Source organism: Lelliottia wanjuensis, assembly GCF_030238365.1.
GTDB classification, from domain to species: Bacteria; Pseudomonadota; Gammaproteobacteria; order Enterobacterales; family Enterobacteriaceae; genus Enterobacter; species Enterobacter wanjuensis.
This window is the reverse complement of record NZ_JASSOT010000065.1, coordinates 56,227-113,897: the sequence shown is the minus strand read 5'-3', so window position 1 is coordinate 113,897 and position 57,671 is coordinate 56,227. Positions and strand designations below refer to the sequence as shown.

At 57.4% G+C, this 57,671-nt stretch carries 52 protein-coding genes (2 of these 52 only partly in view); 19 read left to right on the top strand and 33 right to left on the bottom strand.

Features of this window, described 5'->3' with window-relative positions:
* The 11 genes from QQF33_RS18500 to nfsA form a co-directional block, all read right to left on the bottom strand.
* Window positions 1-785, bottom strand: the 5' portion of a protein-coding gene (locus QQF33_RS18500; RefSeq protein ID WP_285149118.1) for a sensor histidine kinase. It extends 688 nt beyond the left edge of the window; only the first 785 of its 1,473 coding nucleotides appear in the window; the start codon lies at window positions 783-785; its stop codon lies beyond the left edge, outside the window.
* Window positions 769-1,476, bottom strand: coding sequence for a response regulator transcription factor (locus QQF33_RS18495; RefSeq protein WP_285149117.1), 708 nt, complete (start codon window positions 1,474-1,476; stop codon window positions 769-771). Before QQF33_RS18495 ends, QQF33_RS18500 begins: the two co-directional genes overlap by 17 nt.
* Before the next feature lie 178 nt (window positions 1,477-1,654).
* Window positions 1,655-2,782, bottom strand: coding sequence for a 23S rRNA (uracil(747)-C(5))-methyltransferase RlmC (gene rlmC, locus QQF33_RS18490; RefSeq protein WP_285149116.1), 1,128 nt, complete (start codon window positions 2,780-2,782; stop codon window positions 1,655-1,657).
* A 40-nt stretch (window positions 2,783-2,822) separates the two neighbouring features.
* A complete protein-coding gene (locus QQF33_RS18485; protein ID WP_390888426.1) occupies window positions 2,823-3,320 on the bottom strand; it encodes a YbjO family protein in 498 nt (165 codons plus the stop codon).
* A 42-nt stretch (window positions 3,321-3,362) separates the two neighbouring features.
* Entirely contained in the window at window positions 3,363-4,208 is an 846-nt protein-coding gene (potI, locus tag QQF33_RS18480) for a putrescine ABC transporter permease PotI (RefSeq protein WP_095281394.1), read from the bottom strand.
* Complete coding sequence (gene potH / locus QQF33_RS18475) at window positions 4,205-5,158, bottom strand: putrescine ABC transporter permease PotH (RefSeq protein ID WP_285149115.1); 954 nt, start codon at window positions 5,156-5,158, stop codon at window positions 4,205-4,207. Before potH ends, potI begins: the two co-directional genes overlap by 4 nt.
* 9 nt (window positions 5,159-5,167) lie before the next feature.
* On the bottom strand, window positions 5,168-6,301 hold the full coding sequence (gene potG, locus QQF33_RS18470) for a putrescine ABC transporter ATP-binding subunit PotG (protein WP_285149114.1): 1,134 nt from the start codon (window positions 6,299-6,301) through the stop codon (window positions 5,168-5,170).
* 97 nt (window positions 6,302-6,398) lie between these two features.
* Window positions 6,399-7,511 (bottom strand): spermidine/putrescine ABC transporter substrate-binding protein PotF, encoded by a 1,113-nt coding sequence (gene potF / locus QQF33_RS18465; protein WP_282492325.1) that lies wholly within the window; start codon window positions 7,509-7,511, stop codon window positions 6,399-6,401.
* A 356-nt stretch (window positions 7,512-7,867) separates the two neighbouring features.
* A complete protein-coding gene (locus QQF33_RS18460; protein WP_282492324.1) occupies window positions 7,868-8,344 on the bottom strand; it encodes a YbjN domain-containing protein in 477 nt (158 codons plus the stop codon).
* Window positions 8,345-8,399: 55 nt separating this feature from the next.
* Window positions 8,400-9,302, bottom strand: a complete 903-nt coding sequence (gene rimK / locus QQF33_RS18455; protein WP_285158395.1) for a 30S ribosomal protein S6--L-glutamate ligase — start codon at window positions 9,300-9,302, stop codon at window positions 8,400-8,402.
* A gap of 70 nt (window positions 9,303-9,372) precedes the next feature.
* Complete coding sequence (gene nfsA / locus QQF33_RS18450; RefSeq protein WP_285158394.1) at window positions 9,373-10,095, bottom strand: nitroreductase NfsA; 723 nt, start codon at window positions 10,093-10,095, stop codon at window positions 9,373-9,375.
* Between the two features lie 186 nt (window positions 10,096-10,281).
* Between nfsA and QQF33_RS18445 the strand changes: the two genes are divergently transcribed.
* The gene (locus QQF33_RS18445) at window positions 10,282-10,551 is read left to right on the top strand and encodes a GrxA family glutaredoxin (protein WP_095281388.1); all 270 of its coding nucleotides are present in this window, start codon (window positions 10,282-10,284) and stop codon (window positions 10,549-10,551) included.
* Window positions 10,552-10,580: 29 nt separating this feature from the next.
* Here QQF33_RS18445 and QQF33_RS18440 read toward each other — a convergent pair whose 3' ends face one another.
* Window positions 10,581-10,952, bottom strand: a complete 372-nt coding sequence (locus QQF33_RS18440; protein WP_285145470.1) for an inner membrane protein YbjM — start codon at window positions 10,950-10,952, stop codon at window positions 10,581-10,583.
* Between the two features lie 277 nt (window positions 10,953-11,229).
* On the opposite strand from QQF33_RS18440, the gene QQF33_RS18435 reads away from it, so the two are divergent.
* Complete coding sequence (locus QQF33_RS18435) at window positions 11,230-12,915, top strand: aspartate:alanine antiporter (RefSeq protein ID WP_285149113.1); 1,686 nt, start codon at window positions 11,230-11,232, stop codon at window positions 12,913-12,915.
* 262 nt (window positions 12,916-13,177) lie between these two features.
* On the opposite strand, the gene QQF33_RS18430 is transcribed toward QQF33_RS18435, so the two are convergent.
* Window positions 13,178-13,432, bottom strand: a complete 255-nt coding sequence (locus QQF33_RS18430; RefSeq protein ID WP_285149112.1) for a hypothetical protein — start codon at window positions 13,430-13,432, stop codon at window positions 13,178-13,180.
* 78 nt (window positions 13,433-13,510) lie between these two features.
* Between QQF33_RS18430 and QQF33_RS18425 the strand changes: the two genes are divergently transcribed.
* Window positions 13,511-14,122: a GIY-YIG nuclease family protein gene (locus QQF33_RS18425; protein WP_285149111.1), complete on the top strand. Its 612-nt coding sequence runs from the start codon at window positions 13,511-13,513 to the stop codon at window positions 14,120-14,122.
* Window positions 14,123-14,397: 275 nt separating this feature from the next.
* Here the strand turns inward: QQF33_RS18425 and QQF33_RS18420 are convergent, their stop codons facing one another.
* Window positions 14,398-15,435: a S66 family peptidase gene (locus tag QQF33_RS18420; RefSeq protein ID WP_285149110.1), complete on the bottom strand. Its 1,038-nt coding sequence runs from the start codon at window positions 15,433-15,435 to the stop codon at window positions 14,398-14,400.
* 107 nt (window positions 15,436-15,542) lie between these two features.
* Here QQF33_RS18420 and QQF33_RS18415 point away from each other — a divergent pair, with 107 nt between their 5' ends.
* Complete coding sequence (locus QQF33_RS18415) at window positions 15,543-16,331, top strand: SDR family NAD(P)-dependent oxidoreductase (protein WP_285158393.1); 789 nt, start codon at window positions 15,543-15,545, stop codon at window positions 16,329-16,331.
* On the opposite strand, the gene QQF33_RS18410 is transcribed toward QQF33_RS18415, so the two are convergent.
* The gene (locus QQF33_RS18410) at window positions 16,328-16,870 is read right to left on the bottom strand and encodes a TetR/AcrR family transcriptional regulator (protein WP_285145473.1); all 543 of its coding nucleotides are present in this window, start codon (window positions 16,868-16,870) and stop codon (window positions 16,328-16,330) included. The genes QQF33_RS18415 and QQF33_RS18410 overlap by 4 nt on opposite strands.
* A gap of 80 nt (window positions 16,871-16,950) precedes the next feature.
* Here QQF33_RS18410 and QQF33_RS18405 point away from each other — a divergent pair, with 80 nt between their 5' ends.
* On the top strand, window positions 16,951-18,165 hold the full coding sequence (locus QQF33_RS18405) for an MFS transporter (RefSeq protein WP_282492312.1): 1,215 nt from the start codon (window positions 16,951-16,953) through the stop codon (window positions 18,163-18,165).
* Window positions 18,155-18,967, top strand: coding sequence for a Cof-type HAD-IIB family hydrolase (locus QQF33_RS18400; RefSeq protein ID WP_282492311.1), 813 nt, complete (start codon window positions 18,155-18,157; stop codon window positions 18,965-18,967). Before QQF33_RS18405 ends, QQF33_RS18400 begins: the two co-directional genes overlap by 11 nt.
* Window positions 18,968-19,066: 99 nt before the next feature.
* Here the strand turns inward: QQF33_RS18400 and QQF33_RS18395 are convergent, their stop codons facing one another.
* Complete coding sequence (locus tag QQF33_RS18395) at window positions 19,067-20,296, bottom strand: MFS transporter (protein WP_285158392.1); 1,230 nt, start codon at window positions 20,294-20,296, stop codon at window positions 19,067-19,069.
* Window positions 20,297-20,464: 168 nt separating this feature from the next.
* Between QQF33_RS18395 and QQF33_RS18390 the strand changes: the two genes are divergently transcribed.
* The 3 genes from QQF33_RS18390 (at window position 20,465) to deoR (ending at window position 22,635) form a co-directional block, all read left to right on the top strand.
* Complete coding sequence (locus QQF33_RS18390; protein ID WP_282492309.1) at window positions 20,465-21,193, top strand: phosphatase PAP2 family protein; 729 nt, start codon at window positions 20,465-20,467, stop codon at window positions 21,191-21,193.
* Between the two features lie 7 nt (window positions 21,194-21,200).
* Window positions 21,201-21,809, top strand: a complete 609-nt coding sequence (gene ybjG / locus QQF33_RS18385; RefSeq protein ID WP_285155609.1) for an undecaprenyl-diphosphate phosphatase — start codon at window positions 21,201-21,203, stop codon at window positions 21,807-21,809.
* A gap of 67 nt (window positions 21,810-21,876) precedes the next feature.
* Window positions 21,877-22,635 carry a DNA-binding transcriptional repressor DeoR gene (deoR, locus tag QQF33_RS18380; RefSeq protein WP_285149105.1) on the top strand — a complete coding sequence of 253 codons (759 nt, stop codon included), beginning with the start codon at window positions 21,877-21,879 and terminating at the stop codon, window positions 22,633-22,635.
* 131 nt (window positions 22,636-22,766) lie between these two features.
* Here the strand turns inward: deoR and dacC are convergent, their stop codons facing one another.
* Window positions 22,767-23,969 carry a serine-type D-Ala-D-Ala carboxypeptidase gene (gene dacC / locus QQF33_RS18375; RefSeq protein ID WP_285149104.1) on the bottom strand — a complete coding sequence of 401 codons (1,203 nt, stop codon included), beginning with the start codon at window positions 23,967-23,969 and terminating at the stop codon, window positions 22,767-22,769.
* A 258-nt stretch (window positions 23,970-24,227) separates the two neighbouring features.
* Here dacC and QQF33_RS18370 point away from each other — a divergent pair, with 258 nt between their 5' ends.
* Entirely contained in the window at window positions 24,228-24,854 is a 627-nt protein-coding gene (locus QQF33_RS18370) for a glutathione S-transferase family protein (protein WP_095281375.1), read from the top strand.
* Here the strand turns inward: QQF33_RS18370 and QQF33_RS18365 are convergent, their stop codons facing one another.
* The 7 genes from QQF33_RS18365 to iaaA form a co-directional block, all read right to left on the bottom strand.
* The gene (locus QQF33_RS18365) at window positions 24,855-25,973 is read right to left on the bottom strand and encodes a PQQ-dependent sugar dehydrogenase (protein WP_285149102.1); all 1,119 of its coding nucleotides are present in this window, start codon (window positions 25,971-25,973) and stop codon (window positions 24,855-24,857) included.
* 108 nt (window positions 25,974-26,081) lie between these two features.
* Window positions 26,082-26,465, bottom strand: coding sequence for a biofilm formation regulator BssR (gene bssR / locus QQF33_RS18360; RefSeq protein WP_095281373.1), 384 nt, complete (start codon window positions 26,463-26,465; stop codon window positions 26,082-26,084).
* 179 nt (window positions 26,466-26,644) lie between these two features.
* On the bottom strand, window positions 26,645-27,556 hold the full coding sequence (gsiD, locus tag QQF33_RS18355) for a glutathione ABC transporter permease GsiD (protein ID WP_282492303.1): 912 nt from the start codon (window positions 27,554-27,556) through the stop codon (window positions 26,645-26,647).
* A gap of 1 nt (window position 27,557) precedes the next feature.
* Window positions 27,558-28,478 carry a glutathione ABC transporter permease GsiC gene (gene gsiC / locus QQF33_RS18350; RefSeq protein ID WP_095281371.1) on the bottom strand — a complete coding sequence of 307 codons (921 nt, stop codon included), beginning with the start codon at window positions 28,476-28,478 and terminating at the stop codon, window positions 27,558-27,560.
* A gap of 48 nt (window positions 28,479-28,526) precedes the next feature.
* A complete protein-coding gene (gene gsiB / locus QQF33_RS18345) occupies window positions 28,527-30,065 on the bottom strand; it encodes a glutathione ABC transporter substrate-binding protein GsiB (protein WP_285158391.1) in 1,539 nt (512 codons plus the stop codon).
* Between the two features lie 33 nt (window positions 30,066-30,098).
* Window positions 30,099-31,964 carry a glutathione ABC transporter ATP-binding protein GsiA gene (gsiA, locus tag QQF33_RS18340; protein WP_285149100.1) on the bottom strand — a complete coding sequence of 622 codons (1,866 nt, stop codon included), beginning with the start codon at window positions 31,962-31,964 and terminating at the stop codon, window positions 30,099-30,101.
* 11 nt (window positions 31,965-31,975) lie between these two features.
* Window positions 31,976-32,914: a beta-aspartyl-peptidase gene (gene iaaA / locus QQF33_RS18335; protein ID WP_285149099.1), complete on the bottom strand. Its 939-nt coding sequence runs from the start codon at window positions 32,912-32,914 to the stop codon at window positions 31,976-31,978.
* A 189-nt stretch (window positions 32,915-33,103) separates the two neighbouring features.
* Here iaaA and moeA point away from each other — a divergent pair, with 189 nt between their 5' ends.
* Both moeA and moeB read left to right on the top strand, forming a co-directional pair.
* A complete protein-coding gene (gene moeA, locus QQF33_RS18330) occupies window positions 33,104-34,336 on the top strand; it encodes a molybdopterin molybdotransferase MoeA (RefSeq protein WP_285149098.1) in 1,233 nt (410 codons plus the stop codon).
* Between the two features lies 1 nt (window position 34,337).
* The gene (gene moeB / locus QQF33_RS18325) at window positions 34,338-35,090 is read left to right on the top strand and encodes a molybdopterin-synthase adenylyltransferase MoeB (protein WP_285149097.1); all 753 of its coding nucleotides are present in this window, start codon (window positions 34,338-34,340) and stop codon (window positions 35,088-35,090) included.
* Between the two features lie 298 nt (window positions 35,091-35,388).
* On the opposite strand, the gene fsa is transcribed toward moeB, so the two are convergent.
* Window positions 35,389-36,051 (bottom strand): fructose-6-phosphate aldolase, encoded by a 663-nt coding sequence (gene fsa, locus QQF33_RS18315; protein ID WP_285149096.1) that lies wholly within the window; start codon window positions 36,049-36,051, stop codon window positions 35,389-35,391.
* A 126-nt stretch (window positions 36,052-36,177) separates the two neighbouring features.
* Between fsa and QQF33_RS18310 the strand changes: the two genes are divergently transcribed.
* The 4 genes from QQF33_RS18310 to QQF33_RS18295 all read left to right on the top strand — a co-directional run bounded on the left by QQF33_RS18310 (window position 36,178) and on the right by QQF33_RS18295 (window position 41,988).
* Complete coding sequence (locus QQF33_RS18310; RefSeq protein WP_285158390.1) at window positions 36,178-37,077, top strand: glycyl-radical enzyme activating protein; 900 nt, start codon at window positions 36,178-36,180, stop codon at window positions 37,075-37,077.
* Window positions 37,078-37,081: 4 nt separating this feature from the next.
* A complete protein-coding gene (locus tag QQF33_RS18305; protein ID WP_285158389.1) occupies window positions 37,082-39,514 on the top strand; it encodes a formate C-acetyltransferase/glycerol dehydratase family glycyl radical enzyme in 2,433 nt (810 codons plus the stop codon).
* A gap of 249 nt (window positions 39,515-39,763) precedes the next feature.
* Window positions 39,764-40,573, top strand: a complete 810-nt coding sequence (locus QQF33_RS18300; RefSeq protein WP_285145487.1) for a Cof-type HAD-IIB family hydrolase — start codon at window positions 39,764-39,766, stop codon at window positions 40,571-40,573.
* A gap of 158 nt (window positions 40,574-40,731) precedes the next feature.
* Window positions 40,732-41,988 (top strand): DUF1479 domain-containing protein, encoded by a 1,257-nt coding sequence (locus QQF33_RS18295; protein ID WP_285158388.1) that lies wholly within the window; start codon window positions 40,732-40,734, stop codon window positions 41,986-41,988.
* On the opposite strand, the gene QQF33_RS18290 is transcribed toward QQF33_RS18295, so the two are convergent.
* On the bottom strand, window positions 41,985-43,058 hold the full coding sequence (locus QQF33_RS18290; RefSeq protein WP_285158387.1) for a LacI family DNA-binding transcriptional regulator: 1,074 nt from the start codon (window positions 43,056-43,058) through the stop codon (window positions 41,985-41,987). The genes QQF33_RS18295 and QQF33_RS18290 overlap by 4 nt on opposite strands.
* Before the next feature lie 289 nt (window positions 43,059-43,347).
* On the opposite strand from QQF33_RS18290, the gene QQF33_RS18285 reads away from it, so the two are divergent.
* Window positions 43,348-44,649, top strand: a complete 1,302-nt coding sequence (locus tag QQF33_RS18285) for an MFS transporter (protein WP_285145490.1) — start codon at window positions 43,348-43,350, stop codon at window positions 44,647-44,649.
* 17 nt (window positions 44,650-44,666) lie between these two features.
* Window positions 44,667-47,030, top strand: a complete 2,364-nt coding sequence (locus QQF33_RS18280) for a glycoside hydrolase family 31 protein (protein WP_285158386.1) — start codon at window positions 44,667-44,669, stop codon at window positions 47,028-47,030.
* 136 nt (window positions 47,031-47,166) lie between these two features.
* Here the strand turns inward: QQF33_RS18280 and QQF33_RS18275 are convergent, their stop codons facing one another.
* Complete coding sequence (locus tag QQF33_RS18275; RefSeq protein WP_285149090.1) at window positions 47,167-48,762, bottom strand: ABC-F family ATPase; 1,596 nt, start codon at window positions 48,760-48,762, stop codon at window positions 47,167-47,169.
* A 223-nt stretch (window positions 48,763-48,985) separates the two neighbouring features.
* Between QQF33_RS18275 and ldtB the strand changes: the two genes are divergently transcribed.
* Window positions 48,986-49,906, top strand: coding sequence for a L,D-transpeptidase (ldtB, locus tag QQF33_RS18270; RefSeq protein ID WP_282492289.1), 921 nt, complete (start codon window positions 48,986-48,988; stop codon window positions 49,904-49,906).
* 48 nt (window positions 49,907-49,954) lie between these two features.
* Here the strand turns inward: ldtB and QQF33_RS18265 are convergent, their stop codons facing one another.
* From QQF33_RS18265 to QQF33_RS18240, 6 genes are all read right to left on the bottom strand, one after another.
* Window positions 49,955-50,671, bottom strand: a complete 717-nt coding sequence (locus QQF33_RS18265; protein WP_103948755.1) for a GntR family transcriptional regulator — start codon at window positions 50,669-50,671, stop codon at window positions 49,955-49,957.
* Between the two features lie 15 nt (window positions 50,672-50,686).
* Window positions 50,687-52,009: a PTS sugar transporter subunit IIC gene (locus tag QQF33_RS18260; protein ID WP_282492287.1), complete on the bottom strand. Its 1,323-nt coding sequence runs from the start codon at window positions 52,007-52,009 to the stop codon at window positions 50,687-50,689.
* Window positions 52,010-52,061: 52 nt separating this feature from the next.
* A complete protein-coding gene (locus tag QQF33_RS18255) occupies window positions 52,062-53,438 on the bottom strand; it encodes a glycoside hydrolase family 1 protein (RefSeq protein WP_285149089.1) in 1,377 nt (458 codons plus the stop codon).
* 206 nt (window positions 53,439-53,644) lie between these two features.
* Complete coding sequence (locus tag QQF33_RS18250) at window positions 53,645-54,682, bottom strand: aldo/keto reductase (RefSeq protein ID WP_285149088.1); 1,038 nt, start codon at window positions 54,680-54,682, stop codon at window positions 53,645-53,647.
* A gap of 108 nt (window positions 54,683-54,790) precedes the next feature.
* Window positions 54,791-56,314 carry an efflux transporter outer membrane subunit gene (locus tag QQF33_RS18245; protein WP_285149087.1) on the bottom strand — a complete coding sequence of 508 codons (1,524 nt, stop codon included), beginning with the start codon at window positions 56,312-56,314 and terminating at the stop codon, window positions 54,791-54,793.
* Window positions 56,314-57,671: the 3' portion of a DHA2 family efflux MFS transporter permease subunit gene (locus tag QQF33_RS18240; RefSeq protein WP_285149086.1), read on the bottom strand. The gene runs 214 nt beyond the window's last position; only the last 1,358 of its 1,572 coding nucleotides appear in the window; the start codon falls outside the window, past its right edge — the gene reads right to left on this strand; its stop codon occupies window positions 56,314-56,316. Before QQF33_RS18240 ends, QQF33_RS18245 begins: the two co-directional genes overlap by 1 nt.

The following is a 57,671-nucleotide window of genomic DNA, read 5'->3' as shown; positions in this document are numbered from 1 at the left end:
AGTTTGTCCCACTGAGCGGTGATCTGTCGCGCCAGCTCGATAAAGGTATTGCGCAGCTGCGTGACCTCATCCGCCGTACCCGGTTCCGGCGTTTGCGCTGCGAGCTGTTTAATGGCGCTGATGCTGTCCTGCTCCAGCCCGGAAACCTCCGCCGTCAGCCGCTTCACCGGCCGCGTCACCCAGAACCAGACCAGCCCTCCCGCCAGCAGGGAAAACATCGCCGCCACCAGCAGGGACCACATCGCCGTACTCCACAGCGTCTTGTGCCACGCCATGTCCGCCAGGGCGTTAAACTCCTCGCCCTGCAGGATGATATACAGATACCCGCGCAGCTCCCCGCCCTGTCTCAGCGGCGTCACGCTGAACACTTTCTGCTTATCGAGGCTCCGGGGATCGTCGCCATACACCGGCCAACTGGTACCGCTGAGAAAAGTTTGCACCGGTGCCATCGCGATTTTTTGGCGCTGGATATGCCCCGGCGGCGCGGCGTCCGCCAGCAGATCGCCGTCGGGCGAGATCACATACAGCTCCACGCTCGGGTTAAAGGTCATCAGCCGATCGAACAGCGGTTTCAGGCGGCTGCGATCGACCTGCCCCTGCGCATCGAGCACTGGTTCGCGCTGGACAATCTGCTGCGCCAGTCCACTGGACAGGCGCTGCACCATCGCGTTGCCGTACTGCATGCTGGCGTAAAGCTGCACCACGCAGGCGACGGAGGCGCAGAGGATCAGCAGCAGGATAAACAGCAGCGTCAGCCGCTGGCTGAGGCTAAGACGTCGCATCATGGTTCAGTTCCGCAAATTTGTAGCCTTTGCCCCAGACGGTGCGAATGATTTCCGGCTCGGCGGCATCTTTTTCGATTTTTATCCGCAGGCGGTTGATGTGGGTGTTAACGGTGTGCTCGTAGCCTTCGTGCTGATAGCCCCAGACCTGCTCCAGCAGCGCGAGGCGCGAGAATACTTCGCCCGGATGTCGGGCAAAAAACCAGAGCAGTTCGAATTCGCGCGGCGTGAGATCCACCTCTTTGCCGTGCAGACGCACGCTGCGCGAGAGCGGATCGAGGGTCAGGCCGTGGGCTGAAATGGTGTCATTGGCCTGCGCCTGCCCCATCGCCTGCTGGCGGCGAAACAGGGCTTTAATGCGCGCGATCAGCTCCTGCACGGAGAAGGGTTTGGCCAGGTAGTCGTCGGCACCGGTTTCGAGGCCGGTGATGCGGTCGGTTTCACTGCTGCGGGCGCTGATGATGATGATTGGCAGATAGCGGGTGAGCTGGCGGATGCGGCGGCAAATCTCCAGTCCGTCAACGTTCGGGAGCATCAGATCGAGGATCACCGCGTCCCAGTGGGCCTGGTCAATTCGTTCCAGCGCCCGCGCGCCGTCCGCTTCGTGCGTGATCGCATAGCCTTCGTCTTCGAGGTTTAATCGCAAAAGGGATGCGATATCGCTGTCATCTTCCACCAGCAGGATCTGCTTCATCGGTAAGCCTTAATTCATCTTGAATAGTTAAAGCTTACCTGATTTTGGGCGGCGAAAGAGTTCACATTTTGTTGAAGATTGTGCGGAGGGGTTGTGTCGGGTGGCGCTGCGCTTACCCGACCTACAAAAAGCGTCGGACCTGTGGGCCGGGTAAGGCAAAGCCGCCACCCGGCATGTCTTACAAACGAACCAGAAGCGTCAGCACTTCATAGTGCGCCGTATGCGGGAACATATCGAAAAGCTGCACCCGCTCGACGCGATAGCCCGAAAGCATCGCGATATCTTTCGCCATGGTCTGGGCGTTACAGCTGGAGTAGATAATCGTCTTCGGTGCCATCTGGCTCAGGTATTCGCAGAGGGCTTTGCCGATGCCGCGACGCGGCGGGTTGACCAGCACCAGGTCCGGAACGCTGCCCTGCCCGGTGGCGAATTGCGTGGAGTCCAGCGCCTGGAAATGCAGATCCGTCAGACCCAGTTCGGCGGCAGACTGCTTCGCGCAGGCGATGGCCTCGGCGGAAATCTCGATCCCGGTCAGTTTCATGTTTGGCGTAGCGCAGTGCAGGCCAAAGCCGCCGACTCCGCAGAACAGATCCCACATATGATCGATATCTAACGCCCGCACCCAGTCGCGCGCCGTGGCGTACAGACGGCTGGCGACCACCGGGTTGGTCTGGAAGAAACTTTGCGGGCGGATCCACAGCGGCACGCCGTTGAAATTCTCAGCCAGCGCCTGCTGTTCGGTGAGGAAAATCTCTTTCTCCCCCTCCATGATCGCCATATGCACCGGCTGAATATTGGCAGTGATGAGCTTCAGCTGCGGCAATTGCTGTTGCAGCCACGGCAGCGCCGCGCGCAGTTGTTCCAGCTTGGTTTCAGAGCGCAGCACGAAGCGCAGCATCATCCCGCCGTCGAGCTGGCTTTCGGTCAGCAGGAGATATTTCAGTTCACCGCGCTGGCGGGCGACGTTGTAGGGCGTCAGTCCGGCGCGAGCGATAAAGGGTTTCAGCGCGGCGAAGACCGGCTCAAAGGACGCGGGATAGAGCGGGCAATCCGTGAGATCTTCCGGCGTGCCGTCGCGATGCAGCATGCCGAGCAGCGGTCGTTCGACGCTGCCGCTGACCACCATTTTGGCTTTATTACGAAAGCCCTGCTCCGGACCGCTGACAGGCGCGCACCACTCCGCCACCGGATGCTCAGCCAGCAGCTGCTGGAGATCGGCCATTTTGGCGGCGAGTTGTTGGGAAACCGGCTGCTCTATCCACTGACAGGAGCGGCAGCGACCGGCGTCATAGAGTGCGCACTGCATAGGAAAACCTCATTGTTCGCGAGGGCAGCGATTATACACATTATTGCAGGCGGAAGAACCTCCGGCTGGACGCCGGAACAAACAGCAGGAACAGCACCAGCAGGTCCGGCAGTTTCTGCATCACCAGCGAGCGGAAAATCTCCCGCTTCGATTCACCGGCAATGCTGAACAGTTCAGGATAGCCGTAACCAATCGAGGCGGCCCACAGATAGCCTGTGGCAATCACCTGCGTCAGGAGATAGACCCAGCGCGCCCAGTTGCGCCCTTTCGCCAGGGAAAACGCGCAGTAAATCTCGACGAACACCAGCACCAGGCTCGCGAAAAAGACCAGCGTCAGGTTCCATGTCTGCACGCTGCGATGGATAAACTCGCCCACGCCTTTCACGCCGAGCATGTTAAACACCATCAGCAGATCAAGGCAGCGAATCAGAATAATGGCGAGCGCAGCCACCTGCACCAGAGCAGGAACGTTGAGGCGCGCATGCGAATGTCGTGATTTGCTAAAAAATCCCAATGTTTTTACTTCCCTGAAAAACAGTGCCGCGACAGGCGCGGCACTTCACTGAGAATTTTAAATGCTTCAGCCGCGTCTTGCACGCTGGATATCACGTACACGCTGTTTTTCAGCCCGCGCCATCAGATACCAGGCGATAAAACCGACAACCCCGACCACGCCGAGGATGATCGACGCCAGGGCGTTGATCTCCGGGTTCACGCCCATGCGCACGCTGGAGAAGACCAGCATCGGCAGCGTGGTCGCCCCCGGTCCGGAGACAAAGCTGGCGATCACCAGATCGTCCAGCGACAGGGTAAACGCCAGCAGCCAGCCGGAGATCACCGCAGGCATGATCATCGGCAGCGTGATGATGAAGAAGACCTTCAGCGGCGTGGCACCGAGATCCATCGCCGCCTCTTCAATGGAGTGATCCAGTTCGCGCAGGCGCGACGAAATCACCACCGCCACGTAGGCGGTACAAAACGTCACGTGCGCCAGCCAGATGGTCAACATCCCGCGATCTGCCGGCCAGCCGATGGCGTGCGCCAGGGCGACAAACAGCAGCAGCAGCGACAGACCGGTGATTACATCAGGCATCACCAGCGGTGCGGTGATCATAAAGGCAAAACCGTTCGAACCGCGGAAACGGCCAAAACGTACCATCACCATCGCCGCAATGGTGCCGAGCACCGACGCCATGGTCGCCGCACAGGCGGCAATCGTCAGGCTCAGTCCCACGGCGCTCATCATCGCGTCGTCGCGAAACAGCTCGCCGTACCAGCGCGTCGACCAGCCCGCCCAGACCGTCACCAGTTTTGAGCTGTTAAACGAGTAGATCACCAGCATCAGCATCGGCGCATAGAGGAAGGTAAAGCCGAGCACCAGAATCAGAATTCGCCACGGGGAGCGCACGACCGGTAAGTTGTTCATCCGTGATCTCCCATCTGTTTTTGCTGATGTTTATGGAACCACATGATCGGCACGATCAGCAGGAGCAGCATCACAATCGCCACCGCCGACGCCACCGGCCAGTCGCGGTTATTGAAGAACTCCTGCCACAGCACGCGGCCAATCATGATGCTGTCCGGACCGCCGAGCAGTTCCGGGATCACGAACTCGCCCACCGCCGGGATAAAGACCAGCATCGAACCGGCGATAATCCCGCCCTTGGTCAGCGGCACGATCACCTGGAAAAAGGTTTTCAGCGGACGCGCGCCGAGATCCAACGAGGCCTCCACCAGCGAGTAGTCAATCCGCGTCAGGGCCGTGTAAATCGGCAGCACCATAAATGGCAGATAGGCGTACACAATCCCGATGTAGACCGCCAGGTTGGTGTGCAAAATGGTCAGCGGCTGATCGATAACGCCGAGCCACATCAGGAAGTTATTCAGCACGCCGTTGTTTTTCAGAATTCCCATCCAGGCGTACACGCGGATCAGGAACGAGGTCCACGACGGCAAAATCACCAGCAGCAGCAGAATGTTGCGTGTCGAGGGTTTGCTGTGCGCCACCGCCCAGGCGAGCGGATAGCCCATCGCCAGACAGCAGATCGTCGAGATCGCCGCCACCTGCAAGGACTGCAGATACGCTTCGAAATAGAGCGGATCGTCCGTGAGCTGCAGGAAATTGCCGAGATTAAGCGTGATCGACAGCTGCCCGTCGACCCACTCCATCAGATTCGTGTACGGCGGGATCGCCCGCGCCATCTCCGCGAGGCTGATTTTGAAGACGATCAAAAACGGCAGCAGGAACAGCAGGATCAGCCACACGTACGGCATGGCAATCACCAGCTTGCGGCCGTGCGCCATCTGCACGCGCGTCAGCCACTGCGCAAAACCGCCCGGTTTTTGCACGCGGGCCGGTGGTTCAAGTGTATTCATGGCCACTCCTTATACCGTCAGCACGACGCAACTGTCCGCATCCCAGCACAGGCGCACTTCGTCGCCCCAGGTCGGCAGTCCCTTCCGGTAGCGGTGTTCGTTCTGCAGCTGAGCGCTGATCATCTGCCCGCTTTTGAGGCGCACGTGATAGATCGAGAGATCACCGAGATAGGCAATGTGGACCACTTCACCGACAGCAAAGTTATAGCCATCGGCTGGCGGCTCGTCGCAGAGCATGATTTTTTCCGGGCGCAGCGCCACGTAAACCGGGACGTTATCGACAATCGACGCGTCCGGGTCGACCTTGAGCGGATGCACCAGACCCGGCGACTCAATCACCAGGCCGTCCTCCTGACGATCTTTCAGCAGCCCTTCGAAGACGTTCACCGAGCCGATAAACTCGGCGCTGTAACGGGTGGTCGGATGCTCATAAATCTCTTCCGGCTCGCCGATTTGCACGAACTTCCCGCGATTCATGATCGCGATACGCCCGGCCATGGTCATCGCCTCTTCCTGGTCGTGAGTCACCATCACGCAGGTCGCGCCGACGCGCTCGAGGATATCCACCACTTCGAGCTGCATCCGGTCGCGCAGTTTTTTATCCAGCGCCCCCATCGGCTCGTCGAGCAACAAAAGTTTTGGCCGTTTTGCCAGGCTTCGCGCCAGTGCCACACGCTGACGCTGGCCGCCGGAGAGCTGATGCGGTTTACGTTTTGCAAACTCCTGCATGTGGACCAGGCTCAGCATTTCCGCGACGCGGGCGGCGATTTCTGCTTTCGGCAGCTTGTCCTGCTTGAGACCAAAGGCGATGTTCTGCTCCACCGTCATGTGGGGAAAAAGGGCGTAGGACTGGAACATCATATTGATCGGGCGCTCGTACGGCGGAACGCGGGAGAGATCGACCCCATCCAGCATAATTTGTCCGGCCGTTGGCGGTTCAAACCCGGCCAGCATGCGCAGCAGCGTGGATTTTCCACAGCCGGAAGCGCCCAGCAGCGCAAAAATTTCGCCTTTATAGATCGTCAGGCTGACGTCATCCACGGCGTGCTGGCCGTCGAAGGATTTGGTCAGGTTACGGACTTCGAGGAGCGGAGTCAGCGCTTTACGGGTTTTCGCCTGCGGGCGTGGGAGGGTTTCGTTCACGGGGTGCTCTCCGGCAGAAATCTAAACGGGTGCAGGCGCACCGAAAAGGTGCGCCTGTTGCCGGGCGATGTCGCGCATGCCCGGCCTGGATAACGGTTTATTTACCGCTTTTCACCTTCGTCCACGCGCGAGTACGGACGCGGTCGATTTTCGGATCCTGAACTTTCAGGGTAAACATTTTGGCGCGCACGTCAGCCGGCGGGTAGATACCCGGATTGTCGCGCACTTCTGCGCTCACCAGCGGCGTCGCTTCTTTGTTGGCGTTGGCGTAGAAGACGTGGTCAGAGATGTGCGCAATCACGTCCGGACGCAGGAGATAGTTCAGGAACTGATAGGCTTCGTCTTTGTTTTTCGCATCCGCAGGCATCGCAAAGACGTCGAAGAACGCCATCGCCCCCTCTTTCGGAATCGAATAGGAGATATTCACGCCGTTTTTGGCTTCTTTCGCACGGTTCGCGGCCTGCCAGACATCACCCGCCCAGCCGATGGCTACGCAGATGTCGCCGTTTGCCAGATCGTTGATGTACTGGGAGGAGTGGAAGTAGCGAATATTCGGACGCAGCTTCAGCAGCAGATCGGTTGCCGGGCCGGTGTAGTCGTCGGCTTTGGTGCTGTTCGGATCTTTGCCGAGGTAGTTCAGCACGGTGGCAAACACCTCTTCCGGCGCATCAAGGAAGGAGACGCCGCAGCTTTTCAGTTTCTCGAGGTTTTCCGGTTTCAGCACCAGATCCCAGCTGTTCACCGGCGCGTCTGCACCCAGCGCTTTTTTCACTTTATCGACGTTATAACCGATACCCGTGGTCGCCCACATGTACGGCATGGCGAATTTGTTTTCCGGGTCGTGTTTGGAGATGAGCTTCAGCAGCTCAGGATCGAGGTTTTTCCAGTTCGGCAGTTTGCTTTTATCCAGCGGCTGGAACACACCGGCGGTGAGCTGGCGCTCAAGGAAGCTGGCTGACGGCACGACCAGGTCGAAACCGGTGCTGCCCGCCATCAGTTTGCCTTCCAGCACTTCGTTGGAGTCGAAGACGTCGTAGACCACTTTAATCCCGGTCTCTTTTTCGAAATTCGCTACCGTGTCCGGGGCGATATAGTCAGACCAGTTATAAATGTGCAGCGTTTTTTGTTCCGCAGCGAGCGTACCGGCAGAGACAGCCATCAGAGCACCCGCAACCAGACCCGATAACCATTTTTTATGTAAGGCGATCATAGCGTTATTCCTTATGAAAGCTCGTTAACAGTTGTTAACAAACGAACTCAAACCATGCAATTGGTGATATGCAAGAATCGTGCATATTTTGTCGCTGTGCCTGACGCAAAAGAAAAAATCTTTTGGCAGTTTCTGCTCGCTTTTTTAAGCTCCGCAAGAATAACTGTAGCCCGTGCCCCAGGCTATAGCCCAGATTAAAAAACGCCTTTTATCAATTTTTTATGCAGGATCTGTCTATGGGATAAGCCGAAATGGCCTGCGGGTAAGTGAATAATTCTTTAAAGAAAGGTTACAGCCAGAAGAAAATATTGTGATACGCAGCCGCCATGGCAGCGACTGCGTGAGGTCTGGAAGGCTTAGTGCAGGAACGAGTCCCGTGAATCGTTATTCTCCATATCCTCTTCGGTGGTAAAGAGTAAATGGTGCGCGCTGGCTTCCAGCATCACCATGGAGATCTGCTCTTCGCTCTGGCGCATAAACCAGGCAAACTGCTTAAACGACACACCGGGTCCGGCGAATAAAGACTGGCAAACCACCAGTTTCGGCAGATTATCATCCTGTATGTCGAGAAATGCTTTCACCGTCAAAGAACCGGCATTTATGGCCGATAAATCAGACGCCAGGGCCAGCAATGCCGAGGGCTTGACCTCCGCCAGCGCCGAGAAAAGCACCACGTCGTTGATCAGATCGATTTTGGCATCAAACACGCCGTCGAAATTTTGCATATGCGGCAGGTGCAACGCCTGACAGGAATCACACTCAAAATAGGTGATGCCTGCATCGTCGAGCCATTGACGTAACGTATCCAGTGTTGGAACGACCTGTAAATCCATAGCAGTGCAGCCTCTTAAGTAAAAACTTCGCCTAGATTACGCAAAAAATTCAGCCCTAACCACCCGTTTTCAGGCAAAAGCCCGGCGTGGCGTGGCGCTCGATCCAAGAGATCATTTTGCCTGCGATATCGATCCCGGTGGTTTTTTCAATGCCTTCAAGGCCGGGTGACGCATTCACTTCCATCACCAGCGGACCACGGTTCGCGCGCAGAATATCCACGCCCGCGATATCCAGCCCCAGGGTTTGCGCCGCCTTGATGGCAATTTCGCGTTCGCGGTCGCTGATCGTGGCGATGCGCGCCACGCCGCCGCGATGCAAGTTCGATCGGAAATCGCCGTCTTTCGCCTGACGCTCAATGGCGGCCACCACTTCGTCGCCGACGACCAGGCAGCGGATGTCGTGCCCCTTCGCCTCTTCGATATACTCCTGCACCAGAATATGCGCATTCAGACCGCGAAAGGCATCGATGACGCTTTCAGCCGCCTGGCGCGTTTCAGCCAGCACCACGCCAATGCCCTGCGTGCCCTCCACCAGTTTCACCACCAGCGGCGCACCGCCGACCATATCAATCAGATCGCTGGTGTCATCCGGCGAGTGGGCGATGCCGGTAATCGGCAGGTCGATCCCCTGACGAGCGAGCAGCTGCAGGGAGCGCAACTTGTCGCGCGCGCGGGTGATAGCGACGGATTCATTCAAAGGGTAGCTGCCGAGCATCTCAAACTGGCGCAGCGCGGCGGTGCCGTAGAAGGTAATTTGCGAGCCGATGCGGGGGATCACCGCATCGAAGTGCGGCAGATGGCGGCCTTTATAGTGAATCGAGGACGCCGCCGGGCTGATGTTCATATAGCACGACAGCGGATCGAGGATCTCAACCAGATGACCACGCTTATTGGCTGCCTCAAGCAGACGTTTACACGAATAGAGCGTTCCATCCCGGGACAAAATGGCAATTTTCACCCTGCACCTCTCTAAAGACTCGATAAAAGCCTGCGTATCATACACGCAGGCTGGCACAGGATGAATGGACTTATCGCACAGCCCAGCCCTGTTTATGCAAATAGTCGAGAATAAACGGACGGTTTTCTTTGATGATGGTGCGACGAATGTGATCGCTCCAGGTATCGCGGCGATTATTGCTTTCGCGTGACAGGTAATAGCTGGCAAGCTCTTCGTCGTATTGGGCAAGAACCTGCGCATCCACCGGCTGGTAGTGATTCTCGTGCATGATCATTGCCGCAGGCAGGCGCGGCTTGAGATCCGGGTTGTCCGCCGGCCAGCCGAGGCACAGGCCAAACAGTGGTAAAACGTGTTTTGGCAGATTCAGCAGTTCGGTCACTGCTTCAATGTTATTACGCAGGCCGCCGATGTAAACGCCGCCTAATCCGAGGGATTCCGCCGCCGTCAGCGCGTTCTGTGCCATCATCGCTGTATCCACGACGCCGAGCAGAAGCTGTTCCGCCAGGCCCAGTTGCGCATCGGGGCAGATTTGCAGATGACGGTTGAAGTCGGCGCAAAACACCCAAAACTCCGCCGCCTGCGCCACGTGCGGTTGCCCGCCGGTGAGCGTCACCAGCTGTTCACGCATCGCGCGGTCGGTGATGCGAATAATCGACGTGCACTGCAAAAAGCTCGAGCTGGAGGTCGCGCGCGCGCTGTCCACAATCGCTTCACGTTCGGCGTCGCTAATCGGCTTATCGGTGAAATGGCGGATGGAACGGTGGGCGCGAATCACATCAATCGTCGGCGTCATTAGGTCTCTCTTTTCTCAGTCTGTACGCGGAATGACAGCCAGTATAGGCAAAGAAAAGTGTGATGTAATTGGCGAAACATAGCCTGTAAGTATTAAAGCGACAGGTAAAACCTGCTTTCCATGAGCAACGGTTATCGGGCAAACTAAGCGCATTCGCCGTTGGGCTTACGTTTTGAGGAGAGAGATATGTTTGCAGTGATTTTTGGACGTCCGGGATGCCCTTACTGCGTCCGCGCTAAAGAACTGGCAGAAAAACTGACCGCTGAGCGCGATGACTTTAACTTCCGCTACGTGGACATTCACGCGGAAGGCATCAGCAAAGCCGATCTGGAAAAAACCGTGGGTAAACCTGTTGAGACTGTACCGCAGATTTTCCTCGACCAGACGCACATCGGCGGCTTTACCGATTTCGAAGCCTACGCGAAAGAAAATCTGGGGCTGTTTGCCGCCCAGTAACGCGTTAACGCCCTCTCAGGAGGGCGTTTTTATTTGTGTCGCCAGCGATGAACGAGGCTGCGCGCAAACATAAAACAGAGCGCGCCCAGCGCACACCAGAATATCCCGCTCATCAGCCACGCCAGCTCCTGCCATAGCGAACGCGGCGAGGCAAAAACGAGACGTAACAGCACCAGACACAGCGGTGCCGCCAGCATCGCGCCAATCAGCGGTTTCACCACTTCTCCCCCGCGGGAAATGAAGCTTGCGATCACGCCGGGTAAAATGAAAAAGAGCAAACCCAGCTCAGGATGGCCTGAGGCTCTGAATGCGCCTTTGACGTGGAATGCTAAAGAGAGGCAAACCGCGATAAACAGTAGAAAGCAGCAGACGACGCCTGCCCAGTTCCGCTTGATGTTCAAAAATCCTCCTGACTCCATCACTATCGAATACACAATCGTCCAACGGACGCCCAGTCAGATAATGCAATGTGGCATTCCTTGCCAAAGCTCATACATTGTTACGCGATCTTTTCTGGCCCTGGATATCTAATACGATTAGACTATCGGCCAGTTATTGTTCTGTGGGATATATTCTGTATGGGCGAAAGGGAAAATCCCTGCACTCACATGGGATAAAACAGTAGCCTAAATCCCCCATCCTTTCAACAGCTTAACGGTAAACAAGAAGTTAGCCTCCGTGAATATAAACGTCGCAGATTTGTTAAATGGGAATTACATCCTGTTATTATTTGTTGTACTGGCACTGGGACTGTGTCTGGGTAAATTACGCCTGGGTTCAGTTCAACTTGGTAATTCCATTGGCGTTTTAGTGGTCTCATTATTATTAGGCCAGCAGCATTTCAGCATTAACACGGATGCACTGAATCTCGGTTTTATGCTGTTTATTTTTTGCGTGGGTGTGGAAGCCGGGCCGAACTTTTTTTCAATTTTCTTCCGCGACGGCAAAAATTATCTGATGCTGGCGCTGGTGATGGTCGGCAGCGCGCTGGTGATCGCGTTAGGGCTGGGTAAACTGTTTGGCTGGGATATCGGGTTGACCGCGGGGATGCTCGCCGGTTCGATGACCTCAACGCCGGTGCTGGTTGGTGCGGGCGATACGTTGCGCCACTCGGGCATGGCGGGAAGCCAGCTCTCGCTGGCGCTCGATCATCTGAGCCTGGGCTATGCCCTGACCTACCTGATTGGTCTGGTGAGCCTGATTGTCGCCGCCCGTTATTTGCCTAAACTCCAGCACCAGGATCTCCAGACCAGCGCCCAGCAGATTGCTCGCGAGCGTGGTCTGGATACCGACACTAAACGCAAAGTCTATCTGCCTGTCATTCGCGCCTATCGCGTCGGGCCGGAGCTGGTCGCCTGGGCCGACGGTAAAAATCTGCGCGAGCTGGGCATCTATCGCCAGACCGGCTGTTACATCGAACGTATCCGCCGCAACGGCATACTGGCTAACCCGGACGGGGACGCCGTACTGCAGATGGGCGATGATATCGCGCTGGTCGGCTACCCGGACGCCCACGCGCGCCTCGATCCGAGCTTCCGTAACGGTAAAGAGGTCTTCGACCGTGACCTGCTCGACATGCGCATCGTCACGGAAGAGATTGTGGTGAAAAACCACAACGCCGTTGGCCGCCGTCTGGCGCAGCTCAAGCTGACCGATCACGGCTGCTTCCTGAACCGCGTGATCCGCAGCCAGATTGAAATGCCGATTGACGACAATGTCGTCCTGAACAAAGGCGACGTTCTGCAGGTAAGCGGAGACGCGCGCCGCGTCAAAACCGTCGCCGATCGCATCGGCTTTATCTCCATCCACAGCCAGGTGACCGACCTGCTGGCCTTCTGCGCCTTCTTTATTGTCGGCCTGATGATTGGGATGATCACCTTCCAGTTCAGCAACTTTAGCTTCGGCGTGGGTAACGCTGCCGGTCTGCTGTTCGCCGGGATCATGCTCGGCTTCCTGCGAGCCAACCACCCGACCTTTGGCTATATCCCGCAGGGCGCGCTAAACATGGTGAAAGAGTTCGGTCTGATGGTCTTTATGGCAGGCGTGGGGTTGAGCGCAGGCAGCGGCATCGGCCACAGCCTGGGCACTGTCGGCTGGCAGATGCTGGTCGCCGGTCTGATCGTCAGCTTGCTGCCAGTAGTGATCTGCTTCCTGTTCGGCGCCTACGTCCTGCGCATGAACCGCGCAATGCTGTTTGGCGCGATGATGGGCGCGCGCACCTGCGCCCCGGCAATGGAAATCATCAGCGACACCGCGCGCAGCAACATCCCGGCGCTGGGCTACGCTGGCACTTACGCCATCGCCAACGTCCTGCTGACCCTCGCCGGTACGCTGATCATCGTCATCTGGCCCGCGCTCGGATAACTCTGAAGAATGCGCATCGCGCAAATTTTTTTGCGATGCGCAGAACTTTTCGTATATGAGGCAGTCATAACTATTGCCACTGCTTTTCTTTGATGTCCCCCAATTTGTGGAGCCCATCAACCCCGCCACTTTGGTTCAAGGTTGATGGGTTTTTTGTTGCCTGGGATTTGTCATCTATCAGATCAATCACTTACACAGCCACTGTCCCATGTATGGCGACAAAGTGGCGGCAGCGCTTTTGCTATGCGCATAAATCGTTGCTCTATGCCGATTCAATCGCGTACAGCAGTTCAACTAAAGCAACCGCGCCGACATCATCCCAGCGCAAATAACTCGCCAAAGAACTGGTTCCTGAATCCCTACCTAAAATTTTCTGACAGATAGCCTGATGATCGGCTGAGGCGGAAACCCAAACAGCCCCACTCTGTTGGCAAAAGTAGGTAGAGCCTTTCAAGCCCTCCCGCTGAATGCGTTTCTTCCAGGTGTCCACCAGCTGCGTCGTAACTCTTAAACTCATTATTTCCCCCAAGTTAATCAAGCATTCCCAGATAACAATCCTATAAAATATCAGGATGAATCAGCCCGGAGAATACGCGTGTTTAATTTTTATCCTGACAGATTTTTCAGCAGAACAGATGTCATGAGTCGCCCCACACCTGTTCCTGCTGTAAATGGTATCTATTTTTGGTGGTTCAAAGAGATCCCGCCAGGTGTTCCGACTGAGGGTTGCATTATTCAGGATGGATATACATTACTCTATGTCGGTATTTCACCGGATAAAAAAGGAAAACCGAACAGCCGCGCCAATCTTCGTCAGCGCATCAAAACTCACTATAGCGGCAACGCCGAGGGCTCAACGCTCAGGCGCACGCTCGGGGTATTGCTATCGGCGGAAAGCAATTTTCCTCTCCGCCGTGTTGGCTCGGGAACCAGAACGACATTTACCCATCCTGGCGAGCAGTGGCTGGACAAGTGGATGGAAAAGAATGCACATGTGTATTGGGTAGCAAATGAAGAACCCTGGGTATTGGAAGAAAAATTAATTTCCAGCATTTCGCTGCCATTAAACCTTCAGGGTAACAACCACAACTTTAAACCGATACTCTCAGCAATGCGCAGCAAAGCCATGGCAGAAGCCAAAATAATGGAGATCGCGGATGAAAGAGGATTTAGACGGAGTGTCATTGCAGAATTGATGAATGAATAAAAAACATATCCTGAGATTCCAATTAAAGGAAATGAGAGCTGCATACTGGAAAACTAAGGACCTGGATTTCAATCCTAACTACATGACCGGCTTTATGATGGATATGGAAGCCAAAAATAGAGGTATCCATTAGTAATGCTTTAGTGCCGAGAACAATTGGCAATGCCCCGTAATCGCCACTCCTTGCCATTGGTATATTGATTATCTTGTAAGCCATTTTTTCAATAAGTCCATTAAAAGACGGCTTTTAAGCCGCCTGAATTTCAGACCCCACATCAAATCACTTGCGTCACCGTACTTCCCTGTTCAGTAAATTCCACCGTCGCACTGGCACCATTGACCAGTGAAATTTGCGGAGGAATATGACCAATATCGACGTCATAAAGAACCGGAGCGCTAAGGTCTCCCAGGGCCGAACGAAGGGCGTCTAAATAATTATGCTGCGTCGCTTCTGTAACATCTAAAGCAGCACTCCTTCCTATGAGTACGCCAGCTAAATCGTTGAACCAGCCCTGCAAACGTAAGCTCAATAATGCTCGCGTTAATTCACAAGGGCCCATTTCCACATTTTCAAAATAGAGAATAATACCGTCCTGGCGATTCAGCTCCCGGAAGCGCGATAATTGACCATAAGGTGTTCCGGCAAGTCTCGAGATGATGTCAAGGCAACCACCTATTAATCGGCCCTCGAAACTGACGGGCGTCGTGCCGCCATCCAGTCGCTTCCACTTCGTCTCCTTTGTAAGATTGAAACCCTCATCCGAAGCCGGTCCCCATTGGTTTTCTTCGATTTGATAAGCCTGGGAGGAGTACTGCTTGATATGAGTTGCCCGCTCGTTTTCAAGAATGCTCCAAATGGCTTGTGTTGTGGGATCCAATTCTCTGGCTCCCAAATCCATCAGATTAGGACCATGTAAGGTTGCCCAGTGCGACAGCGTGGTCAGCGGGAAATGCAAAGTGCTTAGATCAGAAAAACCCACAAACCATTTCGGCTCCAGAGTGGCTAGCCTCTGGAAATCAATCAGTTCAAGCAGCTCCATAGCCAGATCTCCGCCCCATGGCGGCATGATGGCTTTCACTTCTGGATCGGTCAGGAAGGCCATCAGCTCCGTCGCTCGCAACCGCTTACAGGCACTTTTATTTTTATGCTGAGAGCGTAAACACTCCCCCTCACGAACCCTGTATCCCCGGTTTTTTAGTTGCTGAATGGCAAGGTCCAACCGCTGATGCAAATGAGGAGGAACGCCTGACGAGGGTGCGGTAATCGCAATCAAATCCCCTGGAACCAGTTTGGGCGGAAAACTTATGTTCATCTCATAAATCCTTATCAGAAGAGCGCAATCCATCATCCATAAATTGTGGAACGAGTGCCAATCCTTACCCATAATTTTTAAATGCTAAACACCCGGGAGATAAGTTGATGAAAAACAAAACCGCCGTCATTTTCGGTGGCAGTGGCGCCATCGGTAGCGAAACCGCCAGAACTCTGGCGCGCGAAGGGGCGCATGTTTACCTTGCCGCGCGGCATCAGGACAAGCTCGATCGCATCGCGAACGAAATCCGCTCAGCCGGTGGAACGGCACATACCTGGGTCATCGATGCCCTCGATGAGCAATCCATTCATGAGCAAACCGCCAAGCTGGCTCAGGAAGCTGGCGGCATTGATATCGTCGTTAACGCGACGGGGTTTATGCACAATCAGGGCAAATCGCTCGCTGAACTTTCTCTAGCCGAGTTCAAACAAGGAATCGATCCTTTTCTCACCGCCCTCTTCAACATCTCAAAAGCTGTCTCCCCTTACATGGGCGGCGATCGCGCGGGCGTAATGATTACGGTCGTTGCCCCAGCGGCGACGATGGCGATGCCAAACCATCTGGGTCATATCGTCGGCTGCGCGGTTATTGAGGCGTTCGTCCGGGCTCTCGCCAGCGAACTGGGGCCGAAGAATATTCGCGTCGTCGGCGTGCGGTCTCATGCCATTACCGGCGCGGTTGAGGCGGGTTCGTATACCGGGGAGTTGTTTACGATAAAAGCGCAGTCGATGGGGTTAACGGTTGATCAATTTCTGGAAGGCGCCGCGCAGAGCACGATGCTGAAGCGGCTGCCGACGCTCGCACAAGTGGCCGAGCTGGTGACTTTCCTCGCCTCCGATCGTGCTGGGGCGATGACCGGAACAGTGGTAAACGTGACCGCGGGGGCGACGCATTAAAGCCCCGCAATCCGCCCTACCATCGCCCGGATCTCTTCCCGTGATAGCGGTTCGCGATCGGTGACAAAATGCAGCGTCATGCCTTCAATAAAAGCATCCAGCGCACGGGTAGTCACCGGATCAAACCACTGCTCCAGGGTGCTCTGGCTGGTTTGCATCCAGTCTTGCATCACTTTTTTCAGCGCCGGTTTACGGTTCATCAGCGCATAGAGCTGGTACATCAGCTCCATATTGTGCGGCGTGGTGACTTCTGAGCTGTGGATCAGCGTAGTGATAGCTTCACAGGCCATCTCCGGTCCGGTTACACCGGCAAAAAACTCGCGGTATTGTCGGGACATATCGCGGGTAAATCCGGTAAATGCCTCTTCGAGCAGCGAGTCGATACCGTCGAAATAATAGGTCATCGACCCCAGCGGCACGCCCGCGCAGGTGGCGATTTTACGGTGCGTCACCGCATTGATCCCATGCTCGGCGATGGACTCCAGCGTGGCCTGCAGTATCCGTTCCCGCCGCTGCGGATCGTTTGGTCTTCTGCTCATATTTTCCCCTTTCGGTTTGTGTACAAATGTACACAAACTTGCTAGTGTTGTCGCTATTGTTGTACTTCCGGTGCTCCTCAATGACGTTGATTTCTCCTCGTAAAGCCCTGCAGCGACGCCTGTGGGCGCTGTTTATGTTCTTCTTTATTCCCGGATTGCTGATGGCATCCTGGGCAACGCGTACCCCTGCGATCCGCGATATTTTGTCGGTGTCGACGGCTGAAATGGGCATCGTGCTGTTTGGCCTGTCGATCGGATCGATGAGCGGCATTCTCTGCTCGGCATGGCTGGTGAAGCGTTTTGGCACGCGGAAAGTGATCCGCACCACCATGTGCAGCGCCGTGGTTGGCATGTTTTTCCTGAGCGCCGCCCTGTGGTTCGCATCGCCGGTGATGTTTGCCTTTGGTCTGATGGTCTTTGGCGGCAGCTTTGGCGCGGCAGAAGTGGCGATTAATGTCGAAGGCGCAGCGGTTGAGCGCGAGCTGAACAAAACCGTTTTGCCAATGATGCACGGCTTTTACAGCCTGGGTACGCTCGCTGGCGCCGGTGTCGGCATGGCGCTGACGGCCTTTGGCACCGCCGCCAGTCTGCATATTTTGCTGGCCGCGCTGGTGTGCATTCTGCCAATTCTGACCGGCATCACTTTTATTCCTGATGGCACCGGCAAAAACAGCGCGGAAGAGCAAAAAACGACCGAGAAAGGATTACCCTTTTATCGCGATATGCAGCTGATGCTGATCGGCGTGGTGGTCCTGGCGATGGCGTTTGCCGAAGGCTCCGCCAACGACTGGCTGCCACTGCTGATGGTCGACGGTCACGGCTTTAGCCCAACCTCCGGCTCGCTGATTTACGCCGGGTTTACCCTCGGAATGACCGTCGGGCGCTTCACCGGCGGCTGGTTTATCGACCGCTACAGCCGCGTCGCCGTGGTGCGCGCCAGCGCGATGATGGGTGCTCTGGGTATCGCGCTGATTATTTTTGTCGACGTGGACTGGATCGCCGGTGTCTCGGTTATCCTGTGGGGCGCGGGCGCATCGCTCGGTTTCCCGCTAACCATTTCGGCGGCCAGCGATACAGGCCCGGACGCCCCGACGCGCGTCAGCGTGGTTGCGACCACCGGCTATCTCGCCTTCCTGGTCGGCCCGCCGCTGCTTGGTTTCCTCGGTGAACATTATGGGCTGCGCAGCGCGATGCTGGTGGTGTTAGCCCTGGTCATTGTCGCCGCACTGGTCGCGAAAGCCGTGGCAAAACCTGTTACGCAACATTCAGCAATGGAGAAGGGATATGAGCGTTAAGTTAATCGCTGTCGACATGGATGGAACCTTCCTGAGCGACGCCAAAACCTACAACCGCGAGCGCTTTCTGGCGCAGTATGCACGCATGAAGGAGCAGGACATTCGCTTCGTCGTCGCCAGCGGGAATCAGTATTACCAGCTGATCTCCTTCTTCCCGGAGATTGCCGATGAGATCGCCTTTGTCGCAGAAAACGGCGGCTGGGTGGTGAATGCCCGCGAAGATGTGTTTAACGGCGAGCTGACCAAAGCCCAGTTTGATACGGTGGCACGTTTTCTCTGCGCGCTGCCGGAAGTGGAAGTGATCGCCTGCGGGAAAAGCAGCGCCTATACCCTGAAAGCCTATGACGACAGCCTGAAAGAGATGGCGGCGAAGTATTACCATCGTCTGGAAATGGTCGATAACTTTGACCATCTGGACGACATCTTCTTTAAATTCGGGCTGAATCTGCCGGACAGCGATATTCCGCGCGTGCAGGAGATGATCCACGCCGAGCTGAGCGACATTATGGTTCCGGTGACCACCGGGCATGGCAATATCGACCTGATCATTCCGGGCGTGCACAAGGCGAACGGTCTGCGGATTTTGCAGCAGCACTGGGGCATTGCCGATAGCGAAGTCGTGGCATTTGGTGACAGCGGGAATGACGTGGAGATGTTGCGCCAGGCGGGCTTTAGTTTCGCGATGGCCAACGCCAAACCGCACATCAAAGCGGTCGCACGTTTTGAAGCGCCGCATAACAACGATGAAGGCGTGCTGGATGTGATTGAGAAAGCGTTGAACGGGGAAGCACCGTTTAATTAGTGCCCGCTAAACGCCCGGTGGCGCTACGCTTACCGGGCCTACAAAAGCGACAAACACGAGATGTAGGCCGGGTAAGGCGCAGCCGCCACCCGGCAAAACTTACTGCAACGCGTTGCCGACGCGCTTATCTTTCAGGAACACCACCATCAGCCCCAGCCACAGCACGCCGTTCGCGAGGTTAAACAGGCTGAACAGCCCGTTGCCGCCAAAGCTGTAGGCGTGTTTGCTGACTTCGATCCCGACGGTGAAAATCAGCATCTGCAGCATCCCCATCGCGGCGGAGACCGTGCCTTTACTCATTTCACTGGCGAACAGCGTCAGGCGCACCAGCCCGGCGTTTGCCAGGCCGATACCGAAGGCATAAATACTCAGCCCGGCCGTCATCCACAGGTAAGCATGTGAAGAGGCGACGGTGGCCACAGCCGCGACCACCAGCCCAGCGACAATCGGCCAGCCGCCCATGATGATCAGCGACCGCACGGAACGACGCGATGTGAGGCGTGCCAGCACCAGGTTGCCGATAATCAGCGCGCCAAAAATCGGCACCTGAAGCAGACCATATTCGTAGCTGCTGAGCTTCTCGCCGCTGATGATGATCACCGGCGACTGGGCAATCCATGCCAGCAGCGGCAGGCTCACAAAACCGGTCGCCAGCGCGCCCGCCACAAAGCGGCCATTTCTCAGCACTTCTTTATAGTCGCGCCCCAGCTCTTTCAGGGACAGCTTTTCGCCGAGACGGGTGGCGGTCTCCGGCATCGCGCGGTGCAGGCCGAAGAAGGAGATTGCCGCCAGGAGCGCGAAAAGCACAAACATTCCTTCCCACGGCGCAACGTGTACCCAGGCCGCGCCCACCAGCGGGCCGAGCAGCGGCGCAATCAGCGCCACGTTTGCCATCAGGGCGGTAATTTTGATACACACCGCCTCCTCAAAGGACTCCTGAATGGCGGCATACCCCACCGCGCCGATAAAGCACAGGCTCACCCCCTGCAAAAAGCGCAGGATCGTAAATTGTTCAATGGTTTGCGCCAGCAGAATGGCGAGGCAGGTGACGATAAACCACACCACGCCGGTGAGCATGACCGGGCGACGGCCAATACGATCTGACAGCGGCCCGAGCAGCCACTGCAAAAACATGCCGCCAGCCAGATAGGCGGTCATGGAGGTTGGAACCCACTCGATCCCGGCGTTGAACTGCTCCACCACGGCCAGCATACCCGGCTGGATCATATCGTTGCCGATATAGGTAGAGAATTCGTAAAGCACCAGACACAGAGGGAAAAGTAACGCCTGACGACCCAGACGATTACCGGAAGAAGAACGGTTTAACATGCGGTCTCTTTTTGATGTAAAAATCGCGATGAGTGTAATGAAATGACGGGTCGCGAGATAGTAAATTATCGAAGATAAACAGAAATAAAGCACATATCGTCGCCGTTTAAGGTTTCCTTAAGTTGACACCTTTATGATGCCCCTATTTCCCGTCAACGAACGTCATTTATGGCCCACAATACTGCCCCATCAGATTTATCTAAGTCGCCGACAACTAAGACAAAACCCCTTTACCGTTTACCGGCCCGCTTTTATGGTTATCAGCTTTTCGTGCTGATTGTTCTGGCGGTGCTGTTTACCTGGCTTTCACGCGATGAAACGCTGGATCGGTGGATAACGGGTTTCTGGTATGACGCCGCCACTCACCATTTCCCGCTCCAGCAAAATCACCTGCTGGACCTGCTGAACCATCGGCTGGCGAAGTACATCGCCATTGCGCTGGCGGCAGTCGCGCTGATTTATGGCGCGTTGCGCCGCAATATGCCGCTGGTGACGGGCGCATTGTTGATGGGACTCGGAACGCTGGTGGTGGGCGTGCTGAAAAGCATCAGCCACCACAGCTGCCCGTGGGATCTGCTGGAGTACGGCGGCAAGGCGGTGTCGTATCCGCTGTTTGGCAGCGCGCCAGAGGGTAGCGGCCCCGGTCGCTGTTTCCCCGGTGGGCACGCTTCGAGCGGCTTTATGATCATGGGGCTGTTTTTCGCCTTCTGGCGTGAGCGTCCTCGTCTGGCGTGGTGCTTCGTCGCCCTGGGCGCAGCGGTCGGGCTGGCGATGGGCTTCGGTCAGGTGATGCGCGGTGCGCATTTTTTCTCTCACAACCTGTGGGCAGGTTGGTGGGTGTGGTTTTCTCAGGTCGTGGCTTACGGCCTTGTTTCTGCCTGGTTTGCAAAAGAGTGATGATGGAATGTTAGAGAATCTCAATTACGGACTGTTTTATCTGATTAATGCCACCCCGGCGTCACCGGAGTGGATGATTATCTTTGCCAAATTTGTCGCCAAAGATCTGATTAACATCGTGCCCCTGCTCATCGCGATCCTCTGGCTGTGGGGCCCGCGCAAGCAGGTCAGCGCCCAGCGCCAACTGGTGATAAAGATTGCGATGGCCCTGGCGGTGAGCATGACCGCCTCCTGGACGCTGGGACATCTGTTCCCGCACGACCGTCCGTTTGTCGACCATATCGGTTCAAACTTCCTGCACCACGCGGCAGATGACTCCTTCCCAAGCGATCACGGCACGGTGATTTTCACCTTCGCGCTGGCGTTCCTGTTCTGGCATCGCGTCTGGTCGGGCGTGGTGTTGATGGTTATCGCCCTTGGCATCGCCTGGTCGCGCGTTTACCTCGGCGTCCACTGGCCGCTGGATATGCTGGGCGGATTGCTGGTTGGTTTTATGGGCTGTCTGACAGCGCAAATCCTGTGGAATATCATGGGCCAGCAGATTTATCGCGGGCTGCAGCGGGTTTACCGCTTCTGCTTTGCCTTGCCCATCCGCAAGGGCTGGATACGTGACTAATCCCGGTCCGACAGGTTACACTTGAACCCCCACATTGTGGGGGTTCACTTTTTCGCCCCGAGGATCTATGGAAACACGACGCGACGACCGCATCTCCCAGCTGCTGCACGCCCTGAAGCGCAGCGATAAGCTGCATCTCAAAGAAGCCGCCACCCTGCTCGGCGTTTCCGAGATGACCATCCGTCGCGACCTGAACAGCGAAAGTGCCCCAGTGGTACTGCTCGGCGGTTATATTGTGCTGGAGCCGCGCAGCGGCAGCCATTATCTGCTGAGCGATCAAAAAACCCGCCTGGTCGAGGAGAAACGCAAAGCCGCGCGGCTGGCCGCTTCCCTTGTGCAACCCCATCAGACCCTGTTTTTCGACTGCGGCACGACCACGCCGTGGATTATCGAAGCCATCGATAACACGCTGCCGTTCACGGCGGTGTGCTACTCCCTGAACACCTTTCTGGCGCTTCAGGAGAAACCTGAGTGTCGGGTGATCCTCTGCGGCGGCGAGTTTCACGCCAGCAATGCCATTTTCAAACCGTTGAATTTGCAGGATACGCTGAGCAATCTGTGTCCGGATATCGCCTTTTACTCGGCAGCGGGCGTGAGCGTGCGTCAGGGTGCGACCTGCTTTAATCTCGAAGAGTTGACGGTGAAGCACTGGGCGATGAATGCCGCGCAGTATCATGTGCTGGTGGTGGATCACAGCAAATTTGGCAAAGTCCGCCCGGCACGGATGGGTGAGCTGGCGCGTTTTGACGCGATTGTGAGCGACTGTAAGCCGGATGACGAGCTGGTCACCCATGCGAAGGCGCAGCAGATTAAGTTGATGTATTGAGTGCGGTTTTGCCGGGTGGCGCTTACGCTTACCCGGCCTACAAGATCGGATTCAATTGATGCTTGCGCACGGTTTTTGTAGGCCCGTGCAAGCGAAGCGCCGCCGGGCATGGCAGACGGCGCTGAACTCACTTAAAACCAACCGCCAAACCACGAGTGGAATTTCATCATCACGAAGTCCCACATCCGGCTAAAGAACCCGCCCTCTTCTATCGCTTCCATCACGATCAGCGGACGCTGCTCGATGGATTTGCCGTTCAGCTGGAAATCAATCGTCCCGACCACCTGGCCCTTTTTCAGCGGCGCGGTGAGCTGCGGATCGGTCAGCGTGTAGCTCGCTTTCAGGTTTTTCAGCTGTCCGCGCGGAATCGTCACAGAACCCGCTTCACCCGCGCCCAGATTCACTTCGCTCTTATCGCCAAACCAGACGCGCTGGCTGATGAAGGTCGCATCCGGCTTAATCGGCGTCACCGTTTCAAAGAAGCGGAAGCCCCAGGTCAGCAGTTTTTCAGATTCGTTAAAGCGGATACGGTCGGTTTTGGTGCCCAGCACCACGGAGATCAAACGCATATCGCCCTGGGTCGCAGAAGCCACCAGGTTATAGCCCGCGCCCGCGGTGGTGCCGGTTTTCATGCCGTCCACGTTCACGTTGCTGCTCCACAGCAGACGGTTGCGGTTCGGCTGGCGAATCTTGTTGAAAGTAAACTCTTTCTCTTTGTGGATAGCGTACTCATCCGGCACGTCGTGGATCAACGCTTTGCCCAGCAGCGCCATATCGCGCGCGGTACTGAACTGCCCCGGCGCGTCCAGGCCGTGAACGGTTTTGAAGGTGGTTTTGGTCAGACCCAGCTTCTGCGCGTAGCCGTTCATCAGGCCGATAAAGGAGTCCTGACTCCCGGCGACGTAATCCGCCAGCGCGATACAGGCATCGTTACCCGACTGAATAATCACCCCCTTATTCAGATCCGATACGGAAACCTGGTCCCCCGGTTTCAGGAACATCACGGATGAACCGCGCAATGCCGGGTTGCCGGTGGCCCAGGCGTCTTTGCCGATGGTCACCATATCGTCGAGCTTAATTTTGTTGGCTTTGAGCGCCTGCCCGACCACGTAGCTGGTCATGATCTTGGTCAGACTCGCCGGATCGAGCTGTTCGTCGGCGTTGCCTTCGGCCAGCACTTTGCCGCTGGCGTAGTCCATCAGGATCCACGCGCGCGCGTCGACCGGCGGCGCTTCAGGGGCCGCGGCTTCCGCTGCATACAGGGTTGGAGAAAACAGGAAAAGCAGTACGGAGCCTGCTGCGAGGCTTCGCAGAGAAGAAGTTTTATGCGTCATAAATGCCACCCGAGTGTCCTTTCTAAAAAATCACGTCACATCACCGTGTCGCAAGAAGCGATGAGTAATAACGTACTAATGAGTCTAAAGAAACCTAAACCAGGTAAAGTTTTTAAAGTTTACGCAATAACGGGCCGGGGCGCTGTTCCTGATGCGATTTTTTTGTCTTCTGTTGCGTAAATGTTAGGTTTATCTCACCATGTGAAACCGCAGGCTTTGATTCACCACTCAGGTTATTTCACTCATTCAGGAGCCAATATGATTACGCTGTGGGGCAGGAACAATTCAACCAACGTCAAGAAAGTGCTGTGGACGCTGGAAGAGCTGGATTTACCGTTTAACCAGATCATGGCCGGTTTGCAGTTTGGCGTGAACAAAGACGCCGAATATCTGGCGATGAACCCGAACGGGCTGGTGCCGCTGTTACGCGACGATGAAACCGATTTAACCCTGTGGGAATCCAACGCCATCGTACGTTATCTGGCGGCGCAATACGGGCAAAATCGCCTGTGGGTGGATAATCCTGCCCGTCGCGCCGAAGGGGAAAAATGGATGGACTGGGCGAACCAGACGCTTTCTGTGGCACACCGTCCGATCCTGATGGGACTGGTCAGAACCCCGGAAGCCGAGCGCGATTACGCCGCCATCAACGCCGGGAAAGAGGCCTGCGAGAAAATGTTTGCGCTGCTGGACGACGCCCTGGCGAATCAGCCGTGGCTCTCGGGCAGCGCGTTTGGCGTGGGCGATATCGCCGTCGGGCCGTTTATCTGGAACCTGACCAACGTCGGGCTGGAGTGGCAATCGCATCCGAACCTGGAGCGCTGGATCGCGCAGCTTAAAGAGCGCCCGGCTTTCCAGAAGGCGGTGATGATCCCGGTCAGCTAATCAGGCCCCGGACGGGCTGACTTTCAGCAGTTGCCCGTCCGATTCGTCGGTCAGCACGTACAGATAACCATCCGGCCCGACGCGCACATCGCGAACGCGGTTGCCTCTATCCCCCAGAATCCGCCCGTCCTCCGTCACCTTATCGCCGTTCACGCTGAGGACAATCACGTCCTTCTCTTTCAGCGCGCCGACAAACAGTTTGTTTTTCCACTGCGGGAAAACGTCACTGTTGTAGAACGCCATCCCGCTCACCGCGGGCGACACTTTCCAGACGAACAGTGGCGGCTCGGTGCCTTCGACGTGCTCGCCTTTGGCTTCCGGAATTTTCAGGCCGCTGTAGTTGATGCCGTGCGTCGCCAGCGGCCAGCCGTAGTTTTTGCCTTTTTCGGGAATGTTGATCTCATCCCCGCCGCGCGGGCCGTGCTCGTTGAGCCATAGCACGTCGGTCCACGGGTTCATCGCCATGCCCTGCGGATTGCGAATGCCGTAGGACCAGATTTCCGGGCGCGCGCCCGCTTTATCGACGAACGGATTGTCCGCCGGAACCTTGCCCTGATCCGTCAGGCGCACCACTTTGCCCTGGAGTTTATCGAGATCCTGCGCCGTCGGGCGCTGGTTGTTCTCACCCAGCCCGATAAAGAGATAACCTTTACCGTCGAAGACCAACCGTCCGCCGAAGTGATTGCCCGTTGAAAGTTTCGGCATCTGGCGGAACACCACCTGGAAGGCTTCGACGCGCGACAGATCGTCACTCAGGCGGCCATATCCCACCGCCGTGCCCGCTTTTCCGTCATTGCCGACTTCGGCATAGCTCAGCCAGATGCGGCGCGATTTTTCAAAATCCGGGGCCAGCACCACGTCAAACAGCCCGCCCTGCCCGCTGTCCCAGACTTTCGGGATGCCGACAATCGGATCCGACAGCCCTTTCCCCGCCTGCCAGTGCTTGAGCTGCCCGCCGCGCAGCGTTATCAACATCCCCTGGTTATCTGGCAAAAAGGCCATCGACCAGGGGTGATCGAGTTTGGTTTGCAGCACATCGACCTTAACGGCTGCGGGCGCGGCCATCACCGAAGCAGAGAGGAATACAAGCGAGAGAGGAATCAGCGAAGATCGGCGCATTACGCACTCCTTTTTTCGACGTTTGGCATAAAGAGTAGCCAGGTCGTTCGGGCGCGTGAGCACTTTTACAAAAGCTTAAGCAGAAGGGGGAGTCGCCTCCCCCGAGATTCAGTGCTGATGGAGCGCGGCATGCTCTTTCAGGCACATAATGCAGAGAGTCAGTGTCGTCAGGCAGTGTTCAAGTTTCTCTGCGCTGACGGCGACAAACGTTGGACAATCATGGTGTCCGGTCATCAGGCATACGGCAGCTTTGGACAACGCGTCAGCCGCGCGTTGCAGGACAAGCTGTTCATCAGCGTCGTAGTGATCCCGCAGGATCGGCGCTTTTTCACGCATGTAGTCACACAGTTCAAAACAATTATCACGCAGATGGTCGCTTTCGCTGACTGACATGTACCCTTTTGCCATCCTTAACTGCAGGTATGCCGCAAGGTCAATCCGGGCATTGATCAGCTTGTTCAGAAGATCGCGTTTCAGTCTGTCAACGGACATGCTATTTCCTCCCTTGTCAGCCATTGTGCAGGATCAGAATAAGCTCATTTTTTGTACAGAATAATGCGGCAGGTCAATAAATCGAAACTAATTAACATCATTTACAATGTAACAACTTTCCTGGCGCCAGGGCCGTAGGCCGGGTAAGGCGCAGCCGCCACCCGGCACTTTCCGCCGTACTACCCTTTAATCTTCGGATCCAGCGCGTCGCGCAAACCATCCCCTAACAGGTTAAACGCCAGCACCGTAAAGAAGATCGCCAGGCTCGGGAAGATTGCCACGTGCGGCGCAATCACCATATCGGCCCGCGCTTCGTTAAGCATCGCGCCCCACTCCGGGGTCGGCGGCTGTGCGCCCAGTCCCAGAAACGACAGGCTCGCCGCCGAAATGATCGACACGCCGATACGCATGGTGAAATAGACCACAATCGAGGAGACCGTGCCGGGCAGGATATGGTTGAACAAGATCGTCGCATCGCTGGCGCCGATACTGCGCGCCGACTCGATAAACGTCTGCTGTTTCAGGACCAGCGTATTGCCGCGCACCAGGCGGGCAAACGCCGGAATGGAAAACACCGCCACGGCGATAATCACGTTCGCCATCCCGCTGCCCATGATCGCCACCACCGCGATCGCCAGCAAAATACCAGGAAAGGCAAACAGCACGTCGCAGATGCGCATGATAATGCGGTCCCACCAGCCTTCGTAGAAACCGGCCAGCAGCCCGAGCACCGTGCCAATCGCCGCGCCGATCAGCACCGCGAAGACCCCCGCCGCCAGCGAGATTTGCGCCCCCACCAGCACGCGGCTAAAGATATCGCGCCCCAGGGAATCCACGCCAAACCAGTGCATCATCGACGGGCCATCGTTCAGCCGGTCGTAGTCGAAGTAATTCTCGGCATCGAACGGCGTGATCCACGGCGCCAGAATCGCCACCAGGATCAGCAGCAGAACGAACAATCCGGCGGTCATCGCCACCGGCTGACGGCGAAATCGACGCCAGAACTCCAGCCACGGCGTGCGGATATGGTCCGGTTTTAACCCCGGCATGGCCTGCAAAATGGCCTGACGACGCCAGTTAAACAATCGCATCTTACTTGTACCTGATAGCCGGGTTAATGGCGGCGTAGAGCACATCCACCACTAAGTTGATAAGAATAAACTCCAGTGAAAACAGCAGCACTTCTGCCTGAATCACCGGATAGTCGCGCATGTCGACGGAGTCGACCAGCAGACGACCGAGCCCCGGCCAGTTAAAGACCTTCTCCACCACAATCGAACCGCCGAGCAAAAAACCAAACTGCAGGCCCATCATCGTGACGACCGGAATCATCGAGTTGCGCAGGCCGTGTTTGAGGATCACCCACTTCTCGCTCACCCCTTTGGCTCGCGCGGTGCGCATGTAGTCTTCACTTAGCACATCGACGAACGAGGCGCGGGTAAAGCGCGCCATTACCGCAGCCACCGCCGCGCCTAAGGTCAGCGACGGCAGGATGTAGTGCTTCCAGGTATCCGCCCCCACCGTCGGCAGCCAGCCCAGTTCGACGGAGAAAATCTGCATCAGCAGCATCCCCAGTGCAAACGCCGGGAACGAAATCCCGGTGACGGCCAGCGCCATGCCCAGCTTATCCGGCCAGCGATTGCGCCATACGGCGGCAATAATTCCCGCCGCCAGCCCGAAGATCATCGCCCAGCACATACTGGCAATCGTCAGCCAGAAGGTCGGCATAAAGCGGCTGGCGATCTCCTCGGAGACCGGACGGCGCGACACCATCGACGTACCGAAATCGCCCTGCAACACGTTGGTGATGTAGTGCCAGAACTGCACATACAGCGGCCGGTCGAGACCCAGTTGCTTGCGCACCATCTCAATGACCGTCGAATCCGCCTCCGGCCCGGCGATGAGCCGCGCCGGATCGCCGGGGAGCATATGGACAAACAAAAACACCAGCACCGCCACAATCAGCAGCGTGGGGATTAAGCCCAGCAGGCGTTTAAAAACATAATTCAGCATGCCTTTCCCTCTCATCCCGCAGGCCATCGCCCGCGGGAATGAGTTCTGTTATTTCAAATCCGCGTCATCGAAGCTGAAGCCCGTATCCGGCATGATGTAGAACCCGGTCAGCGCCTTGTTATGGGCAGAGACCAGTTTTTCAACCACCAGCGGTACCCACGGCGACTCTTTCCACAGGGTATCCTGCGCATCCTTGTACAGACGCTCTTTCTCGTCGGTTTTGGTGGTTTTCAGGGCGTCCGTCAGATCTTTGTCCACCTGCGGATTGCTGTAGAACGCGGTGTTGAACTGCGTCGGCGGCCAGTTCTGCGAGGCAAACAGCGGCGACAGCGCCCAGTCGGCTTCACCCGTCGAGGCGGTCCAACCGGTGTAGAACATTCTCACTCCGCTCTCTTTCTGCCCTTTGCCTTCGACTTCGGCGGCGCGCTGGCCTGCGTCCATCGCCGTCAGTTGCACTTTGATGCCCACCTGCGCCAGCTGCTGCTGGGTGAACTGCAGCACTCTCTGCGCGGTGCTGTGATTGTGCGAAGACCAGAGCGTGGTGCTAAAGCCGTTCGGGAAGCCCGCCTCTTTCAGCAATTCGCGCGCTTTCGCCGGATCGTAAGGCCACGGCTTGTAGGTCTGGGCGTAGGCAATCGACGGCGGGACGATACCCGTCGCTGGCGTGGCGTAGCCCGCAAAGGCCACCTTCACCAGCGCCTGACGGTTAATAGCGTAGTTGATCGCCTCACGCACTTTCGGGTTATCAAACGGCTTTTGCGTGACGTTCATGCTGATGTAGCGCTGCATGATCGACGGGCTGGCGACCAGCTCCAGCTTGCTGTTTTTTTCCAGAATCGCGGCCTGCTCGTAAGGGATTGGGAAGGCAAATTGCGCTTCGCCGGTTTGCAGCATCGCCGCGCGGGAGTTGTTATCGACCACCGGACGCCAGGTGATGGTGTCCAGCTTCGGCAGCCCTTTCTGCCAGTACCCGGCGAATTTCTTCACCTTCACAAAATCGGTCTGATTCCAGGTCACCAGCTCGTACGGCCCGGTGCCGACCGGGTGGAAGCCAATCTCTTTGCCGTATTTTTTCAGCGCTTCCGGGGAGATCATCGCCGTCGCCGGGTGCGCCAGAATATTGATAAACGCCGAGAACGGCTCTTTCAGGGTGATTTTCACCGTGGTCGGATCGACCGCTTCGGTGCTGGCGATGTTTTTATACAGGTTATAGCGCTTGAGGCTGTTTTCTTTATCGCTGGCGCGATCGAGGTTGAGCTTCACCGCCTCGGCGTTGAAATCGGTCCCGTCCTGGAACTTGACGCCGCTGCGCAGTTTGATGGTGTAGACCAGGCCGTCATCGGAGACGGTATAGCTCTCGGCCAGCACGTTTTTCAGCTTCATCTCTTTATCAAGGCCGAACAGCCCCTGATAGAAGGATTTTGCCACCGCCTGTGACAGCGTGTCGTTGGCGTCATACGGGTCCAGCGTGGTGAAGTTGGACGCCACGGCGACCACCACATCTTTGGCCGCAAACGCGGGCGTTGCAGCCAGCGCGGCCGTCACGCTCGCGGCTAACAGCCATGAACGAGCAACAAATTTTGTCATTGTATTCTCCTGTTGTTCCCTGTCTGTCAAAGGCTATAAGCGTGAAAATGCATTGTGTTGATGCGGCGGGGCCACAAAGTGGCCGGGGCCGACTTCGCGCAGGACCACACGCTCCGTCGCTTCGCCGCGTTTACGGATATTGCCCGGCATCTCATCCTGCAACAGCACCCGCTGGCCGTGGCGGTGCGCCGGATCGGCCACCGGAACGGCGGCCATCAGCTTGCGGGTATAAGGATGCTGCGGGTTTTCAAACACCGCGCGACGCGGGCCGATCTCGACGATCTGCCCCATGTACATCACCGCCACACGATGGCTGATGCGTTCTACCACCGCCATGTCGTGGGAGATAAACAAAAATGCGATGCCCAGCTCGCGCTGGAGATCGAGCAGTAAGTTGATGATTTGCGCGCGGATGGAGACATCCAGCGCCGAGACGGATTCGTCGGCGATCACCACCTTGGGATTCAGAGCCAACGCGCGGGCAATGCAGATGCGCTGACGCTGCCCGCCGGAAAACTCGTGCGGATAACGCCAGGCATGTTCCGGCTTCAACCCCACGCGTTCCAGTAACCAGGCGACGCGCCGCTGCCCCTCTTCGCCTTTCAGCAGGCCATGCACCCGCAGCGGCTCCATGATCGAGTAACCGACCGTCTGGCGCGGATCGAGGGACGCATACGGGTCCTGGAAGATAAACTGAATATCCCGGCGCAGGGGCTGCAATTTACTGGCGGGCAAGGTGTCGATACGCTCGCCGTTAAAGGTAATGCTCCCCTCCTGGGATTCCACCAGCCTGAGCAGCGCCCGTCCGGTGGTCGATTTTCCACAGCCGGATTCGCCCACCAGCGCCAGGGTTTCGCCCGGCCAGAGATCAAAACTGACGTTTTCAACGGCATGTACTTCGCGCTTCACGCGGTTAAGCAGCCCGCCGCGCAGCGGGAATCGGGTGACCAGATCGCGCACCTTAAGAATCGGCTCGCCCGGTACCACTGTGTCTTGTTCGGTTTCCGCACTTTGCGCCACGCCCGGCGAAATCAGCGGGAAACGGCGCGGCAAATCGGTGCCGTTCATCGCCCCTAATCGCGGGACCGCCGCCAGCAGCGCTTTGGTGTAAGGGTGTTCCGGGGCGTGGAAAATCTGCTCGACGCTACCGGTTTCAACGGCTTCGCCCTGATACATCACCAGCACCCGGTCGGCAATATCGGCGACCACGCCCATATCGTGGGTGATAAAAATCACCCCCATCTCCATCTCCTGCTGCAGGACTTTGATGAGCTGGAGGATCTGCGCCTGGATGGTCACATCCAGCGCGGTGGTCGGTTCGTCGGCAATCAGCACCGCCGGACGGCACGACAGCGCCATGGCGATCATCACCCGCTGGCGCATCCCGCCCGAAAGTTGATGCGGATAGCGCCCGAGGATGGTCTGAGCTTCAGGAATGCGCACCAGCTCCAGCATGCGTTTGGCTTCCGCCAGCGCCTGCTCGCGGTTGAGCCCCTGATGCAGTCGGATGGATTCGGCGATCTGCTCGCCCACCGGAAACACCGGGTTAAGCGAGGTCATCGGCTCCTGGAAAATCATCGCCATGTCCGCGCCGCGCACGCTCTGCATTTGCGACTGACTCAGTTCGGTAAGATCGATCACCTGTCGGTTGCGACGGCGTAACAGCAGGCTGTCGCAGTCGATGATCCCGCCCGCCTGCTCCAGCAGACGCATCAGCGACAGAGCGGTGACGGACTTCCCGGAGCCGGACTCACCGACAATCGCCAGCGTTTCGCCTCGCTTGAGGGAGAACGAAAGCTGTTTTACCGCCGGGACAGGCCGCCGCTCTTCCTGAAACGCGATGTTCAGGTTGTGGACGGCCAGGACTTCCCGGCTGTCCAGTTCGTTACTGTGCGGCACGCATAAACCCCTTATTCACGATAAATTCCCGTCGATGGCGCATCGCCGGCATAACCCCAGGCGCGATACATCCCTTCACTGTTAAACGGCAAGGCAACGTTGCCCTCGCGATCGACGGCAATCAGCCCGCCGCTGCCGCCGAGCGCCGGGAGTTTTTCCATCACCACGCGCTCGCAGGCCTCGGCGAGGCTTAAGTTGCCGTAATCCATCAATGCGGCGATGTCATACGCGGCGAGCGTGCGGATAAAGACTTCGCCGGTGCCGGTACAGGAGACCGCCACGCTGGCGTTATTGGCATAGCATCCCGCGCCCGGCAGAGGGCTGTCCCCTACCCGGCCCGGTAATTTGTTGGTCATACCGCCGGTCGAGGTGGCTGCCGCGAGGTTGCCCTCTTTATCCAGCGCCACCGCGCCGACGGTGCCCATTTTGGTGCTTTCATCCAGCGGTGCCGCGTGATCGAGCTGGGTGATCCCCGCGTCGCGCGCTTCCAATAATTGCTGATAACGCTCGGGCGTCGAGAAGATCTGTGCAGGGACTAATTCCATGCCATGCTCCGCGGCAAACTGCTCCGCGCCTGGACCCGTCATCAGGACGTGCGGGCTTTGCTCCATCACCAGACGCGCCGCCAGAATCGGGTTGCGCAGATGGCTGACACCCGCCACCGCGCCCGCTTTCAGGCTGTTGCCGTCCATCACGCAGGCGTCCAGCTCGTGGGTTTCGTCGCGGGTAAAGACCGAACCAACACCCGCGTTAAACAGCGGGCACTCTTCCAGCAAACGTACCGCCTCGGTGACGACATCCAGCGCGCTCTCGCCCGCCTCCAGCATCCGCTGGCCCGCTTCGACAATGGCAGAAAGCGCATCGACATAGCGAATTTCCTGCTCCGGACTCAGCTTCGCCCGGGTAATCGCCCCTGCGCCGCCGTGAATTGCGATTACCGCATTACCCATTTCATCACCTGTCAGCGTAAAGGCGCTGCTTTTCCTATAAATATCATTATCGTGGTCAGATCTTTCAGATGAATTTTGAATATAGAAAGACGCAGAGGTGATGTAAAGACTACACCCTCCGTGTCATACAGTTAGAGGCACTTTTCTGTCATAATGCCCGCTTTCGTAGCTCACCCGCAGGAGTAACCCATGGATTTTACCGCCGGACTGATGCCGCTTGAAACGGCACTCGCACAGATGCTCGACCGAATCACCCCGCTGAGAGAGCACGAAACGCTACCTTTGCTGCGCGGCTTTGGGCGCGTTCTGGCGCGCGACGTGGTCTCTCCGCTGAACGTGCCGGGGTTTGATAACTCGGCGATGGACGGTTACGCGGTGCGCCTGGCGGATATTCAGGCGGGAAATGCTTTACCGGTTGCCGGGAAAGCCTTCGCCGGTCAGCCTTTCGCTGGCGAGTGGCCGCAGGGTTCGTGCATTCGCATCATGACCGGTGCGCCGGTGCCTGACGGATGCGACGCGGTGGTGATGCAGGAAGAGACCGAACAGACCGACGCAGGCGTCCGCTTTACCGCCAGCGTCAAAGCAAACCAGAACATCCGCCGCGCCGGAGAAGATATCGCCCAGGGCGCGACGGTCTTCGCCGCCGGTACGAAACTGACAGTGGCGGAGCTGCCGGTGCTGGCATCGCTCGGCATTCCTGATATCGACGTGGTGCGCAAAGTGCGCGTCGCGGTCTTCTCCACCGGGGATGAACTGCAGCTGCCGGGCGAGGCGTTGCAGGCAGGGCAAATCTACGACACGAACCGTCTGGCCGTGCATCTGATGCTGGAGCAGCTGGGCTGCGAGGTGATTAACCTTGGCATTATCCCGGACGATCCAGAAAAACTGCGCGCGGCCTTTATCGAAGCGGACAAATCCGCCGACGTGGTGGTCAGCTCCGGCGGCGTCTCCGTCGGCGAGGCGGACTACACCAAAACCATTCTCGACGAGCTGGGCGAAATCGGCTTCTGGAAGCTGGCGATCAAACCGGGCAAACCTTTTGCCTTTGGCAAACTGGAGCACAGCTGGTTCTGCGGCCTGCCGGGCAATCCGGTCTCGGCGGCTTTGACTTTTTATCAGCTGGTGCAGCCGCTGCTGGCGAAACTCTCCGGTGATAAAGCGTCGGGCCTGCCGGTGCGTCAGCGGGTGCGCGCTGCTACGCGACTCAAGAAATCGCCAGGGCGTCTGGATTTCCAGCGCGGCATTCTGGCGCTTAACGCCGACGGCGAGCTGGAAGTGAGCACCACCGGGCATCAGGGTTCGCACATCTTTAGCTCGTTCAGCCAGGGCAACTGTTTCATCGTCCTGGAGCGTGAGCGCGGGAATGTAGAAGCCGGTGAGTGGGTTGAGGTTGAAGCCTTTAACCATCTGTTCGGAGGCTAAGATGACGGTGGAGCTGAGCGACCAGGAGATGCTGCGCTATAACCGGCAGATCGTCCTGCGCGGGTTTGATTTCGACGGGCAGGAGGCGCTGAAAGCGGCGCACGTGCTGGTCGTCGGACTGGGTGGTTTAGGCTGCGCGGCGGCGCAATACCTGGCAGCGGCGGGCGTCGGCAATATGACGCTGCTGGATTTTGATACCGTGTCGGTGTCGAACTTACAGCGCCAGACGCTGCACAGCGACGCGACCATCGGCCAGCCGAAAGTGGTCTCGGCGCGCGACGCGCTGGCGCGCATTAACCCGAATGTTCACTTTACCCTTATCGACGGGATGCTCGACGAGGCGGCGCTGTCCGCGCAAATCGCGCAGCACCATATCGTGCTCGACTGCACCGACAACGTGACCGTGCGCAACCAGCTCAACGCGGGCTGTTTTGCCCATAAAACTCCGCTGATTTCCGGAGCGGCGATTCGCATGGAAGGGCAGATCTCTGTCTTTACCTATGCGGACGGCGAGCCGTGCTATCGCTGTTTAAGCCGCTTGTTCGGCGAGAATGCCCTCACCTGCGTCGAAGCGGGCGTGATGGCGCCGCTGGTAGGGGTGATTGGTTCATTGCAGGCGATGGAGGCGATTAAAGTGCTGACGCATTACGGCACACCGGCCGCCGGGAAAATCGTGATGTACGACGCGATGACCTGCCAGTTTCGGGAGATGAAGTTGATACGCAATTCAGGGTGCGAGGTGTGTCATTCATAAAAAAGCCGGGTGGCGGCTTCGCCTTACCCGGCCTACAAAACTGACGCATTACGGCACGCCGGCCGCCGGGAAAATCGTGATGTACGACGCGATGACCTGCCAGTTTCGGGAGATGAAGTTGATGCGCAATTCGGGGTGCGAGGTGTGCGGAGGGTAAAACCTGTGCTGTGCGGTCTGGTGCCCTCACCCCAGCCCTCTCCCACGGGGAGAGGGAGAAAACATTAAAAACGGCAACGATGTTGCCGTTTTGCATTTACCTCGTAGGCCGGATAAGCGTTAGCGCCATCCGGCAATGAAGTTAGATTGACGTCCGTCCAAACGCACTCTGCCAGTCCTGCTCAAACTTCACTACCGCCGCATCCACTGCCGGAGAGGTAATTAACTGCTGCGCCACGTCCAGCGGCAGGGTGATCGACTCGCAACCCGCCAGCATACAGTCCAGCGCCTGACGCGGGGTTTTGAAGCTCGCGGCCAGCACTTTGGCGTGCGGGGCGTGCAGCGTTAACAGCTGCTGAAGTTCCACCACGGTCTGAATTCCATCTCCGCCCTGCGCATCCAGGCGATTGACGTACGGCGCGACATAATCTGCCCCCGCTAACGCCGACAACATCCCCTGCGCCGCGCTGTACACCGCCGTCCCCAGCGTCGGAATCCCTTCCGCTTTCAACATTTTGATCGCCGCCAGCCCTTCCGCCGTGACCGGCACTTTCACCACCAGATCGTTAATGATGGCGCGCAGCTTACGGGCGTCTTCCACCATGCCTTCTGCGGTGGTCGCCATTACCTGCGCGAACAGACGCCCTTTTCCGCCGAGGGCGTCATGCAGCTCTGGCAGCAACACGTCCAGCGGCTTTTTACCGGTGGCGACGATGCTTGGGTTGGTCGTTACGCCCGCTAACGGGAAAATGCGTGCCAGTTTTTTGACTGCGGCTACGTCAGATGTGTCGAGATAGAATTCCATGATGTCACCCTCAAAATTAACCTGCCGTAACACTACCACGTAAAAACCTTCCTCAGAGTTGACGCACATCAAAATAACTTTCATTCGAAAGTTATTTAATCTTCATACGCAACAAGAGGCGAAAATATGATCTTCAATATTCAGCGTTACTCCACCCACGACGGCCCAGGTATTCGTACCGTGGTGTTCCTGAAGGGCTGCTCCCTCGGCTGCCGCTGGTGTCAGAACCCGGAGAGCCGCTCCCGCACGCGGGATGTGCTGTTTGATGCGCGTCTGTGCCTCGAAGGCTGCGACCTGTGCCAGCAGGCCGCACCGGGGATTATCGACCGCGCGCTGAACGGACTGATCATCCATCGCGAAAAACTCAACGAAACCCATCTCGACGCCCTCACCGAATGCTGCCCGACCCAGGCGCTGACGGTCTGCGGCGAAGAAAAACAGGTGGCCGACATTATGGCGACCGTCCTGCGCGACAAGCCTTTTTACGATCGCAGCGGCGGCGGGATCACCCTCTCCGGCGGCGAACCCTTTATGAGCCCGGACCTGGCCCATTCGCTGTTTAAAGCCAGCCACGAACAAGGGATTCATACGGCGGTCGAAACCTGTCTGCACGTACCGTGGCATTACATCGAACCGGCTTTGCCCTATGTCGATCTGTTCCTCGCGGACCTGAAACACGTCGATGCTGAGGTGTTTAAACAGTGGACCGACGGCTCGGCAAAACGGGTGCTGGAGAACTTAAAGCGCCTGGCCGCCGCCGGAAAAGAGCTGACCATCCGCGTCCCGCTGATTCAGGGCTTTAACGCCGACGAAGCGTCCATTAAAGCCATTACCCGTTTCGCCGCCGACGAACTCAACGTCCGCGATATCCACTTTTTGCCGTACCACACCCTTGGCATGAACAAATACACCCTGCTCGGCCTTCCCTACTCTGCCCCTGACAAACCGCTCGATAACCCTGAGTTACTGGATTTTGCCCAACAGTTTGCGGCCCAGAATGGGTTAACGGCGACCTTACGAGGATAATGTTATGACACAGCTGAATCTGAACACCCTGACAGACCGCATTAAGGCGCACAAAACCGCTCTGGTGCATATCGTCAAACCGCCGGTCTGTACCGAGCGCGCGCAGCACTACACCGAAATGTACCAGCAGCACATGGACAAGCCGATTCCGGTGCGTCGCGCGCTGGCGCTGGCCCATCATCTGGCCAAACGCACTATCTGGATCAAACACGACGAACTGATTATCGGCAACCAGGCCAGCGTTGTGCGCGCCGCGCCGATCTTCCCGGAGTACACCGTCTCGTGGATTGAAAAAGAGATCGACGATCTGGCCGACCGTCCGGGCGCAGGCTTCGCGGTGAGCGAAGAGAACAAGCGCGTGCTGCACGACGTCTGCCCGTGGTGGCGCGGCCAGACGGTTCAGGATCGCTGCTACGGCATGTTTACCGACGAGCAAAAAGGGCTGCTGGAAACCGGCATCATTAAAGCCGAAGGCAACATGACCTCCGGCGATGCGCACCTGGCGGTGAACTTCCCGCTGCTGCTGGAAAAGGGCCTCGACGGGATGCGCGCCAAAGTGGCAGAGCGCCGGACCCGCATCAACCTGACCGTGCTGGAAGACTTGCACGGCGATCAGTTCCTGAAAGCCATTGATATCGTGCTGGAAGCGGTCACCCTGCACATCCAGCGCTTTGCCGCCCTGGCGCGTGAAATGGCGAGCAATGAGATCCGCGAAAGCCGCCGCGACGAGCTGCTGGCGATGGCGGAAAACTGCGACGTGATTGCCCACGAGCCGCCAAAAACTTTCTGGCAGGCGCTGCAGCTGTGCTATTTCATCCAGCTGATCCTGCAAATTGAATCCAACGGTCACTCGGTTTCGTTTGCGCGTATGGACCAGTATCTCTATCCGTTCTACCGCCGCGACGTGGAGTTGAATAACACGCTGGGACGTGAACAGGCGATTGAACTGCTGCACAGCTGCTGGCTGAAACTGCTGGAAGTGAACAAGATCCGCTCCGGCTCGCACTCGAAAGCGTCGGCGGGCAGCCCGCTGTATCAGAACGTCACCATTGGCGGGCAGAAACTGGTGAACGGCGAGCCGATGGATGCGGTCAACCCGCTCTCCTACGCGATTCTGGAATCCTGCGGTCGTCTGCGCTCCACCCAGCCAAACCTCAGCGTGCGTTATCACGCGGGGATGAGCAACGATTTCCTCGACGCCTGCGTGCAGGTGATCCGCTGCGGCTTCGGCATGCCAGCGTTTAACAACGACGAAATTGTTATCTCTGAGTTCATCAAACTCGGCGTCGAAAAAGAGGACGCTTACGATTACGCGGCGATCGGCTGCATCGAAACCGCCGTCGGCGGCAAGTGGGGCTATCGCTGCACCGGCATGAGCTTTATCAACTTCGCCCGCGTGATGCTGGCGGCGATGGAAGGTGGCCGCGACGCCACCAGCGGCAAGGTGTTCCTGCCGCAGGACAAAGCGCTGTCGGCGGGTAACTTCGACAACTTCGACGAGGTGATGGCCGCCTGGGATAACCAGATCCGCTACTACACCCGCAAATCGATCGAAATTGAGTACGTGGTCGATACCATGCTGGAGGAGAACGTCCACGATATTCTCTGCTCGGCGCTGGTGGATGACTGCATCGAACGCGCGAAAAGCATCAAAGAAGGTGGCGCGAAATATGACTGGGTGTCCGGTTTGCAGGTCGGTATCGCCAACCTCGGCAACAGCCTGGCGGCGGTGAAAAAGCTGGTGTTCGAACAGGGCACTATCGGTCAGCAGCAGCTGGCGAAGGCGCTTGCAGAGGACTACGACGGTCTGACGCACGAGCAGCTGCGCCAGCGTTTGGTCAACGGCGCGCCGAAGTACGGTAACGACGATGACAGCGTGGATCTCCTGCTTACTCGTGCTTACGAAACTTATATCGAAGAGCTGAAGCAGTACCACAACCCGCGCTACGGTCGCGGTCCGATTGGCGGGAACTACTACGCGGGTACCTCGTCTATCTCCGCGAACGTGCCGTTTGGCGCAGCAACGATGGCGACACCGGACGGTCGTAAAGCCCATACGCCGCTGGCGGAAGGCGCGAGCCCGGCTTCCGGTACCGACCATCTCGGCCCAACGGCGGTGATTGGTTCCGTCGGCAAGCTGCCAACGGAGGCGATTCTCGGCGGCGTGCTGCTGAACCAGAAGCTGAACCCGGCGACGCTGGAAAACGATTCGGACCGCCAGAAGCTGATGGTACTCCTGCGCACCTTCTTCGAGGTGCATAAAGGCTGGCACATTCAGTACAACATCGTGTCGCGCGAGACGCTGCTGGAAGCGAAGAAACATCCTGACCAGTATCGTGACCTGGTGGTGCGCGTCGCGGGCTACTCCGCGTTCTTCACCGCCCTGTCGCCGGATGCCCAGGACGATATTATCGCCCGGACTGAGCATACGCTTTAATTTCCACCGGACGGTCCCCTCTCCCTTGAGGGAGAGGGTTAGGGTGAGGGGGAAATGCGCGCGCTGATGCGGGTTCGTGCGGTCTGATGCCCTCACCCCGGCCCTCTCCCACGGGGAGAGGGTGCAAACACTAAAACAGCAACCTTTGGGTTGCTGTTTGCTTTTGCTTTCGAATGAAATAAATTTGTGGTTCGGGTCACATTGTTATTAGAATGTTGCTGGTCGCAGTAATATTCTGGAGAGCAATGTATGACCGTAAAAGTTATCGTCACCGATATGGACGGAACTTTCCTTGATGACGCCAAGCAGTACGATCGTGACCGCTTTTTGGCGCAATTTCAGCAGCTTCAGGCCCGCGACATCGAGTTCGTGGTCGCCAGCGGGAATCAGTATTACCAGCTCATCTCCTTCTTCCCGGAACTGAAAGAACAGATCTCCTTCGTGGCGGAAAACGGCGCCCTGGTCTTCGATCACGGCGAGCAAATTTTCCACGGCGAACTGACGCGTCACGAATCACAGATCGTGATCGGCGAATTACTGAAAGACAAACAGCTCAACTTCGTCGCCTGCGGGCTGGAGAGCGCCTACGTCAGCAAAAACGCACCGGACGAATTCGTGGCGCTGATGTCCAAACACTACCATCGCTTACAGCGCATCAGCGACTATCAGGAGATCGACGACGTGCTGTTTAAGTTCTCCCTGAACCTGCCGGACAGCGATATTCCTGACCTCATCGACAAACTGCACGTCTCGTTAGACGGCATCATGAAACCCGTCACCAGCGGCTTTGGCTTTGTTGATTTGATCATTCCTGGCCTGCACAAAGCCAACGGCATCAGCCGCCTGCTGAAACGCTGGAATGTCTCTCCCCAGGAGTGCGTGGCGATTGGTGACAGCGGCAACGACGCGGAGATGCTCAAGCTGGTGAAATACTCGTTTGCCATGGGCAATGCGGCGGAAAGCATCAAAACCATCAGCAAATTCAGCACCGATGACAATAACCATCAGGGCGCGCTGAACGTCATTCAGGCCGTGCTCGACAATACCGCCCCGTTTTAACCTCTGATCCCTCCCCTGCCGGGGCGACGCTCCGGCACCTCACTCTTTTTTTCATCCTGTGCTGCCCGTCAAGTTTTTAAACTTGCATTAACTTATTTTTAACTTAAAGTATCACTTGTAGATACTTTTACTTTCGAATGAAAGACAGCGAGGCAGTTATGACCTTCTCCAGTGAAATTTTGCCTGCGGACCACAAAGCCGCCATTCGCCAGTTAAAACGCGAGTTACGTGCCCAAATCGGTGACGTTCAGGGCGTTTTTGACCAGCTCAGCGATAAAATTGCCACCCGCGTGGCGGAAATCAACGCCCTGAAAAGCAAGGGTGAAAGCGTCTGGCCGGTTATTCCGTTTGAAGATGTGAAGAACGGGAAGATCACGGCAGCGCAGCGCGAGGCGGTGAAACGCCGTGGCTGCGCGGTGATCAAAGGTCATTTCCCGCACGAGCAGGCGCTGGCGTGGGATAACTCGATGCTCGACTATCTCGATCTCAACCAGTTTGACGAGGTATACAAAGGGCCGGGGGATAACTTCTTTGGTACCCTGACCGCTTCGCGCCCGGAGATTTTCCCGATCTACTGGTCGCAGGCGCAGATGCAGGCGCGTCAGAGTGAAGAGATGGCGCAGGTGCAATCGTTCCTGAACCGTTTATGGACCTTTGAGAGCAACGGCAAACAGTGGTTCAACCCGGACGTCAGCGTGATCTACCCGGATCGCATCCGCCGCCGCCCGCCGGGCACCACCTCGAAAGGTCTGGGCGCGCATACGGATTCCGGCGCGCTGGAACGCTGGCTGCTCCCGGCCTATCAGCAGGTCTTTGCCCGCGTGTTCGACGGGAATGTCGATCAGTATGATCCTTGGAATGCAGCGCATCGCACCGAAGTGGAAGAGTACACCGTGGATAACACCACCAAATGCTCGGTGTTCCGTACCTTCCAGGGCTGGACCGCGCTGTCGGATATGATTCCGAATCAGGGTCTGCTGCACGTGGTGCCGATCCCGGAGGCGATGGCCTACATTCTGCTGCGTCCGCTGCTGGACGATGTGCCGGAAGATGAACTCTGCGGCGTTGCGCCAGGCCGCGTGCTGCCGGTCTCCGAGAAGTGGCATCCGCTGCTTATCGAAGCTCTGACCAGCATTCCGGCACTGGAGGCGGGCGATTCCGTGTGGTGGCACTGCGACGTGATCCACTCGGTCGCGCCGGTGGAGAATCAGCAGGGCTGGGGCAACGTGATGTACATTCCTGCCGCGCCGATGTGCGAGAAAAACCTCGCCTACGCGCAGAAAGTCAAAGCGGCGCTGGAAACCGGGGCGTCACCGGGCGATTTCCCGCGCGAAGATTATGAGAAAACCTGGCAGGACCGCTTTACCCTGAACGATCTCAATATCCACGGGAAACGCGCGCTGGGCATGGCCTAAGCGTCGTACAGCCCTTCCCGCTCCACGGCGGTGCGTCGTTTTCCCTGACGTATCCGCCGTACCGACTCCCGCACTGCCAGCGTGCCGTTCAGCAATAGCGTCCCGACCGGCGCGTCCGGGCGCATCAGCCTTTGCTGGAGCATATGCACCGCTTCGGTTCCCAGCTCGTCGCGCGGAACATGCACCGCCGTTAAGGGCACATCCTGAATCGCGGCCAGATTAAAGCCGTCGATACTCATCACCGACACATCCTGCGGGACGCGCAGGCCGTGCTTTTGCAGCGCGCGAATCGTGCCCTCTGCCATGAAATCCCCGCCGACTAAAAAGGCCGTCGGCAGCGTTTTTTCCGCCATCTGGCTCAGCCATTCACTCACCTGCTGCTCGGTCTCTTTGGCGCTGAAACTCGGCACCACCAGCAGATCGCGCTTGTCGTTGAATTTCAGATTATGCCCGCGCCACGCATCGCGAATGCCCGCCAGACGCAGCTCCATGGTGTAGCGGCGCAGGCACAGGACGTTCATCACCTCGCGATGACCCATCTCAAGCAGATACTCCGCCGCCCGTTCGCCAATCGCGCGATGATCGGGTGCCACGGCGGGCAGGCGCATCCGCTGGTCCCGGCAGTTAATTAGCATGCAGGGCTTGCCAATATCGACGGCCAGATCGTGAATATGCGGGTCGTCAATGCCGAGCAAAATCGCCGCCTGGGTGTCGGGCTCGTTCATGCGCGCGAGGAACAGCTGCGCGTCGCTGTCGTTCTCCTCCAGGGCGCAGTAGCGTAGCCGGACTTCGTGGGAGGCCAGCCCTTTGCTGACGCTCTGGATCACGCGGTAGTAAAAGATGTCGGACCGCTCGTCAAACGCGCGCTGCGCTGCGAAGACCACCAGACTGTTAAGCAGCAAGCGCCCGGCGGCCATGCCGTCCATCACCCCCAACTCGCGCGCGCAGGCCAGCACTTTGGTGCGCGCCTTTTCACTGGTGTTCGACTTCCCCGCCAGCACGCGGGAAACGGTGCTGATCGAGAGCTGCGTCCGGGCGGCGATTTCGGCGATTTTAAGTCTTTTATCCATTTTGTGATCTCGCTCCATTTGCCAAATGAAAAAATTTTCATAGCGTGAGATTGCGGTAACAGCAGGCTTTAACAGCATCATGCCAAAATAAGTCGCACAGTTATGAGAAAGCTTGCACAAAATCCACTATTTCCCGCTCATTTTCTCCCTTAAGGTGAACTTGTCACACCACTTCCATACTAGTTGTATAGCAACTTGAAGTCATAAAACAGATAACTATCAAAGGCATAAAAACCGGTGTGACACCCGATACGTTCATCCCCTTACCGTCCGTCTTGTGGAGAGAAAAATGAGTCAGGACATTAATACCCCTGTCGTGGCAAGCAAAGCCCGCCGCGTCATCAAGAATCTGCGCTGGTACGTGCTGGTGCTGTTTTTACTGGGCGTCACCGTTAACTACATCACCCGTAACTCGTTAGGCATTCTGGCCCCTGAACTGAAAGAGAGCATGGGGATCACCACCGAGCAGTACTCCTGGATCGTCGGTGCATTCCAGATTGCCTATACCCTCTTCCAGCCTCTGTGCGGCTGGCTGATTGACGTGATTGGCCTGAAGATTGGCTTTATGGTCTGCGCCGGGATCTGGGCGCTGATGTGTATTTTCCACGCCGGAGCCAGCAGCTGGCTGCATCTGGCGGTTCTGCGCTTCTTCATGGGTGCATCCGAGGCCGCCGCGACACCGGCGAACGCCAAAACCATCGGCGAGTGGTTCCCGAAATCTGAGCGTCCGGTGGCCGCTGGTTGGGCAGGCGTCGGCTTCTCGATTGGGGCGATGCTGGCTCCACCTATCATCTACTTCGCTCACGCCTCCTTCGGCTGGCAGGGCGCGTTTATGTTTACCGGCGTGCTGGCCCTGCTGTGGGTGATCCTGTGGTGGGCCTTCTACCACAACCCGGAGCAGCACCCGAATCTGGGCAAGGACGAGCTGGCATTTATTAAGCAGGATAACGAACCGCCTGCCGTCAGAATGCCGTTCCTGACCGCCCTGAAAACCGTCTCCAAAAACAAACGCTTCTACGGGATCGCTATTCCGGCCTTTATGGCGGAACCGGCCTGGGCGGTACTGAGCTTCTGGGTGCCGCTGTATCTGGCGAAAGAGCACGGCATGGATCTGAAACAGATTGCGATGTTCGCCTGGCTGCCGTTCCTCGCCGCCGATCTGGGCAGCGTGGTCAGCGGCTACCTCACCCGCCTCTACACCCGCTGGTTCGGCTGTACTCGCGTGAACTCCGTCGTGGCGAGCTCCGTTACCGGTGCCTTCCTGATGATCTCCCTGGCGGCGGTCGCCATTACCCGTGACCCCTATATCACCATCGTGCTGATCTCCATCGGCGGTTTCGGCCATCAGATCATCTCCTGCATGTTAAGCGCCCTGGTGGTGGAGTCGTTCGACAAAGGCCAGATGGCCACCGTCAACGGTATGCGCGGCTCGGCGGCGTGGATCGCTAGCTTCCTGTTCTCTCTGTTAATTGGTGTGACCGCCGACAAAATCGGCTTCAACCCGCTCTTCATTGCCATGGGTTTCTTTGACCTGATTGGCGCTGTTTTCCTGGTGGCATTTATTGCTGAACGTCGCGCCAAGCGCGCCTGATAGTGGATGTATTGCATATGAAAACCCTGAAAAACTGGACCCTTCTTGAACAGTCCGCGAACCATCTGGAACTGTTGGTCGATAGCCAGCACCGTCTGTGCCTGTATGTGCTGGAACAGAATCTGTTCCGCGTGCTGATCAAACGCAAAGGCGAGCTGTCGCTGAATAAAACCTGGAGCATCGCGCCGGATAAGGATGTGCCGTGGGAAGGTCGTCAGCGCGACGATCTGAGCGGATTTACCTGCCCGACATGGACGCTGACCCAGCAGGACGACGTCCTGACGATTTCCACTGAGCAGCTGCGCGTTACCGTCCATCAGCCTCTGTGGCTGGAGTGGCACTATCGCAACGAGGCCGGTGAGTGGCAGGAGCTGGCGCACGATCGCCCGACCAGCGCCTACCTGCTAAACGCCCACGGCGACGGCGCGGCGCACTATCTCAGCCGTCGTAAGGACGAGCGTTTTTACGGTCTGGGCGAAAAAGCGGGCGATTTGCAGCGCAACGGCAAACGCTACGAGATGCGTAACCTCGACGCGATGGGCTATAACGCGGTCAGCACCGACCCGCTGTACAAGCATATTCCGTTCACCATCACCCGCCGCGACGACGTGAGCTACGGTCTGTTTTACGACAACCTGAGCAGCTGCTGGCTGGATCTGGGCAACGAAATCGACAACTACCACACGCCGTATCGCCGCTGGCAGGCCGAAGCGGGCGATATCGATTACTACATTTTCACCGGCAAACGCGTACTGGACGTGACCAAAGCCTTTGTCCGTCTGACCGGGAAAACCCTGTTCGGCCCGAAATGGAGCCTGGGCTACAGCGGCTCGACCATGCACTACACCGACGCGCCGGACGCGCAGAACCAGCTGATGAACTTTATCCGCCTGTGTGAAGAGCATGCGATTCCGTGCGATTCGTTCCAGCTGTCGTCCGGGTATACCTCGATCAACGGCAAGCGCTACGTCTTCAACTGGAACTACGACAAAGTGCCGCAGCCGAAGGTGATGAGCCAGGCGTTCCACGACGCGGGGCTGAAGCTGGCGGCGAACATCAAGCCGTGCCTGCTGCAGGATCATCCACGCTATAACGAAGTGGTAGAACGCGGGTTGTTTATCCGTGATTCAGAAACCGATGCACCAGAACGTTCCAGCTTCTGGGATGACGAAGGATCTCACCTCGACTTTACCCATCCGCAGACCATTCAGTGGTGGCAGGAAGGCGTCACCACCCAGCTGCTGGAGGTGGGTATCGACTCCACCTGGAACGACAACAACGAGTTTGAAGTCTGGGACGGGGAAGCGCGCTGCCACGGGTTTGGTCAGGAGATTGCCATCAAGCATATCCGCCCGGTGATGCCGCTGCTGATGATGCGCGCCTCGATGGAAGCTCAGCAGCGTTTTGCTCCGGACAAACGTCCGTACCTGATCTCCCGCTCCGGCTGCGCCGGGATGCAGCGCTACGTCCAGACCTGGAGCGGCGATAACCGCACCAACTGGGACACCCTGCGCTATAACACCCGCATGGGGCTGGGGATGAGCCTCTCCGGGCTGTTTAACGTCGGGCACGATGTCGGTGGGTTCTCCGGCGATAAACCGGACGCAGAGCTGTTTGTACGCTGGGTTCAAAACGGCGTGATGCACCCGCGCTTCACCATTCACTCGTGGAATGACGATCATACGGTGAACGAGCCGTGGATGTATCCGGGCGTGACGCCTGCCATTCGCGGTGCGATTGAGCTGCGCTATCGTCTGCTGCCGTATCTCTACACCCTGCTGTGGCAGGCCCATGCGGATGACGAGCCGATGCTGCGCCCGACCTTCCTCGATCACGAGCATGACGCGCAGACGTTCGAAGAGTGCGACGATTTCCTGCTGGGTCGCGATGTGCTGGTCGCCAGCGTCGTCGAGCAAGGTCAGCGCGAGCGCCGCGTCTGGCTGCCGGATAACGAAACCGGCTGGTACGATTTTTACACTCACGAGTGGTTCTCCGGCGGGCAGTGGATCGTCCGCGACGCACCGCTGGAAAAACTGCCGCTGCTGGTACGCGCCGGTGCGGGTCTGCCGCTCAGCGAACGTATCACCCATGTGAGTGCTGAGAAGGATGATACGCGCGAGCTGAAATTGTTCCCGGTAAAAGGCGTGGGCACGACGTCAGGCATGCTGTTTGAGGACGACGGCGAGAGCTGGGGTTATCAGAAAGGTAATGCCCTGTGGCTGGCCTGGGAGATGGTGTGTGAAGGGTCGACTATTAACCTGAACGTGACGGCGCGCGGGGATTATCGCCCGGCGTGGAAAGCGTTGAAGGTGTCGTTGCCGGTGGGTGAGAAACGTAAGTTGCTGGTGAACGGTATCGAGCAGAGTGAGTGGGTTTTGTAGTCGTTGATTGCCGGGTGGCGGCTTCGCCTTACCCGGCCTACGGGTTCAGAACCATAAAAAACGGCAACCCTTGGGTTGCCGTTTTGCATTGACCTTGTAGGCCGGGTAAGCGTCAGCGCCACCCGGCATTTTTACATCAGCCGTCAATACCTTTGCTACGCAGATAATCTTCGTAATTCCCGGTGAAGTCCACGATGCGCTCCGGCGTAATCTCAATCACGCGGGTCGCCAGGGAGCTGACAAACTCACGGTCGTGGGAGACGAAGATCAGGGTGCCCTGATACATCTCCAGCGCCATGTTCAGGGATTCGATCGATTCCATATCCAGGTGGTTGGTCGGTTCGTCCATGATCAGGATGTTCGGTTTTTCCATCATCAGCTTACCGAACAGCATGCGGCCCTTTTCACCACCGGACAGCACTTTGGCAGGCTTTTTGATGTCGTCCTGGCTGAACAGCAGACGGCCCAGAATGCCGCGAACCGCTTGTTCGTCGTCGCCTTCCTGCTTCGACTGGCTCATCCAGTCGAAGACAGTCAGATCGTTTTCGAACTCGTATTCGTGGTCCTGCGCGTAGTAACCGAGCTGGGCGTTTTCAGACCACTTCACGGTACCGTGGTCAGGCTGAAGTTCGCCGACCAGGGTTTTCAGCAGGGTTGATTTACCCACGCCGTTCGCGCCCAGTACCGCAATCTTCTCGCCCACTTCCAGCAGCAGGTTGAATTTTTTGAACAGCGGGCCGTTATCAAACCCTTTCGCCAGCGCTTCCACTTCCAGCGCGTTACGGAACAGTTTCTTGTCCTGCTCGAAGCGAATGAACGGGTTCTGACGGCTGGACGCTTTCACTTCGTCCAGCTTAATTTTATCAATCTGACGGGCACGAGACGTCGCCTGACGAGATTTAGAGGCGTTGGCGCTAAAGCGGCTAACGAAGGATTGCAGGTCAGCAATCTGCGCTTTTTTCTTGGCGTTATCCGCCAGCAGACGTTCGCGCGCCTGAGTGGCCGCGGTCATGTATTCGTCGTAGTTGCCCGGATAAACGCGCAGCTCGCCGTAGTCCAGATCGGCCATGTGGGTGCAGACCATATTCAGGAAGTGACGGTCGTGCGAAATGATGATCATGGTGCTGTCGCGATCGTTCAGCGTTTGCTCCAGCCAGCGGATGGTGTCGATGTCCAGGTTGTTCGTCGGTTCATCGAGCAGCAGAATGTCCGGGTTGGAGAACAGGGCCTGCGCCAGAAGGACACGCAGCTTCCAGCCTGGTGCGACTTCGCTCATCAGGCCGTAGTGTTGTTCAACAGGAATACCGACGCCGAGCAGCAGCTCACCGGCACGGGATTCGGCAGAGTAGCCGTCCATTTCGCCGTACAGCACTTCGAGGTCAGCCACTTTATAGCCGTCCTCTTCGCTCATTTCAGCCAGCGCGTAAATGCGGTCGCGCTCTTGCTTCACTTCCCACAGTTCCCCGTGTCCCATGATCACGGTGTCGAGCACGGTAAACTCTTCGAAGGCGAACTGATCCTGACGCAGCTTACCGAGGCGCTCGTTCGGATCGAGCGACACGTTGCCGAGCGTCGGCTCTAAGTCGCCGCCGAGAATCTTCATAAAGGTGGATTTTCCGCTACCGTTGGCACCAATCAGGCCGTAACGGTTGCCGCCGCCAAATTTGACGGAAATGTTTTCGAACAGCGGCTTACTGCCAAACTGCATAGTGACGTTGCTGGTAACTAACACGGGGAGATTCCTGCGAAAAAGTGTGATAAACATGGCATTATGCCACAATTCCGAAATGAGATCCCGTGTTGCAACGAACCACTAAACTTTAACAAAATCGAAAAAAATGTGATTTCGTACACATCTGAATTCCATGCGCGAGGGAATGCACATATAATGCGCTCCCATCAATGATTCAGACTCATCAACTAATCGCCAGAGTGGCAAAGATACCTCGCATAACATGAATATGAAATTATCAACGCTTTTTGCGGCGGCGTTAGCCGTAGTAGGTTTTTGCAATACCGCTTCTGCGGTGACTTATCCGCTGCCGACAGACGGTAGCCGTCTGGTGGGTCAAAACCAGGTGGTTATTGTTCCGGAAGGCAACTCCCAGCCGCTGGAATATTACGCCGCTGAATACCAGTTGGGCCTGTCCAACATGCTGGAAGCTAACCCGGGCGTTGACCCGTATCTGCCAAAAGCCGGGACCGTGCTGAACATTCCTCAGCAGTTGATCCTGCCGGACACCGTCCATGAAGGTATCGTGATCAACAGCGCCGAAATGCGTCTGTATTACTACCCGAAAGGCACCAACACCGTCATCGTTCTGCCGATTGGTATCGGTCAGCTGGGTAAAGACACCCCGCTGAACTGGACCACCAAAGTAGAGCGTAAGAAAGCGGGTCCAACCTGGACGCCAACCGCCAAAATGCACGCCGAGTACATCGCTGCCGGTGAACCGCTGCCAGCCGTTGTGCCAGCCGGCCCGGACAACCCTATGGGTCTGTACGCGCTGTACATCGGTCGTCTGTATGCGATCCACGGAACCAACGCCAACTTCGGTATCGGCCTGCGCGTGAGCCACGGCTGCGTGCGTCTGCGTAACGACGATATCAAGTTCCTGTTCGAGAATGTGCCGGTCGGTACTCGCGTCCAGTTCATCAATGAGCCGGTCAAAGCGACCTCCGAGCCAGATGGCAGCCGCTACATCGAAGTACACAACCCGCTGTCCACCAGCGAAGACCAGATCAACAACAACGAGATCGTGCCGATCACCCTGAAGAGCAACATTCAGGCGGTCACCGGCCAGGCCGATGTTGAATCGACCGTTGTGGATCAGGCAGTGCAGAACCGTTCCGGTATGCCGGTACGTTTGAATTGATTTAAGTTGTCGCAAACAAAAAAGCGGGCTCATCAGCCCGCTTTTTTATTACCCGTTATTCACGATAACGATGCCGCCGTGATCGTACCGGTAGTGGCAGTGCGCGTACTCCAGCGGCGTGCCATCCTCAAGATAGATCACCTGCTCCACCTCCAGCACCGGGTCGGTTTGTTCGCAGACCAGATGCTGCATATCCAGCGCATTCGGTTTTAACGCCCGCACCACGCGATACGACCCCATGATTTTCAGCCCCAGCGTCTCCTGGACATACTGGAACACCGAGCTTTCGAGATGGGTTTTATTGAGGCCCGGCACCAGATTCAGCGGCATGACCGTGGAATCCAGCGACATCGGCTCGCCGTTGAGGGAGCGCAGGCGGATAAAATCATAGATCGGCGTATCGGCATTAATCATCAGGGACGACTGCTCTTTCTCGTTCGGGAAGCGCAGCTCGAAATGAACGACTTTGCTGCTCACCGTCCCGAGATGTTCCCAGGTTTTGGTCGCGCCGAAGTAGTCGCTGCCGGAGAGATCCCACTGGGAGAGTTGCAGGAAGTTTTTACGAATAAAAGTCCCCTGCCCCTGGCGCGTGTAGACCAGCCCTTCGACGATCAGCTGGCGCATCGCCTGCTGGATGGTCATCCGGCTGGTGCTGAACTCCGCCGCCAGCGCAAACTGGTCTGGCAGCGGTTCATTGGCGGCATACTGCTGGCTGATAATGCGTTTCTTAATTTCCCGCGCGATGGTGATGTACTTCGCCGCCATGCCTTTTCCTTTTGATTAATCCGCTATCACACTGTTTTTCAACGCCACCCTCTCAGCAATCTTGAGGAAAGGCAGGTAGAAGAATACACCAAATACAATGATTGCCAACTGAACCACCACCGCCCGCCAGTCCCCCGCCGTCGCCAGCCAGGCGCTGAGTATCGGCGGCGTGGTCCATGGGATCATCACCACGCAGCGCGACATCAGCCCGAGCGTGGTACAGAGCCAGGCGAAGTAAATCCCGATCGCCGGAAGTAACACAAACGGGATCATCAACGGCAGGTTAAAGACAATCGGCAGGCCAAAAATCACCGGCTCGTTGATGTTAAACAGCCCCGGCGCCAGCGACAGGCGCGCCACCTGTTTGGCCGATTTCTGGCGCGAGAAGATGAAGATGGCGATCAGCAGCGAAATAGTGCTGCCTGTCCCGCCAATCATCCCGAAGGTCGGGACAAAAATATTGTTGATGATATGCGGGATCGGCTGACCGTTGGCGAAGGCCAGCATGTTCTCATTGGTGTTGATTAACAGGAAAGGTTCCAGAATCACGCTGTTCACCACCGACTGGTGAATACCGAGCGTAAACAGGAAATTCCCGAAGCTGTAGATAAAAATGGTGCCGGGCAGACTGGTGTTAATCAGTCGCAGCGGCTGCTGGATGAAATGGGTGATCAGGTGGATCAGATCCGTGTGCAGTACGTTCGCCAGCAGCGCCGCCACAACGGCGAAGAGCGAAAGCGTGATGATGGTCGGGATCAGCGCCGTAAAGGATTTACTCACCGCAGGCGGGACGTTCTCGCCGAGCGAAATGTGCAATGCTTTCAGGCGCGAAATGGCGATAAACACTTCGGTAGAGATCAGGCCGATCAGCACGCCGGCAAAAATCCCCGTCGAGCCAATATTGCCGAACGTCAGCACCTGGGTGACGTTCACCGCAGTCTGGCTGCCGACGGGCACTAATTGCAACTGCATCGGCATCATAATGATAAAACTGCTGACGGCGATAACCACTGCCGAAACCGGGTTGTCAAAATCTTTGTTGCGCGCCAGCGACCAGGCAATCATTGGGGCCAGCAACAGCGCCGCGATGTTCAGCGTGCCGTTGATGATCGCCTCGCCCCACACTTTGAACTGGGCGAGAGTTTCACCCTCCAGCACCCACGGAAACACCACGTTATTCACCAGTACCGCAAGACCGGCAAGGATGAAGATCGGCATCACCGTGGCGAAGGCATCGCGCAGGGAGCGTAAGTGCACCTGGTTGGCCAGGCGCGCGGAGAACTCAACAAATCTGTCGACAAACGACTGCATCGCAGGTGTAATTTTTGTATCAGACATAGCGGATATTTCCCATCAATCAGTCACAAAAACCGGTCCGGCAGCGTACGACTTACAGCTCGCTTCCGTTGCTATGAATAGCCTGTTTTAACCACGCGTAGCTCTTTTTCGGCACGCGTTTCATATCTTTAAGATCGTGGTTCTCGCGGTTGACATACACCACGCCGTAGCGTTTACGCATGTCGCCCTGGGAGCTGAGAATGTCGATCAAACCCCAGCCGAGATAGCCGATCACCTGCGCACCGTCTTCGAAGATCGCCGCTTTCATCGCCTCGAAATGCTTGCGGTGATAGTCGATGCGGTAGTCATCTTCGACCGGATTCACGCCGTCCCAGGACTCAATCACCCCGATGCCGTTTTCAATCGGGAACACCGGCAGACGCCAGTCGTTGTAGTAGCGGGTGATGATGGTGCGGAAACCGAGCGGGTCGATCTGCCAGTTCCATTCGGTGGCTTTCAGGAACGGGTTGTTTTTCTCGCCGTGTGCCAGGTAGTAGTTGACCGGCGTGCCTTCCGGGATCGGGTCGCTGTCGAGGGTTTTACTCGCGTAGTAGCTGAAGGCCATGAAGTCGTTTTTGGTGCGCGCCAGCAGAGCCAGATCTTCCGCGCGATAGATATCGCCGAAGCCTTGCTGCTCAACCACCGCCATCACCGCCGGGCTGTAGCCTTGCCCCGCAAAGACGCGCAGCAGGTTCTGGTTGAGGAATTCGTCGTACTGCTGAGCGCAGAAGATATCGCGCGGTTTGCAGGTCGCCGGATAAATGAGCTGATGCGCCAGCATGCCGCCCATCATCTGGCCCGGTTTGGCCTGATGCAGATACTCCGTCAGCGCCATGTGCGCCACCATCGTATGGTGCTGAATTTCGTACAGTTCACGCAGGGTTTGCTCGCCGTTCATGTAGCCCGACACCCGGAACGCTTCCGGCATGTGGAAAATGTTCTGCTCGTTGAAGGTCAGCCAGTACTTCACGCGGTCGCCGTAGCAGTCGATCATCTTTTTGCCGTAGCGCACAAACGCGTCCAGCACCCGACGGTCGTTAAAGCCGTTGTACTCCTGGGCCAGCGCCAGCGGCATGTCGAAGTGATACAGGCAGACCATCGGCTCGATACCGCGCGCGATGAGATCGTTGATGAAACGATCGTAGAACGCGATGCCCTCTTCGTTGAATTCGCCGTCGCCCTGCGGGCAGATGCGGCTCCAGGAGATCTGGAAGCGGTAGCAGTTCATGCCCAGATCCTGCATCAGGTCGAAATCTTCTTTATAGCGATGATAGGAGTCGGTGGCGACTTTCCAGTCCGAGGCGTTTTCACCGGCTTCGCGGATGTCGTACACCGACATGCCTTTTCCGCCCTCGTTCCACGCCCCCTCGGTCTGCATGCTGGACACCGAGTTACCCCATAAAAAGTTTGCTGGCAGTGATTGCTTCATGGTCTCTCCCTATATGACTAGTCATTTAAATTTCATGACTAGTCATATAGCCAAAGATGAAAAATCAAGCAAAGGGAAGGATCGTTTTTTGTGAGCGGGATAGAAATAAAAAAGCCGGATGGCGCTTCGCTTATCCGGCCTACGTTCGTGGATTTGTGTGTGTTTTTTGTAGGCCGGGCAAGCGCAGCGCCGCCCGGCGATGGAGGTTAACCCTTCAGCTGATTCTGGCGATATTCGCCCTGACGCTCCAGCATCCAGCCCGGATATTCCCGCGGCAGCGCGCTGACGGCGTCGAGCTGGTGCAGTTCATCGTCGCTCAGACGAATTGCGGTCGCGGCGATATTGTCATCAAGCTGGTCAACGCGTTTGGCGCCAATGATCACGCTGCTCACCACCTTCTGATGCAGCAGCCACGCCAGCGCGATCTGCGCCACCGACACGCCTTTGCTCTCGGCAATGGTGCGCATCACATCGACACAGTCGAACGCGCGCTCTTTCTCCACCGGCGGGAAGTCAAACTCCTGACGACGACTGCCTGCTTCGCTCTGACCGTCGCGGCTATACTTCCCGCTCAGCAAACCACCGGCCAGCGGGCTCCAGACCATCAGCCCGACGCCTTCGCTTTGCATCATCGGCACTAATTCACGCTCCAGATCGCGCCCGGCGATGGTGTAGTACGCCTGAAGCGAAGCAAACCGCGCCAGCCCAAGACGCTCGGAGATCCCCAGCGCTTTGGTGATCTGCCACGCCGCCCAGTTCGACACCCCGATGTAGCGCACATGGCCGTGCTGCACCAGATTATCCAGGGCGTAGAGCGTCTCTTCGATTGGCGTTGCCGGGTCGAAACCGTGCAGCTGATAAAGATCGATATGATCGAGCTGCATGCGGCGCAGACTCTCTTTGACGCTATTGATGATGTGATAGCGCGAGCTGCCGCGCGAGTTGACGCCTGCCGTGCCGGTTTCGCCGAAGACTTTGGTGGCAACGACCACATTTTCACGCGGGATCTTAAGATTTTTCAGCGCCTGGCCGGTGATCTCCTCCGAGCGCCCTTCCGAGTAGACGTTGGCGGTATCGATAAAGTTAATTCCGGCATCCAGCGCGCGGCCTACCAGCTTTTCCGCCTCGCTCTGCTGGAGCTGACCAATTTTACCCCACATGCCGCCTTCGCCCCCGAAGGTCATGGTGCCGAGGCAGAGTTCAGAAACAAACAGACCGGTATTGCCCAGTTTTTGATAACGCATATGACGTTCCTCACAGTGTTCGTTTGATGGGTGCCGGATAGTTATACTCCGCCCCAGCAAAACGCGAATGTGGCGTTCCTGTCTGTTTCTTGCCCAATCCTCTGAACGTTATCCGCGCGGGGCGTCGCCAAATACCGAATAATCCGGCAAATTCACCTGCTGATACGGCTCCCAGCCCCCGCCGAGGGCCTTGTAGAGCGCCACCAGATCGAGCGCACTTTGCACCTGGGCCTGCGCGCGCTGCTGTTGCGCCTGAGCCAGCTGGCGCTGGGCATCCAGCACGTCGATAAAGCTGGCTATCCCCTGGCGATAGCTGTCGCTCGCCAGATCGAATGCGTTTTGCAGCGCATCGATGGTTTTGCCTAAACCCGCTTCACGCTGCTGATCCGTGCGATAGCTGACCAGCGCGTTTTCCACATCCCCCAGCGCGGTGAGTACCGTCTGGCGATAGTCCAGCACCGCGGCCCCCTGCTGCGCGCGCGCCACTTTGACGCTGGAGACCAGCCGTCCGCCCTGGAAAATCGGGATCGAAACCTGCGGGCCGACGCTGTAAAAATGGCTGCTCCAGTCCGTGAGCCAGTTGGTTTCGCTGTTGCGCAGGCCAAACTGCCCGGAGAGCGACACGCTCGGGAACAGCTCGGCGACGGAAACGCCGATTTGCGCCGTCGCCGCATGAAGATTGGCTTCCGCCTCGCGCACGTCCGGGCGACGGCGGGCCAGGGTTGACGGGATGCCCGTCGGCACAATCTCCGGCAACGCCGGGAGCGGTTGAACGGAACGCAGCTCGCCATCCAGCGCACCCGGCGGTTTGCCGAGCAAAATCGCCAGGCCGTTCATCGCCTGACGCTCCTGCGCCTGATATTGCGGGAGCTGGGCTTCCAGATTGCCCAGCTGCGCGCGAGCGTTTTCCACATCCATCTGCGGCGAGAGCCCGCCGCGCTGGCGGCTCTCGGTCAGATCGAGGGTTTGCTGCGCGCTCTCGATTTGCGTATTGAGCGTCGCCATCACGCTTTGCGCGCCTCGCAGCTGCAGCCAGGCGCGCGCCACTTCGGCTTCCAGGGAGACCAGCGCGTCATTACGCTGCTCAATCGCCGCCCGCTGCTGCGCCTCTGCGCCTTCCACCTGACGGCGCACTTTGCCCCACAGATCGAGCTCCCACTGGGCGTCAAAGCTGCCCTGATAGAGGTTCACCGGCTGAGTGAGCGGGCCCAGCGCGCCTTTCAGATCCGGGTCGACGTTATCTATCTGGTCGTAAACCCCATGCGATTTCAGTTCACCTTCCAGACCCAGCTGCTGGCGGGTGGCCTGTAAATTGCCGTTCACCGAGGGATAAAAGGCCCCGCCCGCCTGGGTAATTTGCTCGCGCGCCCCGGCGATGCGCAGGACCGTCTGTTGCAGCGAGAGGTTTCCGGCAATCGCCCGGTCAATCAGACTGTCGAGCTGTGGGGAGCCAAAGGTCTTCCACCAGCGGGGGTTCACCGCCTTGCTCTCGGCTTTCGATTTCACCTCCGCATCGCCCGGATCGTTCCACTTCGCGGGCGTATTTGGCGCGGGCGGCTGGTAGTCCGGCCCCACGGCGCACCCGGCTAACAGCAACACTAAAAACAGGGGGGACAAACGTGTGTAGATCATCAATGTGCTCCTGCACTGCCTTCGCTTTTCACCGGCGAGAGCAACAAACAAAACGGAATAAGCAGTAATGCGACCGCGCTCAGGATCGTGAAAACGTCCACGTAGGCCAGAAAGCGCGACTGTTCAATCATGGTCTGGTACATGCGCCCGGTGGCGATATCCAGCGGGTTGCCGACCTGGGTGGTGAAGTTCTGGATCGCCTGCGCCGACTCCCGCAGCGCCAGCTGGAACTGCTCGTTAAACGGCGAGGCGTGATAGGCCAGATGCGCGCTGTGCGTCTGGGCGCGCTCCGTGATGGCGGCGGTCGAGAGCGAAATCCCGATCGATCCGGCCACGTTACGGAACATGGTGAAGAGCGCGGCGGCGTCGCCGTTGAGCTGTCTGGGTATCGAAATAAAGGCGATGGTGGTGAGCGGAACAAACAGGAACCCCAGCCCGAACGACTGGGCGCTACGAAACAGCACCAGCGTCTCGAAATCGATATCCGGCGTCAGAGTTCGCGACCAGAAGAACGACACCGCCAGACAGGCGAAACCAAAGGCGATGATCCACCGCGTTTGCACGATGGGCATCAGTTTCAGCACCAGCGGGATGGTCAGGACAATCAGCACCGCGCCGGGCGAGAGCACCATCCCGGACCAGGTGGCGGTGTAGCCCAAATCCTGCTGGGCGAGCTGCGGGATCACCACCGAACTGCCGTACAAAATCATCGCCATCCCGCCCATCAGCAGACAGGCCACGGCAAAGTTTTTGTCCTTCATGCAGCGCAAATCCACCACCGGTTTTTTGGCGTAAAGGAGCCAGTAAATCGCGCCGATAATGCCAATAAGCGTCAGTACCGCGAAGGTGCGGATAAAGTTCGAGTAGAACCAGTCGTCATCTTCGCCGCGATCGAGCATCACCTGCAGACAGCCGAGCCCAAGGGCGATCAGGCCAATCCCCGTCCAGTCGATGGAGAGTTTCTCTTCGGATTTGCGCTCCCACGGCGGATCTTCCAGCAGCTGATAAATCGCCAGCACCGTCACGATGCCAACCGGAATATTGATAAAGAAGACCCAGCGCCAGGAGTAGTTATCGGTGATCCAGCCGCCGAGCGTCGGCCCCAGCACCGGGGCCACGATGATCGCGATCGACGACAGGCCAAAGGCTTTGCCGCGATCTTCGGGTTTGAAGTAGTCAAGCAGCACCGACTGTTGCGTGGGCTGAAGCCCGCCGCCAAAAAAGCCCTGCATGATGCGAAACAGAATGATTTGCCACAGCTCCGTGGCTATCCCGCACAGGAAGGAGCAGATAGTGAACATCACGATGCAGATCAGGAAGAACTGCTTGCGGCCAAACACCCGGCTGAGAAACGCCG

Excerpts from the sequence above, each read along its gene's own strand:
- QQF33_RS18495 (WP_285149117.1), bottom strand. The coding sequence starts at position 1,476 with ATGAAGCAGATCCTGCTGGTGGAAGATGACAGCGATATCGCATCCCTT.
- rlmC (WP_285149116.1), bottom strand. The coding sequence starts at position 2,782 with ATGCAGTGCGCACTCTATGACGCCGGTCGCTGCCGCTCCTGTCAGTGG.
- potI (WP_095281394.1), bottom strand. The coding sequence starts at position 4,208 with ATGAACAACTTACCGGTCGTGCGCTCCCCGTGGCGAATTCTGATTCTG.
- potH (WP_285149115.1), bottom strand. The coding sequence starts at position 5,158 with ATGAATACACTTGAACCACCGGCCCGCGTGCAAAAACCGGGCGGTTTT.
- potF (WP_282492325.1), bottom strand. The coding sequence starts at position 7,511 with ATGATCGCCTTACATAAAAAATGGTTATCGGGTCTGGTTGCGGGTGCT.
- QQF33_RS18460 (WP_282492324.1), bottom strand. The coding sequence starts at position 8,344 with ATGGATTTACAGGTCGTTCCAACACTGGATACGTTACGTCAATGGCTC.
- nfsA (WP_285158394.1), bottom strand. The coding sequence starts at position 10,095 with ATGACGCCGACGATTGATGTGATTCGCGCCCACCGTTCCATCCGCCAT.
- QQF33_RS18445 (WP_095281388.1), top strand. The coding sequence starts at position 10,282 with ATGTTTGCAGTGATTTTTGGACGTCCGGGATGCCCTTACTGCGTCCGC.
- QQF33_RS18430 (WP_285149112.1), bottom strand. The coding sequence starts at position 13,432 with ATGAGTTTAAGAGTTACGACGCAGCTGGTGGACACCTGGAAGAAACGC.
- QQF33_RS18420 (WP_285149110.1), bottom strand. The coding sequence starts at position 15,435 with ATGAACATAAGTTTTCCGCCCAAACTGGTTCCAGGGGATTTGATTGCG.
- QQF33_RS18415 (WP_285158393.1), top strand. The coding sequence starts at position 15,543 with ATGAAAAACAAAACCGCCGTCATTTTCGGTGGCAGTGGCGCCATCGGT.
- QQF33_RS18410 (WP_285145473.1), bottom strand. The coding sequence starts at position 16,870 with ATGAGCAGAAGACCAAACGATCCGCAGCGGCGGGAACGGATACTGCAG.
- QQF33_RS18405 (WP_282492312.1), top strand. The coding sequence starts at position 16,951 with ATGACGTTGATTTCTCCTCGTAAAGCCCTGCAGCGACGCCTGTGGGCG.
- QQF33_RS18400 (WP_282492311.1), top strand. The coding sequence starts at position 18,155 with ATGAGCGTTAAGTTAATCGCTGTCGACATGGATGGAACCTTCCTGAGC.
- QQF33_RS18395 (WP_285158392.1), bottom strand. The coding sequence starts at position 20,296 with ATGTTAAACCGTTCTTCTTCCGGTAATCGTCTGGGTCGTCAGGCGTTA.
- QQF33_RS18390 (WP_282492309.1), top strand. The coding sequence starts at position 20,465 with ATGGCCCACAATACTGCCCCATCAGATTTATCTAAGTCGCCGACAACT.
- ybjG (WP_285155609.1), top strand. The coding sequence starts at position 21,201 with ATGTTAGAGAATCTCAATTACGGACTGTTTTATCTGATTAATGCCACC.
- deoR (WP_285149105.1), top strand. The coding sequence starts at position 21,877 with ATGGAAACACGACGCGACGACCGCATCTCCCAGCTGCTGCACGCCCTG.
- dacC (WP_285149104.1), bottom strand. The coding sequence starts at position 23,969 with ATGACGCATAAAACTTCTTCTCTGCGAAGCCTCGCAGCAGGCTCCGTA.
- QQF33_RS18370 (WP_095281375.1), top strand. The coding sequence starts at position 24,228 with ATGATTACGCTGTGGGGCAGGAACAATTCAACCAACGTCAAGAAAGTG.
- QQF33_RS18365 (WP_285149102.1), bottom strand. The coding sequence starts at position 25,973 with ATGCGCCGATCTTCGCTGATTCCTCTCTCGCTTGTATTCCTCTCTGCT.
- bssR (WP_095281373.1), bottom strand. The coding sequence starts at position 26,465 with ATGTCCGTTGACAGACTGAAACGCGATCTTCTGAACAAGCTGATCAAT.
- gsiD (WP_282492303.1), bottom strand. The coding sequence starts at position 27,556 with ATGCGATTGTTTAACTGGCGTCGTCAGGCCATTTTGCAGGCCATGCCG.
- gsiC (WP_095281371.1), bottom strand. The coding sequence starts at position 28,478 with ATGCTGAATTATGTTTTTAAACGCCTGCTGGGCTTAATCCCCACGCTG.
- gsiB (WP_285158391.1), bottom strand. The coding sequence starts at position 30,065 with ATGACAAAATTTGTTGCTCGTTCATGGCTGTTAGCCGCGAGCGTGACG.
- iaaA (WP_285149099.1), bottom strand. The coding sequence starts at position 32,914 with ATGGGTAATGCGGTAATCGCAATTCACGGCGGCGCAGGGGCGATTACC.
- moeA (WP_285149098.1), top strand. The coding sequence starts at position 33,104 with ATGGATTTTACCGCCGGACTGATGCCGCTTGAAACGGCACTCGCACAG.
- moeB (WP_285149097.1), top strand. The coding sequence starts at position 34,338 with ATGACGGTGGAGCTGAGCGACCAGGAGATGCTGCGCTATAACCGGCAG.
- fsa (WP_285149096.1), bottom strand. The coding sequence starts at position 36,051 with ATGGAATTCTATCTCGACACATCTGACGTAGCCGCAGTCAAAAAACTG.
- QQF33_RS18310 (WP_285158390.1), top strand. The coding sequence starts at position 36,178 with ATGATCTTCAATATTCAGCGTTACTCCACCCACGACGGCCCAGGTATT.
- QQF33_RS18305 (WP_285158389.1), top strand. The coding sequence starts at position 37,082 with ATGACACAGCTGAATCTGAACACCCTGACAGACCGCATTAAGGCGCAC.
- QQF33_RS18300 (WP_285145487.1), top strand. The coding sequence starts at position 39,764 with ATGACCGTAAAAGTTATCGTCACCGATATGGACGGAACTTTCCTTGAT.
- QQF33_RS18295 (WP_285158388.1), top strand. The coding sequence starts at position 40,732 with ATGACCTTCTCCAGTGAAATTTTGCCTGCGGACCACAAAGCCGCCATT.
- QQF33_RS18290 (WP_285158387.1), bottom strand. The coding sequence starts at position 43,058 with ATGGATAAAAGACTTAAAATCGCCGAAATCGCCGCCCGGACGCAGCTC.
- QQF33_RS18285 (WP_285145490.1), top strand. The coding sequence starts at position 43,348 with ATGAGTCAGGACATTAATACCCCTGTCGTGGCAAGCAAAGCCCGCCGC.
- QQF33_RS18280 (WP_285158386.1), top strand. The coding sequence starts at position 44,667 with ATGAAAACCCTGAAAAACTGGACCCTTCTTGAACAGTCCGCGAACCAT.
- ldtB (WP_282492289.1), top strand. The coding sequence starts at position 48,986 with ATGAATATGAAATTATCAACGCTTTTTGCGGCGGCGTTAGCCGTAGTA.
- QQF33_RS18265 (WP_103948755.1), bottom strand. The coding sequence starts at position 50,671 with ATGGCGGCGAAGTACATCACCATCGCGCGGGAAATTAAGAAACGCATT.
- QQF33_RS18260 (WP_282492287.1), bottom strand. The coding sequence starts at position 52,009 with ATGTCTGATACAAAAATTACACCTGCGATGCAGTCGTTTGTCGACAGA.
- QQF33_RS18255 (WP_285149089.1), bottom strand. The coding sequence starts at position 53,438 with ATGAAGCAATCACTGCCAGCAAACTTTTTATGGGGTAACTCGGTGTCC.
- QQF33_RS18250 (WP_285149088.1), bottom strand. The coding sequence starts at position 54,682 with ATGCGTTATCAAAAACTGGGCAATACCGGTCTGTTTGTTTCTGAACTC.
- QQF33_RS18245 (WP_285149087.1), bottom strand. The coding sequence starts at position 56,314 with ATGATCTACACACGTTTGTCCCCCCTGTTTTTAGTGTTGCTGTTAGCC.